The organism is Rariglobus hedericola (genome assembly GCF_007559335.1).
Taxonomy (GTDB): Bacteria; Verrucomicrobiota; Verrucomicrobiia; order Opitutales; family Opitutaceae; genus Rariglobus; species Rariglobus hedericola.
Genome location: NZ_VMBG01000001.1, coordinates 2,235,989 through 2,293,659 on the forward strand (window position 1 = coordinate 2,235,989; position 57,671 = coordinate 2,293,659).

The following is a 57,671-nucleotide window of genomic DNA, read 5'->3' on the forward strand; positions in this document are numbered from 1 at the left end:
GGTCTTGATATCGACGCCAATGTAGGACTTCAGCTCCACCCACCAATGGGATTTGTTAGGGTTGGTCCGGCCGTCGAGATGACCGGTGTTGTAGGTGACCGCGGGATAATACCCGCGATAATCCGCAGCAAACTGATCAAGCGCCGAACCGACCGACCTGAGATTGGCCGAACATTTTGCTGTGCGGGCACTGGCTCGCATCGGTCCCAGTGTCGCGAGCACCAAAGCGGCCATCACCCCGATGATCGCGACCACGGCCAGCAGTTCGACGAGTGAGAATCCGCAATGGTCGCGGCGAGGGAGGGCCTGCACCCTGGGGCGTGGGTTCATGCGAGGAACATGGGGCCACCCTCCGCCTTTCCGCAACGCAGCCGGGATACTACCTGTAGCGCATCAAGAGGTGGAAAGCGTTTTCTGCGGACGCAGGGTTTTACCCGGCACCCACACACCGTCCACCAGCAGATGCAGCGGCATGTCCGGCACGCCGCGTTCTCCGCGATGCAACATATCGACGAGCACATCCACGGCCTTTCGCCCGATATGCGGACTATTCTGGGTGATACCTGAAATCTCCGGCGAGCTGCTCGGCACGCTCAGATTCGCAAAGCCCACATCCTTCGGCATGCGTATGCCCATCTCTAGGAGTTGTTCGTAAAACTGCTTATGCGACACAATCACATCCGGCTGCTCCTTTTTCATCCACGCCTTCACATCGTCGAGGCCAAATAACTTCACCGGCAGGATCTTCATGCCCGAAGTAATAAGTTCCTTCGCGGTCAGCACGCCGCCGAACCAGCCGTGGCCGACCTTTTCACTCCAGCTCGGGTGCACCGCCAGTCCAACCTTGCGATAGCCCAAACGGTCAAGGTTTTGCATCAGCAGCAGCATCGAGCGGAAGTGATGATTGGTCACCACGTGCAGCGCTGGATTTCTCAGGCTGTAACTCAGCGAAACCGCCGAAAATTCACTGAAGTCGAAATCGATCTCGGTGTGCGGCTCCGGCTGCGGCGCGAGAATCATTCCTTGGATGTTCCGGGCCTTCAGGATGCGTCCGAGCTTGGCAAACGAAAGGTCCTTACCGCGCATCCAAAATTCCTCCACTTCGTAACCCAGTTCCGCGGCACGCTCTTTGATTCCATCGTGGTAGTCGCGGAAATCATCGTTGGAGCGCAGGAAGCCGCGCTCGGGCCAGTTGTTGATCCAGGCAATCGTCGCCTGATAAATCGGCCGCCTCCGGGTCTGCCGGTAGGCATTGAGCGCCGAAAGCATCGGATCGGGCGAGTAGCCCATCTTCGTCGCCAATTTCTGAATACTCTTTCGCCTCGCTTCGCTGATACGCGGACTGTCCCGCAGGGCGAGGGCCACCGTGGTGAAATGCACATCCGCCTTCGCAGCGATGTCACGGATGGTAACGCGGTTGCTCATGGGGTTAAGGCGGAAGCTAGAACCACATAGACTCGACCTGCCAAACAAAACCCGCGCCCGCCGGTTTCAACGCCGGGGCAGATGCACGTCGGCGTAGTCCATGAAACGCGCCCAGTCCTCGCCCTTCAAATCGTGGCCGCCCGCACGCACATGATAGCCGATCGCGCCTTCATGCCGTGACTCGCCGACCTCCGGAAACGGTGCGGCGCCCACACCTTTCAACCCGTAAAGAGCATAGACCGGCGCCGCCTCCACGCAGGACTGAAACTCTGCCTTGGGATCGGCAATACTGTCTTCGCGTGCGCTCGCCACATAGGCCAGCCGCGGTGCGATCAGGCCAATCAGTTCATGTTGATCAACCGGCAACGCGGCCTCCCGATCATCATAAGCGTGATAATTCACCGCGAACCAGTGCGGGAAAGTCGCGTTAATCTTCTTCACTGTCTCGCACTGGCTCGTCCGTGCCAGCGCCGCTCCCGTGGTCCCCGAATCATTGCTGATGGCCAGCGCCACGCGTGCATCCTGCGCGCCACACCACAACGCGGTTTTCCCTCCGCGCGAATGCCCGGCTACCGCAAAGGCCACGCCCTTCAGCCTTGGCTGCGTCTCCAAATAATCGATCGCACGACTTGCGCCCCACGCCCAGGCGCCGATTGCTCCCCACTCGTCTCCCGCGCGCGGTTTACCCGCCGGACCGAAAACGCCAAACACACCGCTTTTGAAACCATCGTCTTTGCGATCAACCGCCACCTCGCCATTGTGGAACGCCGCCGTCGCATAACCGCGCGCGATCAAATCCCGCACCGGCCAGAATTCCGCGGGGTCTTCCTCCGCACGGTCGATGATACGTGGCGAACGGTTTACAATCAGCACGACGCAGCCTTTGATCGCCCCGTTCGTCGGATAATAAACGGTTAACTTGAAACCGCTCTCCCCGCCTCGCCCCGAGTAAGCGATCTTCACCCTCCGCCGCACGGCCGTGCCATCGAGCACGGCCGTTTCTTCCTCCAGTGGTTCAAACCGCAGATCCTTGGGCCGCTGCACCGGATTCCGTCCGTAAACCTGGTCGCGAAACAACTCCAGCACCTCGGCACGACGACCTGCCTCCCATTGTTGCGCGGTTTCAATCCGCCGGCCATCGGGCAAAGCCAGGGGATCGGGCAGCTCTGCCGCGATCGAGCACGCGAACGGGACCAGACAAAGCAAAGCCATTAACACAAACCGGCCGTTTTTAGGGGTAGCCATGGGTGCAGACAAAAAAAACGGAGGCCGCTTGTAAAGCGACCTCCGCAAGACCGGTCATGGAAACCGGTTGTTCTCAAGTCATGAAACCCCACGCGTGATCAGCGCGTGAACTTCACCGAGCGCACCTGATAGGGCGTGATCGGCAGCGCAAATTCACCACCGGCGGACTTCGCATTCGCCAAAGGTTGGCCCAGGAAATCCACCGCCGTGGCCTTCGCCTCGTCGGCTACGCCGACGGTCACTTTACCGCGACGTCCGAGTGTCTCGTGCAGACGCAGCACCCAGCCGCCATCGACCGGTTCAGCCCAGGCCGGCACCGCCGATGAAACGCCTCCCACGCGTTCCAGCCCTGCGGAAACCGCTTCGCCGGCGTAAGGAACGCACGCGGTGAACAACGTATCGGCCAGCGCCGCCGGCTGCGCGTGCACCGGGATGTCCGATGCATAACGCGACAGCGCCAGTTCGATCGTGTGCTTGCCCAAGTCTGAATGCACCGGACGATCCGGGGTCGGCCTGATCTTCGGGTGATCGTTGGCCTCCGTGACGAGCGCGCTGCGGAGCAAGCTCACGCCCACCGTGCCGTCGCGCGTGGTGAAACCATACTTCGCCTCGGTGATGATCGAGAGACCTTCGCTTTGCGCGTCGTCGCACACCGCCATCCAGCGGCTGCCGGGAACTTCCCACTGCGCCTCTTCGCGCGCATAACCCGACCACTGTCCACGTAACACACTGCCAAACGGGGCGCCATAACGCGCTTCGCGACCACGATAATCCGTCGCGAAGATACCTTTCAACCAGTGCAACGGATCGCACCAGTCGACGTCGTAGCGCACTCGCAGCGCCGTCTCACCCGCACGCAGCGAATACACCACGGTGATATGGCTCGCATGTGCGATATCATAGGAGAACGCGACGGATGCGACGAGGCCGTCATTGGTCACCACTGGCTTTCCGGCAAGGCGTGCTTCGTGACCGCTGACCATATTGCCGCGATCCACATCCCACGCTTCGAACGACGCGGGTTGATCCGGATACGCACAGAGCTTGTGGCCCGTCACGGCGACTTCATGGCCCTCGACCGTGAGGCCGATGAGCGAGCCTTCGGCGTTGAACGCCGCGCGCACATGCTCGCTCTCGATCGAGGTCGCGGTCGCCTTCGGTGCAATCACGTTCTTGATGGCCAGCACCGACGTGGGACCGCCGCTGAGCGGACCGAGTTGATAGCACAATTTACCGTCAATCCACGTGCGCGGCAGCGGCAACGGGTTGAACCATCCCTTGTTATTGCCGGCTCCCAGCGCCACGTCCGCTTCGGCGAGCGCCTTCGCGGCGAGCATCTGCAGCTCGGGAATCGCCTCGGCATATACCTCCCAGATGGAGCTGCCGGGGATGTAATCATGAAAATGCGAAAAGCTCGCGCGCTTCCAGTAGTGACGGTCGATCGGACCGAGGCCGCGCACCACGTGCACCGCTTCGAGCACTTGCAAGGCACGCTCCAGCGCACGGAACGCCGACTTGAGCGAGCCATGCGTGGTGAACACACCGCGATGCAATTCCAGCATCAGTTCGCCCGTAACGACCGGCAGATCGTTCTTCACCTCGGCAAGGCGCTCGAAGAAGGGCTCGATGTTGCCCCACTCCACGCGCGGCATGCCGGCGAGATTCGAAACCCGGCGCGCCCGCTCGAGCATCTCCTCGGTTGGTCCGCCACCGCCGTCACCGTAACCGGTCGGCTGGAGGAACTCCGGATGCACGGCTGACTGCTGGTGATGGAGCACGTCTTCGCGGATGCGTTTCACATCCACGTTTTCGTTGTAGTCGTGAATGAGCACGACGTGCGCGTTGATCTCCGCACCGTCCGGCCCCTGCCAGCGAAAGCTCGAATGAGGGAAACGATTGACGGTGCTCCACGAGAGCTTGCTCGTGAAAAACCCCTTCACGCCCACACCCGCGAGCAGTTGCGGCATGCAGCCGCTGTAGCCGAACACGTCGGGCAACCAGAACACGTCGCTGGGTGAACCGCGCAACGCCTTGAACTCTTCCTGGCCGATGCGCAGGCAGCGCAGGATCGCCTCCCCGCAGGGCACCTGGGTGTCGCCTTCGACGTAGGCCGCGCCGATCGCGTCCCATTTTTTCTCGCCGATGAGACCCTGCACTTTTTTCAGCAGCTCGGGCGAACTACGACCGACCGCCTCGTAACTCGCCGGCTGCGAATAACCGAATTTGAACTCGGGGTATTCCCTGAGCAGACGCGTCTGCGTGGACCATGAGTGCACCGCCTTGAACTCGCCCACGCGCTCGGGCCAGAGCCACACGAGGTCGATGTGCGCATGCCCCGTGAGCACGGCCTTGATCGCATCCGGCGATGCGGGAAAATCGGCATACACCTTTTTGAGTTCTTTCGCGAAGGCCTCCATTCCATCGCGGTCAAACACATCGATCGCGCGATCCAGACGATCGCACAGACGGCGGAAAAGCGGGCTCACGCGGAATGCCTGCGGGCTGTAGCGCACCGGATCCGTCAATCCCTTGGAAGCGCCGGGCTGCACCGGCTGGCCGTCCCGATACTCGGCTTCGATCAGCTCCAGCAAAACCTTGAGATCATGATAAACACTCCACGCCGTGTCGTTGCGTGTAACAAACTTCGGCGGCAGATAAAGACTGCCGGTCTCTTCAAGGCGTGCCACCTCGCCGGACAACCAGATGCCCGAGCGGATGCACACCGATTCGATCACCAGCTCGCGCACGCCGGCCGGCAGAGGGAACTGCTCATGCGCGAGATCGAGGCCCGCATACGGAACACCATCGATATAAGCGGTGGCCTCGGCCTGGTCCTCCCAGCGAAAATAGCGGGTTTCCGGACCGACCGCCTCGGGCAACGTCACGCGAAACCAACTCTGCGCATACTTGGGCCCCCAGTTGAACGGCGCCGCCGGCACCGGCTTGAAATCATCCGCGGCGACTTCCTTCACGGTCTTGAAGACCAGCGACGACGCCGTCTGCTCGACGAGGCATTCACCGGGGAGCGGACTCCAGATGAGTCTTTGCGCGCGGCGCATGGCCTCGGCGATACGGGCGGGAATGAGCTGGGTGAGAAACGTGCGGGGAAGCATGGGATTAAAGGGGCATTTATTAAGTTACCATTTTTGGTAACTTAATTAAGGACTCAAGATTATTTCGGCGCCCGTGCGGTGGACTCGCCCACAAACAGCGGCGCATCCTTGGGCTGCACGAGAGAAGGCTTTTTCCATTCGCAGCGACCGGTCATCCAGTCGACGGCTTTGAGCAGGTAACGGTCGCGGGGCGGCGTCTGCAACGAGGTCAGCGAGGGCACGAGATACGGCCCGAGCCCCTCGTCGTTGACCGCGCACACCGACACGTCGCGGCCGATGCGCAGACCGTGCTCGTGCAAGGCCCGCATCGCACCTATGGCCGCGTGCACCGTGACGCCATACACGGCGGGTGCGACCGGCTTGCCGGCCTTCAGACGGGCGGACATCAGCTTATAAGCGGCCTGCAGAGAACCATCCACCGGTGCGCTCATCAGTTCGCCCGTGAGCCCGTGTTTCTCGATGAACGCACGCCAGCCGGCGATGCGCGCCTCGATCACCGGGTTGTGCGGATGGATATTGAGGCAGTCGATGCGCCGGTGGCCGAGCGAGCGAAGATGCCCGAGCAACTTGTCGCCCGCACTGAAGGGAAAAACGATGACGGAGCGCAGCCCGAGAGCCGTCTCATCCTGGTCGAGCACCACCACCCGGGCGCGGGCCGACTGAATGCGCTTCAGGAGCTGAGGAGAAATTTTCTCGTCGGTAAATTGGAGGAGAAACACGCCGTCGAATCCGTCGAGCGCCTTGCTAAAAACCCCATCGCTGTAGTGCTCGTAACTGAAGGACCGGGCCACGGCCCCGCGTTTCTCGGCGGCGGCATACACGCCATCGCGCCACAACGCATTTTCACCGCGGAGGTTTCCCGTGTGAAGAAAAGCGATCAACGGACGCCGCGCGGGGCCGTCCGCACCTTCGGCGACTTGCACGCGGCCGGTCACTCCGCGCGAGAGCAATCCCTCCCCGGTGAGTTGCGCGAGGGCTTTGCGCACGGTGGGCCGGCTGAGCCCCAGTTCGGTCGCAAGCTGGCGTTCGCCGGGCAGGCCGCCCGATGCGTGATCGCCGTGCTGAAGCCGCTTGCGGATCAGCTCGACGGCGAGACGTGTCTGGGTGTCGGGACGGGCCATGCGGTGGTTATGAACGGAGGGCGCACGCCAGCGCAAGGCGTTCACGGACCGAAGGAGTGGAGATCGCGTCCATAAAACTCAGTCCAAACATTTCCAAGGCGCGCGATCGGTCAGGAAACGCGTTTCGTTCATCGGCAAAGGCGCCACCTGAAACAACGGAAGGATGATCTCGCCCTTGGAGGTCAGCGGATACGTTTCACCCTTTTTTTCGTAGAGCAGCAGTGCGTTAAAAATACCGCCCGGCCGTTCTCCGATGAGGATATCCAGGTCGACCGGTTTATCAGCACGCAGATCGATCCAGTCACCATATTTTGCGCCGGTATGCGCGGCCGGTTTCGGACCTTGATCCGCCAGCGCCTTCCATCCCAAGCGCGGGAACGCCGTGCTCGGCAGGTTGCCCACCAGCACCACCCGACGATTCACCGCCACGACCATCATGTCATCGGCGGCACCCACAAACCGATAGGTGCCATCCGCCGGCGGAGAGACCTGGGCCTTGTAATGCACGACCCACGCCCGCGGCTTCACGACCGCCTCGACGCCAAATGCCTTGGGAGCGGCTTCGGCGTTCATGCGCCCGGTCGCCACCTGTGTCGTGTAGAGCGGCATGCCCGCACGAAAAAAACGGTTGAACAACGCCTCGTCAAAACCCGCCACGATAAAGTCGTCGATAAACTTGGCGTAGTCGCGGCCGTTGCCGGGGATCGGCTCACGTTGCTGCGTCTGCTTCAGGTCATAAAAAATTCCCACCAACGCCGCCGCCCCACGCTGATTGGTGCCAAAGGCCGCCACCTCTTCAGCCCGCATCGCCGCCGGCAACATCAGCAGCGCCGCCAGCGCACCGGTCAGAAAACCGCCGTGCCACCAGCCCTGCCAATGCTCGGCTTCAGTCGCCATGATGGAGTTTTTCAGACGGACGCTTAGACCGGTTGCAACGCAGCCGAGGCCGTTGGCTTCACAGCAGCATCCTCGCTGGCCATGATAATATCCAGATGCGAGAGCTTCGCGCGAAACGACTCATCGATACGCGCCTGACCACCGCAACTTGAGCGCACCAGCATCTGCGGTCGCGGCAACTTGGTCGACTGGTCCACGACTCCACGCGCCAGGCCGAGTGCGCTCCGGATCAACCAGTGCCCGATGTAATCGAAATTCTGCCGGATCGTGCTCAACGGCGGATCACTGAACTCGCTGGCTTCGGTATCGTTGTAACCGACGATCTGAAAATCCGCCGGCGCACTCAGGCCGATCTTGTGCATCGCCGTCATGAAACGCAGCGCGTGTTCGTCGTCGTAACAGATCACCGCGAGATCGCCGCGAAAATCCTTCCAGCGATCCGCCAGCTGATCCATCGCCGCCGCGCCGGGTCGCACCAACCCGCAGAAGTTGGGCAGGTTTTCCCGCGACGTGTAGCAGGCATACGCGCTCAACACTTTTTGCAGCACCACATCGCCCGCCGAGTCAGGCCCCAGCAACGCGATCCGCCGATGCCCCAACGCGTGGAAATAGCCGCACACCGCCTCTGAAGCGACCTGCAGACTTCCGCCGAACACCTCCTGCTGCTCGAAGCTGTTTTTCTCCAAGCCCGGAATCACCAACGGCAGACTCACCGGCAGCGGACAATTGCGCACAAACGTCCGCACCTCGTCGATCCGGTCGTGCGGAAACCAAGGCAGCGAAATGGCCACGCAGCCCTCCTGTTGAAGCGTCTTCGCCTGGGCGAGACCATCATCACAAAAATCACGAACCCAGCTCGACCGCAGCTCCACCTTGAGCTCCAGCCCCGCATGAGCCATGGCCTGCAACACGCGGTAGGCGTAGGCATTGCCGCCCTGCGAAACGAGCACCCCGATGCGATCCGTGCCCGAACGCACTGAACGCGGGTCACTCGCATGCTTGGAGACAAACGTCCCGCTGCCGATCCGCCGCACCACCGTGCCGTCATCCACCAGTTCTTTCAGGGCACGACGCACCGTCAAAAAATTGCACCCGTAAGACGCCGCCATACTGCGCTCGGCCGGCAAACGCGCCCCCACCGGCAGCGTCTGAGCCAGCTGGCGGATTTCGATTTCGATCTGCTTATGCTTAAATTGAGGAAGTTTCACAGGGGTATCTCCGAGGGGGAACACGGATACTTAACATGCCCCAAGTAACAGCCAGAACCTCTTCCTACGCAATAAAAATATAGCAATTCGCTATATTTTTAGAATCACGAGGATTAATAACTTAATAACTTATAAATAAACATATTATGATTATGCTTTAAGCGAAAATCACCCAAATCAACCTGCCCATTGTAGCACCATCCTAAAAATAACAAAGTGCTTGCATAGCTTTATGAGCATTCCCAGCCTTAGCGGCAGAAGATTCTTCACCCCGCCTTCTCGGAAACCCCTTCCGTCCTCAGAAAATGAATACCCCCGTCGCATCGCTTGCCCCGTCCCGTCGCCGTTCTGCGAAATCATCGCGTTCGAGTGCGTTCACCTTGATCGAACTGCTTACGGTCATCGCCATCATCGGCGTATTGGCGGCAATCCTCATTCCCGTCGTTGGCAAAGTTCGCGATAACGCGAAGTCATCTCAATGCATCACCAATCTCCGCCAAAACGGCGTGGCGATTCAGAACTACGCAGCCGACAACAAAGGGGTCCTACCGGCTGCCGGTTTTTTTATTTCGGGCAGTAGCAATCGAATCTACAGCCTCTCTCCCTACGTCACCGCAGACACTCGCCATCTGCTGAATTCCATACTCCCTTACATAACCGTCACCAAATCGAAATCCTGGGACACCCAAACACTCGTCGGTCAAAGCTACGCTCCGACTTTTGACTGTCCGGCGTTTAAAGGAAACGCCGGAGAAAGCTCCTATCAAGCTGACCGATATGTTGCGGTTTCTGACGGGACCGAAATCCAACCCTGGGGTTGGCACTATAAAGCTGGCAGCGTGTTTATTACTAATCCCAAGCCACTGAAGACCACTCTTCTTCCAGCCGACAAAGTGGCCATCCGCGACCGTAGCCTCGGCATCACAGAACCCAACCACTCGGGCTATCAAAACGCCCTTTACTTCGACTGGCACGTCGGCCGCGTCGCCACGAACAACTGATCGACCACCCCTCGCTACCTCAGTCCACGCCCATGAATACCCCACGTCCGTCCAAACTCCCCCGCCCGCTCGCTTTCGCACTCGGTCTCGCCGCCTCGCTCTGCCCCTCCTTGGTTTTCAGCCAAGCCACCGGCTTCAACAAGACCGCCGGCGGCACCTACGATTACAACGACACCGCCAACTGGGTAGGAGGCACAATCAACGGCGTTTGGGATTCGTCCCTAACGCTGACCGGCGCTCAAACAATCCAGTTTAGCGCCGATACAATACTATCCACTGGATTGGATTTTGAAGCTTTTGGATCACAAAACATTGTAGTCCAGGGAACCGGCGGCGCCAGAACGATCACCCTCGGGGGCGACATCACCAGCAACGTGTCCGTCAACAAAGCAGTGACCATTGGATCAGGCATCACAGCCAACAATCTTAATATCAATCTCGGCGGCGTCACCCGCACTTTTACCGCCGGCAGCAGCAAGAGCCTTACCTTGGTTAATGTCATTTCCAACGGTGGAATCATCGCGAATGGCGGCACGATTAATTTCAACGGAATCAATACCTACAGCGGCACCACCACATTGAATTCTGGCGTGCTCAACATGAATTCAGGGACGGCCAGTTCTGCCTTGTCGGACTTCATTGTTGATGGAGGAGCCTCGCTTTTTTTCAAAAGCGATACGAACGGCAATACAGGAACCACGCGCACAAAGAGCGTGACGATGAATGGCTCAGGCAGCTCAAACGGAGCCCTCTTCACTACGACCGGCAACAGCACAGCCAACTCAAGCGACGTCATCACCAATGCCCTGACAGCATCTCAAGGCTATGCTACCATTGGAGTAAGCGCCAATGCCTTAAAAAACGCACGGCTCTCGGCCGGCAGTTTTTCTCGTGAGAGTGGAAGCTCGATTTTGTTTCGTGGCTCGAGTCTCGGCGTAAACACGCTCGCATCGCTGAGTGCCGGCGCCGCCAACATCAGTTTCACCAGCGCACCGACTCTTGTCGGGAGCGGGACGACGAACCAGACGACGATCGGCATTATCGCTGGAGCCTATGGTGACTCAACCTCGGGCGGCGACGGTAAGGCGGGTGGCTTGGTTACCTATGACTCCACATACGGCGTGCGCCTGCTAAACACCTCCACTGAATATACCGCAGCCATCACCAGCGGCCAGACCCAAGCCGACAACGTTCTCTACCAGCGTGCCTCGGGCGGTGCTTCCCAAGACATCAACCTCACGCACACGGTCACGACCATCAACTCGCTGTCGCTTAAGATCACCGGCGCAGGCACCAACTCAGGCGTCACGATCAGCGGAGACGCCGGCACCACTTTAAAAATCAACAGCGGAGCGATTTTCGCGAGCCAACAGGTCACCGCGGCTAATGCGACGGACGCCATGACGCTTTCCGTTCCCACGATAGACTTGAACGGCCACGAGGGCGTGATTCAGGTTTTCACCAACGGCGTCAGCAACGGCAATACTGTCGCACCGCTAACCATCAGCAGTGTGATTACTAACGACGGCGGCAACGGCGTTACATTCGGAGGCACAGGCCAAACCATTCTCACGGGCAGCGCGGCAAGCACCTACACCGGTGCTACGACGCTCAACAGCGGTATTCTACGGCTTAATAAATCCGTCCTCAACATCGGGCTTACGACCGACTTGGTGATGAACGGCGGCCTTCTGCTCAAAAACACCAACGCGATCGCAGATACCGCCAGTGTAACCATCAACGGCGGCACCTTCACCTTCGACAGCACCACCAGCAGCGGCAACAACGGCCATCAGGAGACCATCAATAATTTCACGATGAATGGCGGTGCGGTCAGCAACCATGGCACCGGCGCATCATTCACGATTAACGGCGATGCAACGCTCAATGCCGGCAACCTGATCATGAACCAAGGCGGCGATATAACAGTTGCCGGAATTACGACGCTAAATGGCGGACTTTTGACGGCTAAAGACTCCACCAGCACTACGGTATTCAACGGATTAACGTCTCTTAACACTGTGCATATCACGAACACGGCGAGCGGAGCCTACACCGCGATAGCATTGACCAGCAACGCCACCAACAAGGGCGCGCAACTTACTCTCAACGGAGACATTACCTTCACAGGAAACGGCACCAATACCAACACCGTCAAGATTGCCTCCACGGACTCTGCATTGGCGAATCAAGGCGTTTTTCGCCTAGAAGGCACACGCACATTTACCATTGGCAACGGCGCAGCGGCGAACGATCTCACCTTCGAAACCGCGCTTGTTGACGGCACCACCAGCGGCGGTCTTATCAAAACCGGCACAGGCACCCTCGCGCTCTCCGGTGCCAACACCTACTCGGGCAGCACCGCTGTCAACGCCGGCGGCCTCACCCTCTCGCAAACCGGATCCCTCACGTTCTTCATCGGCGCCAATGGCGTGAACAACGCTGTCACCGGCACGGGCACCGCCACCTTCGAAGGCTCCTTTAACTTCGACCTCACCGGCGCCGCCGCGATCGATGGCAACAGCTGGCTGATCGTCAACACAGCCACCCTTTCCGAAAGTTTCACCGGCACCTTCGTCGTAAACGGTTTCACCAAAACCGCCAACACCTGGACCCTCGGCAACTACTCCTTCAACGAGGCGACGGGCCTCCTGAGTTACTCGGCTGTTCCCGAGCCCGCCTCCTTCGCATTTCTCGCCGGCGCGGGCGCTCTGATCGCCTGCCTCCGTCGCCGCAAACGCGCAGCCTGAATCCTTTTTCATTTTCCCATGGTCAACGTTCCCAAACTCCTCCGCCGCGGCCTTCTGGCCGCCAGCCTCATGGCTGTATCCGCTTTATCGCTACGCGCCCAGACTCCGGCGGCATCCACCTTCGCTCCGCTTCCTCCCGCCGAGTCGATCACCACGAATTCCGGCATGGAGACCGATGCCAACGGCGACAACTGGCCCGACGGCTGGCCCCAGCTCAAAGCAGGCGGCTCCTGGGAAAATGAAGAGGGCAACCACTTCATCCGCATGACCAGCCCTTCGCCCGGCGCGATGGTCATGCTTTACACCGAGATTCCCATTCCGGCCGGCACTCAAGCCTTGGAACTCACGTGGCGCCAGCGCGTCACCGGCCTCAAGCGCGGCAAGAACTCCTGGTTCGACGCCCGCATCATGATGGAATTCATGGACGCCTCCCGCGCCAAGGTCTCCCCCGCACCCAACCCCGCCGCAACCGGTAAAGATACCGCCGGCTGGGTCACGCGCAGCGCCTCGTTCCTCGTCCCCGAAGGCGCGGTCTATCTCAAGTTCATGCCCGCCCTCTTCAACGTCGAAGCCGGCACCTTTGATCTCGACGACATCGTCATCAAACCCGTCGACGCCGCCCCCATCAAAGCCGCCGCCGATGCCGCCGCCACCGCCCGCGCCGAAAAGCTCGCCGCCCAGACCGCCGCCAATCAGGCCAAGGTTGCCGCCAAGATTGAAGCCGGTGGAGCTATTCTCTCCAACGGCAATTTCGAAACGCCCAACAAGGCCGGTGATTTCGCCGCCGATTGGGCCAAGGCCGGCACTTGGGAAACCGATGCCGATACCGGCAATCGTTTCCTGCGCCTCACCTCCACCGAGCCCGGCAAGACGGTCATGAACTTCCGCAGCGTCATCCTGCCCGCCGGCGTCAAAGCCTTCGAGCTCACCCTCCGCTGGCGCATCACCAACCTCAAGCCCGGCGAGATGGGTTGGTTCGACGCCCGCATCATGATGGACATCAAAGACGCCGCCGGGAAAAAACTCTCGCCCGGTCCCGGTCCGCTCTATTCCCGCAACAACACCAAGGACGGCGCCTGGGTTGAGCGCACCACCAGTTTCCTGGTTCCCGAAGGCGGCGTCACCCTCGACCTCATGCCGTCCCTCTTTCAAGTGAAGGCCGGCACGTTCGATCTCGACGACATCGTCCTCAAGCCCACCGACCCCGCGATCATCCTCGCCAAACAAAAAGCCCGCGAAGAAGCCGCCGCCAAGGCCCGCGTGCCCGTCGAACAGGACAACAAGGCCAAGTGGCCGCCCGCCATCAAAGCCCAAGGCAACCGTCTCGTCACCATCGACGGCGGCAAAGAAGTCTGGCTCCAAGGCGTCAACGTCCCGTCCCTCGAATGGAGCGTCACCGGCGAACAGGTTCACAAATCCGTCGTCGTCGGCCTCGACGAATGGAAGGGCAATGTCATCCGTCTACCCGTCAAACACGACTACTGGTTCGGTCGCAAGGGCCAGACCGACGGCGGCGCCGCCTACCGCGCCATCATCGACCAGTGCATCACGCTCGCCGCCAACCGTGGCGCCTACCTCGTCCTCGATCTCCACGTTTATCGCGCCCCGAAGGACGAGTATCTGGAGTTCTGGACCGACGCCGCCACCCGTTACAAGAATCACCCCGCCGTCATCTTCGACTTGATGAACGAGCCCTTCGACACGTCGTGGGAGGTCTGGCGCAACGGCGGCTTCGTGGGCGAAAAACTCACCCCTGACCAGGCCGCGTTCCTCAGCGCCGAAGACAAGGCCAAGGCCCAGGGCTTCCAGTCCCCCGGCATGCAGAAGATGCTCGATACCGTCCGCGCCACCGGTGCCAAGAACATGGTGCTCGTCGGCGGCCTCGACTACGCCTACCGCCTCGACGGCATAATGGAAGGCTACGGCCTCGATGACCCGAACGGCCAGGGCATCATCTACGCCTGCCACATTTATCCGTGGAAGAGCCAGTGGCAGAAGATGCTCCTCAACGCCGCCGCCAAATACCCGATCCTCCTCGGTGAAGTCGGTGCCGACGCCAAGAAGATGACCTTCATGCCGCTCGAGCAGCAGGAGGATTGGGAGACGTGGACCCCTGCCATCCTCGGCCTCATCCAGCACCATAAGCTCAACTGGACCGCCTGGTGTTTCCACCCCGGCGCCAGCCCCCGCATGTTGCTCGACTGGGACTATACGCCCACGCCCTTCTGGGGCCAGCAGGCCAAGGACGCCCTCGGCGGCAAACAATTCCCGCCTCCCGACCGCCTCCGCTGATACCACTCCGTAGTTAAAGCGCGGATACGACTCCACGTCGTTCCGCGCTTTTTTCACGTCCCCTTTTTCCGTCTTCGAAATGAAACTCCTTAGCTTTACGATTTTACTCACAGCTCTTCTCGCCGCTTCGTTGTCCGCCCAGACTCCCTCGTCGCGCCCGGAAAAACTCACGCTCGTCAAAGGCACCGCGCTGACGATTTCGCCCGTCGACTGGCCCCCTGTAAGCCTCGGCGTCACTCAGCAGTCCGAGGGCGCCGATCATTTTTTGCGCCTAGTTGTCCACCCGCCCGTCAAGATCGTTTCACTCTCGCGCACACTCGTCGTGCCCGCCGGCACCGATGCGCTCTCGTTGAGCTGGCAGCAACGCATTACCGGCCTGAAACCCGGTGCGCAAAATGGCGATGCCCGCCTCGCATTCGAGTTCTTCGACGCCAATGACACCAAGATCGCGGCCACGCCTCCGTTTTCGTTTTATCGCGAGAACAGCAACGGCTGGGAAAACCAGACCACCCGCATCCCCGTGCCCTCGGGCGCACGCACCTTTCGCCTCACGCCCGCACTCGTTCGCCTGGAAGGCGGCAGCTATGACCTTGGCGGAATCACGGTGACTGCCGTTACCACCGCAACCGCCTCTGCGGCCTCAATACCCGCCGTGCCCGATCCCGCCGCGGGCAACACCGGCCCCACTCCCCGAGCGAGCGGCGCGCCACCCGAACTTCGCGTGCAAGGCAACCGCCTCGTCACCGTCAAAGGCGGCAAGGAGGTCTGGCTCCAGGGCGTCAACGTCCCGTCCCTCGAATGGAGCGTCAAAGGCGAGCGCATCCTCAAATCCATCGGCATCGCCACTGACGAATGGAATGCCAACGTCATCCGCCTGCCCGTGAAAGCCGACCACTGGTTCGGCAAAGGCACCAAGCACAACACGCAGACCGACGGTGGCGCCGCCTACCGCGACCTCGTCGACCAGGCCGTCGCCCTCGCCTCCTCCAAAGGCGCCTACCTCGTCCTCGATCTCCATCATTACCGCGCTCCCCGCCCGTCCGACCTCACCTTCTGGACCGACGCCGCCGCTCGCTACAAAAACAATCCCGCCGTCCTCTTCGACCTCCTCAACGAACCCCACGGCACCACGTGGGAAATCTGGCGCGACGGCGGTTTCCTCGAGGAAAAGAAAAAGCCCGGCGATGAGGATACGTTCCTCACCCCCGAGGAAAAACTGCACAACACGCGCGGCTACGTTTCTCCCGGCATGCAGAAGATGATTGATACCGTTCGCGCCACCGGCGCCAAAAACATCGTCGTCATCGGCGGACTCGACTACGCCTACGACCTCACCGGTATCGTCAGCGGCTTCGCCCTCAAAGACCCGAACGGCAACGGTATCATGTATGCCTCCCACGTCTATCCGTGGAAAAAATCCTGGCAGAAAAAGTTCCTCGATGCCGCCGCCAAGCACCCGATCCTGCTCGGCGAAGTCGGTGGCGATGCGAAGAAGATGTCCTTCATCCCCGCCAACCACCAGGAAGACGTCGCGACGTGGGTGCCCGCGATGCTCGGCCTCATCCAGAAACACCGCCTCAACTGGACCGGCTGGTGTTTCCACCCAAGCGCCAGCCCGCGCATGTTGTCCGACTTAAACTACACGCCCACGCCCTTCTGGGGACAGCCCGCCAAAGACGCCCTCGCCGGCAAGAAATTCCCAGAACCCGCCAAACTCCGCTAACTCATCATGACCTCCATCTTCCGTCCTCCGTCCTCTGTCCTCGGTATTCTGTTCTCTGTATTCCGCCTTCCGGCCTCCGTTCTCTGTCTTCTGTCCTCCGTCTTCCTCGCCGGCTCCATCTCCGCCGCGATCGATCCCACCCGCACCGGCAGTCACGCCTACCCGACCGACCCCGCCCCCGAGGCACCCAACCCCGCCCAATGGCCCAAGGAACTGAAAGTTTCCGGTAACCGTTTGGTGGATACGGATGGCCTCGAAGTCTGGCTGCAAGGCGTAGCCATCCCCGGCCTCGAAATCCGCCCCGAAGGCCACGGCGCCGTCCGCTCCACCATCGAGGCCATCGAAAACTGGAAGGCCAACTGCGTCCGCCTCGCCGTCATCGACACCTACTGGCGCGGCGAGGGCAAACCCGGCAAGGAAACCGCCGGCCAGTCCGACGGTGGCACCGCCTACCGCGCCATCATCGACGCCGCCATCAACGCCGCCGCCAACCGCGGAGCTTACCTCGTGATCGACCTCCACGCTTTCCGCGCGCTCAAAAACGAGCACCTCGATTTCTGGACCGACGTCGCCACCCGCTACAAAAACCACCCCGCCGTCCTCTTCGACCTCATCAACGAACCCCACGGCATCAGTTGGGAAGTCTGGCGCGATGGCGGCTTCGTGGCAGAGAAGAGCAAAAAAGCCATCGATGAATCCGCCTTCCTCAGCGAAGCAGACAAAAAGAAAAACGAAGGCTTCACCTCTCCCGGCATGCAAAAAGCCGTCGAGCACATCCGCGCCCTCGGCGCCCGCAACATCCTCATCGCCGGTGCACTCGACTGGGCCTACGACCTCTCCGGCATCGTGGACGGCTACGAACTCAAGGACACCGCCGAGGGCAACGGCATCATGTATTCCTCCCACATCTATCCGTGGAAAAGCGACTGGGCTGGCAAGGTCCTGCGCGCCGCCGAGAAACATCCCATCTTCCTCGGCGAAGTCGGCGTGGATAAAGTGAAAATGGATTTCCTCCCGCTGGACCGCCAGGAAGACCCCGCCACGTGGGCGCCCGACATGCTCGGCCTCATCCAGAAATACCGCCTCAACTGGACCGGCTGGTCCTTCCACACCTGGGCCACCCCCGTGATGCTCGCCGACTGGAATTACGCGCCCACGCCCTTCTGGGGCCAGCCCGCCAAAGACGCCCTCGCCGGCAAACAGTTCGAGCTCAAAAAACTCCGCTGAGCTTCCGCATGGAGGCGGGGACACGCCCCGCACCGAAGCACTTCAGCCAACGTGATTCGACTGCGGGATATCCGGCGATCATTACGCCTTCCACCACTCTCACCCAAAATCCTCCCATACCCCTTCGGGCAAAACCGAGATCGGACTCACCGGAACACCCCGCTCGTTGCGATGCAGCTGCGCGATCACCAAGTCCACCGCGTCCGCAGCAATCGCGCCGTTCTGCGTATTGATTCCCGGCAAACCCGGCTCCGGCCGATCCACCGTCACCATGCATTTTATGCGAGGCAGGGTTCGCAGCCAGTGCAGCGTTTCCTCCGACGGATTCATGCCAAAGACCAGCCCGTCCGCCTTCACTTTTTCCAACCACGCCAAGGTCTCCGCGCGGCTCTCCGGCAACCCAAACCGCACCATCGACAAAGCCTGCCGTGGCAACGGATAATTCGCCAGGAACGCCGCCTGATGGATTCCCTGCATATGCAGCTGGTGCGGTTCGAACAACACCGCCGCCGGGCGCGCACATCCCGCCGCGCGCAGCTTTTCCACCGCCGTCCACATATTCTGGTAATGATGATGTCCCGCGCGGTGTAGCGGCGGATGAAACTCCAGGTTCCCGATCAGCGCCGACGCAAAATGCGACCAGTTCCAATCCACCGTCGTCGAGTGCACCGCCAAAGGTGACGAAAACACCACGCCCGTGATTCCGCGCGTCAGCAGGACCTTCTCAAGCCGCGCCGGGGTCATGCCGTCGGACCCCAACCAAAATTCCTCCATGGCCCAGCCCAGCTCCTCCGCCCGTCTTTTCGCACAGGCAACCGTCGTCTGGCTAAATCGGTCCCTCAACCGATCCTCCTTCAACCCGTTTACCCAAACAAACGCGATTCGCTCCCGGTCGTGAATCTCCTTGGCCATGCGAATGCGGGCCATCAACGACCCCACCCGAGGATCGGCCGAATAACCCAGCCGTTTCGCCGCCGCCTTCACACGCTCCACGGTCTCCGGCAACACCCGCGGACTCCCCCGCAGCGCCAGTGACGCCGTCGAGGCCGCCACACACGCCTCGCGGGCCACTTTCATCAGGGAACAGGGTTGGATTCCAGCCATATGATCGAACGCATTCGACACTAAGCGACTTGGCCGTGCCCAGCCAAGATTTAGTTACTAAGAGCAGCATATTGCTTCCCCTGAAAATCCCCCGGGTCGCCACCTCAGCACCGAGTCCCGAGGAAACACGCCTACCCTAACCCCTGTTATGAAAACCTCTCCATCGCGCACCCCAAGCATTCGCTCCGCCTCTTCGGTGTTTCAACTTCCCGCCACCCTGCTAACCTTCGTCGCCGCCTTGACCATCAGCCCCTCTGCGTTCGCACAGGTGGACGGCAATTGGAATGTCGATTTGGCCGGCAACTGGAGCGCCGCCTCCAACTGGTCAAGCACCCCGACCGTTCCGGGCGGCATAGGCTCCGTTGTGAATCTTACATTCGACATCACGAATAACAGCGCCGTCACCATCGACACCACCTCCCGCACGGTGGGCACGCTGACCATCGGCGATCCCGTCGCCCCGATAAAATCCTACTACTTACTCGCCTCGGGTGGAGCGACGCTGATCATGGATAACGGCGGAGCCGGCGCGGTAATCAATTACCTCGGATTCGGGTTCGATGAAATTTCTGCCCCTATCGTTCTCAACGATACCTTGACGGTTAACTCCAGTGCCAGCGGTGCCTCTGTCAGGATCAAGGGCGGCATCACCGGAACCGGAAGTGTCACGTTTAACACAGGTTCCGGTCCTAACGCGGCTGGTGGCAACACAACGACCGGCGGCATAACCGGCATCAATAATATCGGCACGATCACCAATTCCGGCAGCGGCGTCGGCATCACCTCCCTTCTCGCAGTTGGCTCCAACGTGACCGACGTCATTCAGAACAGCGCCACCAGCGCCTTGTATCTCAACGGCATCAACGCCTACACCGGATCCACGATTATCAATAGCGGCCAGTTGCGACTGAACGGAGCGGGATCGATCCTTTCCAGCAGTCCGCTGGTGTTGGGCGGCGGCACACTGAACAGCCTGCAGACGGCGGGCAGCACGCAGGCGTTTGCCTCGACGACCGTGAACCGCGGGTTTTCGACCGTCACGAACGGCACCGCCACCAACACCGTCGCCCTCGGCGCAATCACGCGCAGCACAGGCGGACTGCTGAATATCTCTTCGCTCACCGGCACCACCACCACTGCCAACACGACCGATTCCTCCGGCATCCTCGGCACGTGGATCACGACCGGCACAGGCACGTCGTTACGATACGCGAGCGGCGGCAACGGCGGTGTCATCACCGCCCACATCAGCACGGTGGCGGCTGCTAATCTATCCGACGTCACCAGTGCCACCACCAATTACTCCTTCGCCGCCAATGCGACCCAGACGGGGAATATCACCGGCAATACCCTGCAATACATCGGCTCCGCCGCGGCAGCTTGGAACACGGGTAACTTCGGCGTCACGCTGAACGGTTTGATGAATGGCGGAAACAACAGCCTGACGCAAACGGGCACAGGCATCATCACGATCGGCTCCAACAAGGAACTGGTCATCCTGAGTAATAATAACAGAGCGATCTCGTTGGCTTCCGCGATAGCGGACAATGGAGGCGGCGCTTCGGCTATCACCTATGGTGGTCCGAGCGCGGGTGTCCTCACCCTCACCGGCGGCAACACTTACACTGGAGGCACCAACATCGCCAGCGGCACCCTGCAACTGGGCAACAACACCACGACCGGCTCACTGTCGGCCACCGGCGCCATTGTAAACAACGGTGTCTTTATCATCAAACGGAGCAATGCTGTGGCTCAAGGCACGGACTTCAGTTCGGCAGCCATCACAGGCACGGGCGCGTTTACTCAGGCCGGCACCGGCACAACGACGCTGAATGCTCTTAACACCTACACCGGCGCCACCACCATCAGCGCCGGCACCCTCGCCCTGGGCGCTGCCAACCGCATCGCTGACACAAGCAACCTCGTCATGGCTGGCGGCACTTTCGCCACCGGCGGTTTCAGTGAAACCCTCGGCACGCTCACCCTCTCCGCCAGTTCGATCATCGACCTAGGTAGCGGCACCTCCGCCCTCATCTTCGCTGATAGCAGCGGCACGACCTGGGGCAGCTCGATCAGTCTGAGCTTCATCAACTTCACCGCCGGCACGGACTCCATCCGTATCGGCACGAGCAACCTGGGCCTTACCAGCGGGCAGCTCAGCCAGATAACGATCAACGGCTTGGCAGCCATCATCGACAGCAGCGGCTACCTCGTCTCCGCCATCCCCGAGCCCTCGACCTACGCCATCTTCGCCGGTGCCGGCATGTTGATCTTTGCCGGCGTCCGCCGCAAAGCCCGCGGCTCCCGCACCCTTTAAACTTAGCCGTCGGCTATACCCCCCTCCACGCCTGCCGCCGACTAAGGCGGTGGGTTCGGCTACTGCCCGTCTTTTTCCCCGCTTTCTCCCCCCGTTTTTCATGCTCACGCCCTCCTCTCTTTTTCGCCTTTGCCTCGGACTCGCCGGCTCCTCGCTGGCGATGCTGTCGACTCCGTTGCATGCCCAGCCGGCATCCGTGCCCGGCGCGCCACCCGAGCTCCGCGTCCAAGGCAACCGCCTTGTCACCGTCAAAGACGGCAAGGAGGTCTGGCTGCAGGGTGTCAACGTCCCCAGCCTCGATTGGGGCGTCAAAGGCGAAAGCCTGCTCCTCTCCGTCGCCAAAGTGGTCGACGAGTGGAAAGGCAACGTCATCCGCCTTCCCGTGAAGGAAGAGTTCTGGTTTGGCAAAGGCACCAAGCACAACACCCGCTCCGACGGCGGACAATCCTACCGAGACCTCGTTGACAAGGCGATCGCCCTCGCCTCCAGCAAAGGCGCCTACGTCGTCCTCGATCTCCATCGTTACCGCGCCCCGCGCAAGGAATACCTGGATTTCTGGACCGACGCCGCCACCCGCTACAAAAACAATCCTGCCGTCCTCTTCGATCTTCTCAACGAGCCTCACGGGATCACCTGGCAAATCTGGCGCGACGGCGGCTTTGTCGAGGAAAAGAAAAAAGCCGGCGATGAAGACGCGTTCCTCACCCCCGAGGAAAAGCTGAACAACAAGCATGGGTTCCAGTCGCCCGGCATGCAGGCGATGATCGACGCCGTCCGCGCCACCGGTGCCAAAAACATCGTGGTCATCGGCGGGCTCGACTACGCCTACGACCTGTCCGGCGTCGTCAACGGCTTCGCCCTCACCGACAAATCCGGCAACGGCATCATGTATGCCTCCCACGTCTATCCGTGGAAAAAAGGCTGGCAGAAAAAGCTCCTCGATGCCGCCGCGAAGCACCCGATCCTCCTCGGCGAGGTCGGCGCCGACGCCAACAAGATGAAGTTCATCCCGGCCAACGCCCAGGAAGACGCCGCCACGTGGGTGCCCGCCATGCTCGGCCTCATCCAGAAGCACCGGCTCAACTGGACCGGCTGGGCATTCCATCCCAAGGCCAGCCCGCGCATGCTCCTCGATTGGGACTACACCCCGACCCCTTTCTGGGGACAACCCGCCAAAGACGCCCTCTCCGGCAAACAATTCCCCGCACCCGACCGACTCCGCTGACACCATGAATCCGCTTCGCCGATTCCTCCTGCTCGCCCTCGTCGCCTGCGTCAGTGGTGCCGCTGCGCAGGCCGCAGATGAGCCGCCCAAGCCAGACACCAAACCCCGCAACTACCCCAAGGATCCCGAAGCGGAGGCCGCCCGTCCTGAAAAATGGCCTTCGGAATTGAAGGTATCCGGTAACCGTTTGGTGAATACCGACGGCAATGAGGTGTGGTTGCAGGGCCTGGCCATTCCCGGACTTGAAATCCGTCCCGAAGGCCACGGTGCCGTCCATTCGACCATCGTCGGCATCGACGAATGGAAGGCCAATGTCATCCGTCTCGCCGTGAAGGATGAATACTGGTTCGGCCGCTCCAAGAGCCAGACCGACGGCGGCGCCGCCTACCGCGCGCTCGTCGATTCCGCCGTCAACGCCGCCGCCAACCGAGGCGCCTACATCGTCCTCGACAATCATCGTTACCGCGCCGTCCGCGACGAACACCTCGTGTTCTGGACCGAGGTCGCCCTGAAATACAAAAACCACCCAGCCGTTCTCTTCGAAATCATCAATGAGCCCCACGGTATTTCCTGGGACCTCTGGCGCGACGGCGGCTTTGTTTCCGAAAAGAAAAAGGGCGTCGACGAATCCGCCTTCCTGAGCGACGCCGAGAAAAAGCAGAACCAGGGCTTCGAGTCACCGGGCATGCAGCGCGCGGTCAACCTCATCCGAACCACCGGCGCCCGCAACATCATCATCGCCGCCGGTCTCGGCTGGTCCTTCAACCTCTCCGGCATCACCAAGGGCTACGAACTCAATGATCCTTCCGGAAACGGCATCATGTATTCGTGGCACGTCTACAACTGGCACAAGGGCTGGGAAGAAAACGTCCTCGCGACCGCCGCCAAGCATCCGATTTTCGTCGGCGAGGTCGGCGCGGATGTGAACAAGATGGATTTCCTTCCCTCCGAAATTCAGGAGAATCCTTACACTTGGGTGCCGGACATCCTCGGGTTCATCCAGAAGCACCGCCTCAACTGGACCGGCTGGTCCTTCCACGCCTGGGCCACGCCCGTGTTGATCTCCGACTGGAACTACACCCCCACGCCCGCCTGGGGCGTTCCCGCCAAAGCCGCGCTCTCCGGTGAACAATTCGAGCTGAAAAAAATGCGCTGATCCGCCGGTCGCTTTTCAAATGTCCCCCTTCGTCTCCCAACGCCTTCCCGCCGCACAACGCAGCTTCGTCAGTGATTCCGTCGAATCACTTATCAAGAGCGTCTCCGCATCGATCGCCGATCCCGAGCTCGCGTGGCTCTTCGCGAACTGCCTGCCCAACACGCTCGACACCACCATCGATCACCGCATCGACGCCGACGGCCGTCCCGACACCTACGTCATCACCGGCGACATCGCCGCCATGTGGCTCCGCGATTCCGCCGCACAGGTCTGGCCCTATCTTCCGCTCACGCACACCGACCCGGCTATGCGCACACTGATCGCCGGTGTCATCAATCGCCAGGCCGACGGCATCCTGCTCGACCCTTATGCCAACGCCTTTTACCGCGACCCCGTCTTCGGAAAACATCAGGATGACCGCACCGAGATGAAGCCCGGCGTCCACGAACGCAAATGGGAGCTCGACAGCCTCGCCTACTTTTTCCGCCTCTCGCACGGCTACTGGGCCGCCACCGACGACACCGCGCCGTTTGATGAAAAATGGCGGCGCGCCGTCGCCGCCGCGTTTGCACTGCTTCGCGTGGAGCGCGCCTCGGGCGAAGAAGCCGGCGCCGTGCGCTCACCTTATTCCTTCGTGCGCGAAGGACGCGTCTGGGAATCGCTGCCCTGCGATGGCTACGGCCTTCCCAGTCGCAACTGCGGGCTCATCCGCACCGGCTTCCGTCCGTCCGACGACCTGGTTGCCTTCCCGTTCCTCGTTCCGGCCAACGCCATGATGGCTGTCGCGCTCAACCATCTCGCCTACCTGCTCGCCGTCCTCCACTGCGATGCACTCGCCACCGAAGCGCATGCGTTTTCCGCCGGCATCACCGAATCGCTCGAGAAACACGCCGTCGTCCAACATCCGGTCCATGGCGAAATCTGGGCCTACGAAGTCGACGGGCTCGGCGGCGTGAACCTCATGGATGACGCGAACATCCCTTCGCTCATCTCCCTGCCCTACCTCGGATTTTGCGCCAAGGACGATCCCCGCTACCTGCGCACGCGCGCCTTTCTCCTGAGCACGGCAAATCCGCAATACGTGGACGGCAAGGCCGCCGCCGGTATTGGCGGACCGCATACAGGCCCCGGCACGATCTGGCCGATGGCGCTGACCATGCAGGCCCTCACGGCCACAGAGGACGCCGAGATCCTCAAGTGCCTGCGCTATCTGAAGACCACGCACGCCGGCACCGGCTTCATGCACGAATCCTTCAAGAAGGACGATGCCGCCCAATTCACGAGAAAATGGTTCGCCTGGGCCAACACCCTCTTCGGCGAACTCATCGTCACTCTGCATCACCAACGCCCGCATCTGCTAAAAGCTGATCTGTCATGAAACGCACCGCCGCAGTTTTGCCCGTGACTTCCCGTCCGCAAGCACGACGCGGCTTCGCGCTGCTCATCACGATCACGCTGCTCGCGTTCCTCGTTCTTCTCCTTGTCTCGCTGGCAAGCCTCACCCGCGTCGAGACTCAGGTGGCGGCTAACAGCCAACACATTGCCCAAGCGCGTCAGAACGCCCTGCTCGCGCTCAACATCGCCATGGGTCAATTGCAGAAATACACCGGGCCCGACCAGAGAGTAACCGCTCCGGCTGATCTCAAGCTTCCCGCCTCCGTTACGATCACCCCGCCTACCTACGATTTCGGCACCAGCAGCACCGGAGGCTCCTTCACCGCTTCCGGCACCACCGGTGCTCAGGCGATTGCCGCCGTTGATGCTTACTGGAAAACCGCCGCCTCCCCCCGCAACCGGCACTGGGTTGGCGCCTGGAAAAACGCCCGCTCGGACCCCGCCACCTACAACAAAGAAAACCCCTCGGCCTTCAATCCCCTCCCCGCCAACCCCGCAGACGACTCGGTGTTGACCCCCGCCTGGCTCGTCAGCGGAAACGAATTATCCTCCACCGGTGACACCTTCAAACCTGCCGATGTCGTCACCGGCCTGACCGCCGCCAGCACGCCCTTGGACGAAATCAAAGATGCCTCCAATCGCGTTCACCGCCTTTTGCTCAAAACCTCCGCCGGCGTCACCGGCCCCGCGTCCCTTGATCGCGCGATCACCGCTCCCCAAATCACAATCAGCGCTACCAACGTCCCAGGCACCTCAGGGGCCGCCACTCCCGTCGGTAACTACGCTTGGTGGGTCGGCGACGAAGGCGTCAAGGCCCGGGCCAACCTCGTCGATTCCTACGCCGCCGCCCGCAGCGGCGAATCCGCTTCCGAAGCCACCGCCCGCACCCTTACCCGTCTTCAATCCGCCCAGCGCCCCGCCATCGAGGCCATGACCACCACCGGCTCCGACGGGCTCGCCGCCACTTTCCCCGTCAACACCGCCGAACTCCTCAAGGTGTTTTCGCCAACCCAACTTACCTACCTCAATCCCGCCGCCACTTTTCCCGACGAACTCAAATCCCGCTATCACGATCTTTCTGTAAGCTCCCGCGGCGTCCTCGCCGACGTCCGTCAGGGCGGTCTCAAACGCGACTTCACCTACCTGTTTGCCCGTCCATCCCTGGCCGACTTCCGCACCGCGCTCAACACGACCGACTTCAACGTCGCCCCCCTCGCCACCGGCAACTTTGTCCTGAGTCCTGCCGCCACACCCTACGCCAACCGGCCCGCTATACTCACCGCCAACGTGTTCGACTGCAGTTCGACTTGGGAGCAGCTCTGGTCCCACGCCAATTCCGGTAACGCCGTTGCCGGGGACCTCGCGCCCTCCCGCACCGCAACGGCCACGCAACAGGGTCTCTTCCCCGTGTTCGTTCAGGCGAAACTCTTTTACAGCCTGCGAGTGGAGGCTGATCGCACCGTCACCCTGCGCATCTACCCCGTCGTTGTATTGGCAAATCCCTACAACGTCGCCCTGTCCGGGGACTTTCTCCTCAGCTACTTCTCTCCCAATCCCTCCGTCGTCAGTGGAAGATTGTCCGATCCGGCCCCTGCTCCTGCGAGCCTGGTAAATGACGGCACCACCCGCACCAACCTGCCCAATCATTTTGTGCGCGTAGGCAATGCCCTCGCCAATGGCGGCCTTGAAAAAATCCAACTCGTCATCAAGGCCACCCGCATTCCCCCCGGCGTCGCTCAGATTTTCACGCTCGATCCCGCCGCCAACCTCACCATCGCCGGATCAAACGACACTCACACCGTCGCGATGATCAACACCTTCGATCCCTCAGTCTTTCTCACTTACCCAACCGGCCGCGCCATCGCCACCGCCCAGGGCGACACTCACGCGGCATTAATCTCAAGCGGCATGAGTGCCCGGCTCTACATGGGCAACACCACCAACCCCTCCAACCTGATCGTCAGCGTCGGCACCAAATCCCCGCAGACCTCCACCGGCGCTCCTGTCGATTTTGGTTTTGTCGTCTATCCCGTGGCCGATGGCTACCGTCGCGGTGGAGGCGTCTTCTTCACTCTGCAAGATGCCCAATCCACCCCGCAACAAGCCACATTCTACCAACTGAACTACCGCGCCTTGCTCGTGGATTACATTGGTTTCTCCAGCTACAGTGACCATCCCCTTCAGTGGGGCACGTCCTTCGGCGTCATCGGGCTGGACGGGGATAGCGACCCCAGCGGTCACCCCATGCTCGCCGCCAATCACCTCCCGCCCCTCGATGAAACTATTCCCAGCACGACCCGATGGGGCCTCATCAACAGTGGCGCCTACCCCTCGCTTACTTCGCCTCCCGCCGATATTTCCGACCCGAATACCAGCTTCAACACCCGCCTTTACGATATCCCCACGCCCGGCCACGCACTCACGTCCCTCGGCCAGCTCCAGCATTTTAACCTCGCCGGCTTTTTCCTCAGCGGCGGCAACAGCATATCCAATTCTTTTCAAGTCAACTACCCCATCGCCAACTCTTACCCGCAACCCCGCGTCCGACGTGACCGCGTATTCCATTACTCCCCGCCGTTCGGCAACCACTTCGACGGTTCCTACCTCTGGAACGACCTACTCTGGGACCGCTTCTATTTTTCCAGCTTCCCCCAAACCGGCCCGTTCGATTTCGCACAAACCAACACAGACACGCTCGCCAACGCCCGTTACACACCGTTCCGCTCCCCCGCGCTCGTTCCTTACAACGACCCCTCTCGCTTTCGCGGCCTCTACGCCGCCGCCGAAAATCTCCTCGCCGACGGCGCCTTCAACATCAACTCCACCTCCGTCGAAGCCTGGAAAGCTCTTTTCTCCAGCTTAAAAAACATCCCCGCCGGCACCGACACCGCGCCCTCCGCCCCGTTCCTGCGCACCCTCACTCCGTCCGGCGGCTCCGCCAACTCCGCCAACGGCATCAGCGCCAACGCTTGGAGCGGATTACGCGACCTCACCCAGTCCGAAATCAACCGTCTCGCCGAAGAGATGGTGCTCCAAGTCCGGCTTCGCGGGCCGTTCCTCTCCCTCTCTCAGTTTGTCAACCGCCTCCTCATCGCCGGCCCGACCACCAACAGCAATTCCGGGCTCGCCGATCCCTACCGGCTTGGTCTCTCCGGTGCGCTCCAATCCGCGCTGGACAAAGTGGTCAACCAACGCGCCCACGTCCCCTCTCCCTACAACACAACCAGTGAGAAGGCCGCCTCTACCGGCACCCGTGATGGCACCGGCGTATTCAGGGGCCTCATTTTCGCCGACTTGGAATACCGCATGCAGACCCGCATCGCCGGCTATCCCGGCTACCTCCTGCAAGGCGACCTCCTCTCCGCCCTCGCCCCCACCCTCACCGCCCGCTCCGACACCTTTACCATCCGCACCTACGGCGACACGCTGAACCCCGCCACCGGCGACGTGATGGGTCGCGCCTGGTGCGAAGCCGTCGTCCAACGCACTCCCGACTACGTGGATGCCACCCCGGCCTCCTCTACGCCCGCCTCCGGTTCCGCCGCCGCCACTTTCGGCCGCCGCTACCAAATCGTCAGCTTTCGCTGGCTTAGCCCGAACGACATATGAGTCCGCGCCTCACCTCACTCCCGTTTCAGGTTTCGGGCCTCGGGTATTTTCTCCTGCTGCTGGTGATTCCCCTCTTCTTCGCCGCTCTTTCCGCCCGGGGCCAAGCCCCATCCGAGCCCCCCAAGCCCCCCGTCCTCCGTTTCCTCTTTCTTGATGAAACTGAGGGCGACTACGCCCTGAAGATCGATCGGAAGTTTAAACAGATAAGTTCTGCGCCTTACATCATCAGCCCGCCCTACACGCCCGCCTCCCTCGAACGCCTCGACATTTATAAAACCTCCACGGTGCCTGATCCCGTCACCGGTGAATTTCCCCGCCTCAAGGTCACCTCTTTCACGCCTCCGGCTAACACCACCTCCGCTCTCGTCATCGTCACGCCGCAACCGCCCGCTCCCGGCTCCATCACCCCCGGCACCTATAACGTCGAATTCATCGACAACTCCTCCGCCGCTTTCCCCGGCGGCACCCTGCGCATCCTTAATCGTGGCCATGTCTCCCTTGCCACCCGCCTTGCCAAAAACCAAGTCGTGACCGAGCCAGGCTCCGTCAAGATCATCACCCCCGACGCCGATCCCCGCGGACGCCTCCGTGTGCTCGTCGCCGTGCAAACGCCAGATGAGTGGAAACTCATCGACGACAACGTCGTCGTCGTGAAGCCCGACATCCGCGTCACCGGTGTGCTCGTTTATTCCCCGAGCGGCATGAAATTCCGTCTCGGCCCCTACATCCTCGCCGAGCGCGGCGACCCGCCTCCTTCCCATGCCTGGCTCACTTACACCGACACTCCTTGAGCCCTCTCCATTCACTACCATGACACTAGCAACGTCCATCGCCTGCCCGCCCGCCCTCGCCCGCACTTCCGATCTCGCCACACCCGAGACCTCCGGCCTTTTCACTCGCTGGATAAATCCCGCGAGCGACGTCTCCAGCTACATCCTCACCCACCGCGCCGCCCCCGTTCAGCAATCTTTCTACTACACTCATCCCAGCTGGTCCCACGACGGCCGTTTCCTCTGGTTGCGCTGCGGCTTCCCACCTCCTGGCGGCCTCCATTGCACGCAGACCCTCGGCGTCGTTGACTTCGATCGCGACGAACTTCGCGTGTATCCAGAAACTCAATTCACCGCCGAATCCGTCATGGTGGACGGCCTCAGCGGCGAGGCCTACTGGACCAACCACCTCGATCTCTGGAAACGCGGCCCGCTCGCCAAAGATCGCGCCGTCCGCGTCAACTCGTTCCCTGCCGCCCTCGACTCCGGACGCCTCGCCCTTCTCGCCACGCACCCGACGTTCTCCGCCGACCGCCGCTCGTTCAACGTGGACGCCCGATTCATCCAGTCCGACGGCTCCGCCACGGTCCACCTCGGCGAACTCGCCGCCAACGGCTCCTCGTTCAAGCTCTGGCAATCTCTTCCCGACCGCTACTTCGACCACGGCCTCTTCAGTCCCGTCGATCCCGACCTCCAACTCATCGTCCACGAATACTGGCAAGATGCCGCGCGCAAGGGCGTGCCCTTCGACGGCAACCTGCCCTACCACCGCATCTGGCTCATCCGTCGCGGCGGACAAGCCGAACCGCTCCTCCGCCAACCCGTCTCCCACAGCGGCCACGAATGGTGGTCCGCCGACGGACAATTCATCAACTATCTCCACTACGGCCACGGCGTGAAACGTGTCTGCCTCGCCACCCGCGAAGAAACCCTCATCTGGGCCGGCCACCTCTCCCACGCCCACTCCGACCGCACCGGACGCTACTTGGTCGCCGACCGCATGGACACTCCGGGCAATCCTGATTGCCACGTCCTCTTCCGCGACACCGTCACCGGCAAATGCGTCGAAATCGTCAACCGCGGCCCGCTCGCCTCGCACCTCACACGCTGCACCCACCTTCATCCGCATCCTCAATTTTGTCTCGATGATCGTTATATTTGTTACACCACCACGGTCCACGATCGCGTCGACATCGCGCTCGCTCCCGTGGCCGACCTGATCGCGCTCACCACCTGAGTTTATCCTTTTTTCACCACCGCGCCCCTCGACGCGGCAGCTACTGCTTTCCCTCAGCCCCCACATGAATACCCAAATAAAACCCCCTCTTCGTCGCCGGCCTTTGTCCGGCTTCTTGTTCGCCACCCTCGTCGCTCCGCTGGTCGCTTTATCCTCTGCAACCGCCGCGACCTATTACCAGTCGGTCAACCAAAACGGTGCCGGCAGCTGGGACATTCTCAGTTCCTGGAACACCGCCGCCGATGGCACGGGCACGGCTCCCGTGTCGATCAACAGCGCGGACGATTATGTCTGCAACGGCACCGCCTGGGTTCTCCGCACGCCTGGCCCGGCTTCCACGTTTGGCGGAAAGACCCTCACGCTCGGACCAAAGACCCATTCGCTGCTGGTGAAGAGTGGCGCGGCCCTTTCTACCATCCCCAATCTGGTCACCCAGAACGGCACCGCCCTCAAGAGCGGCTCGAACACCAGCACGCTGACCATCACGTCCTACCTGAATGTTTCCGGCACGACGTTGATCGCCAACGGAACCGGCACGAACAACCTCTTCCCGCTCACCATCGGCACGCTCACCGGCGCGGGAAATTTCAACCTCACTGGCGGCGCCACCGCCACGCTTAAACTCACGATCACCGACGCCACCAGCTACACCGGCAAGATCACGCTCACCACCGGAAAACTGGAATTCCTCAACGCGATGTCTTCCGGCGGCGCACTCGTCGTGACCACCGCGTCTGATGTCATTCTCAACCAGACGGTCACCTTCACCGGCCTGACCGTCGCCGGCGTCGTCAAGACCCCGGGCACTTACACGGCGGCTTCGCTGGGCTTCACCGGCACCGGCAGCATCGTCGTCCGCACGCCCGCGACTTGGTATCTCACCACCAGCCAGACGGGTGCGCAGGATTGGACGGTCGCCTACAAGACCCAATGGAACACCAACACCTCCGGCACCGGCGCGACCGCGCCGTCGATTAACATTGTCGACACGTATTCCGTCAGCGTCGGCAGCAACGTGCTGCGCACGCCCGCCACCAGTTCGACCTTCACGGGCGGCACGTTGAGCCTGGCCGGCTCGGGCAAGCTTCTTCTTCTTGGCACCGGCACCGCCATCAGCTCCGCAACAAAAATGGTCTCCACCGGAGGCACCATTGAAGCCGGCACCGCCGTGCGTAACCTCGATGTGGATACGTATTCGCGGCCTTCCGGAACCACCACGCTCTCCACCGGCGCCGGCGGCGTGTTGAACCTGTTCGTCGGCGATCTCTCCGGCCCGGGCAATTTCAGCGTGAGCGGAGCCGGCCAGTTCACTCCACGGATCGACCATGGCAACGCCTACACCGGCACGTTCACCGTCAATTCCGGCGCCACCCTTGCCGTGCAGACCAAGTTAGCCAGCTCCGGCCGTCTCACCGTCAACACCGGCGGCAATGTCATTCTCAATGACTGGATCTACGTCACCGGCCTCACCGTCAACGGCTCCGTCAAACCCGCCGGCGTGCATACCGCCGCCAGCCTCGGCTTCTCCGGCACCGGCAGCGTGGCGGTTTTCAACCGTGATCTCTCCGGCCCTCCGCAACTGTTCGGCGTCAACTTCGCCGGCGCGGAGTTCAGCGGCTTCGCCTTCTGGCAGACCAACGCCGCCATGTGGGACTATTACAAAAACAAAGGCCTCACCCTCATCCGCATTCCCATCAAGTGGGAGCGCGTGCAGTCCGTCGCTTTCGGGGCGGTGGACTTCACCAACCTCGACGCCTTGGTCGCCTTGGCGAACGCCCGTGACATGAAAATCATGTGGGATCTGCACAACTACAATAGTTACAGCGGCAACCAGGTTGGCTCCGCCGCCGTGCCTTACACCGCCTTGGCCGACCTCTGGACCAAGATCGCCGACCGCTACAAAAACGAACCGAGCACTTATGGCTACGACCTCATGAACGAGCCGTCCGGCACGCTCGAAAACTGGTCCGCCGCCGCGCAGGTCACGGTCGACGCCATTCGCAAGGTTGACCAGCGCAACTACGTCATCGTCGAGGGTATGTCCTACTCCAGCGCCAACCGCTGGCCCAACGTTAGCGGCTCGCTCGACATCAAGGATCCCGTCGGCCGCCTGATCTATTCCGCGCACTCCTACTGGGATTATCAGAGCAACCCTTACGCGTCCCCGGCCTACTTCGGCTCCGACGGCAACTATCGCTCCGACGACGTGCCCAATCCCAACTCCGGCATCAATCACGTCGCCCCGTTCGTCGCCTGGCTGCAAACCCGCCCCTACGCCCACGGCAACATCGGCGAGTTCTGCGTGCCCAATAATTATTACCAAGCCGGCTGGAACGAGGCCTTGGACAACTTCCTCGCCTACGCCCGCGACAACAACCTGAGCACCAATTATTGGGCCGCCGGCAACAACTGGACCACCAGCTCCACCGTCTGCCAGCCCCAGCCGTTCCCCGGCACCGACAAACCCCAGATGGCCGTGCTCGAAGCCTACAACAACTTCGACACGTGGACCAACCAGGACATCGGCACCGTCATCACCGCAGGCAACGCCTCGTATGCGGGCGGCACGTTTACCGTCCAGGGGGCGGGCTGGGACATCTGGAACACGGCGGATTCGTTTCACTTCGTTCATCAACCCGTGTCCGGCGATTGCACCATTACCGCCCGGATTGTTTCCCGCTCGGCCACGCCCGCCAATTCGGTGACCGGCGTGATGATTCGTGAATCGCTCGCGGCAGACTCGAAGCATGCCCTCATGAGCCTCACCACCAACGGCTGGGTGGACCTCGGCTACCGGCTGACCACCGCAGGCGGCAGCGGGCACTCCGGCGGCGTCTCCGGCATCACGCTCCCCTATTGGGTTCGCCTCGTGCGCAGCGGCAACACCTTCAAAGGCTACCGCGCGGCCGATGTCGGCGGCGCACCCGCCAGCTGGGTTCAGCATGGCGCGACCCAGACTATTACCATGACCGCACCGACCATCTACATCGGCCTGCCTGTATGCGGCAAATCCGGCGGCACATTGAGCACGGCCACCATCGACAACGTAACCGTGACGACACCGTGAGTTATCCGGAGGACGGACGAAGGAGCAAAACCTCCGTCCGCCCTCCCTTTTTGTTTTCCTACATGAGTTCAACCGCCTCGCTCCCTGCATCACCTCAATCATTTCCGTCCGGTTTCCTGTGGGGCTCCGCCACCGCCGCCTACCAGATCGAGGGCGCCGCCCGCGAAGACGGCAAAGGCCTGTCCATCTGGGACACGTTCTGCACCCGCGAGGGCAAGATCGAGGGCGGCCAATCCGGCGCCATCGCCTGCGCCCACTATCACCGCTGGCCCGAAGACGTCGCCCTCATGCGCGACACCAGCCTGCAATCCTACCGCTTTTCCCTCTCATGGCCGCGCATCCTGCCCGACGGCACCAACGGCCGCATCAACGAAGCCGGTCTCGCCTTCTACGACCGCCTCGTGGATTCGCTGCTCGCCGCAGGTATTCAACCTTTGGTGACGCTATTCCACTGGGACTTTCCGCAGGCCCTGTATGAACGCGGCGGCTGGCTCAACCGCGACAGCGCCGCGTGGTTCTCCGACTACGCCGCCGTCGTCGTCAAACGCCTCGGCGACCGCGTCAACCGCTGGTGCACGCACAACGAGGCCGGCAACGTCGGCGCGCTCGGCCATCACCTCGGCATCCACGCGCCCGGCGTCAGCCTCACCCACCGCGATTATTTCCGCTTGGTCCACCATATGAATCTCGCCCACGGCCTCGCCGTCGGCGTGCTCCGTGAGGGCACTCGCGGCCCCGCCCGCATCGGCCAGGCGTTCAACCACAACGTGGACATCCCGCGCTCGTCCTCGCCCGCCGACATCGCCGCCGCCCAAGCCGTCGCCTTCGCGTTCCCCAACGAAAAACCGTGGTCCTCTCATCTCTGGGTCGATCCGCTTTTCACCGGCGACTACAGCCCCGAGGTCCGAGCCTTCTATGGCGACATCGTTGACGACACCGTGCGCGCCGACGACCTCCGCATCCTGTCCGCGCCGATGGACTACTTCGGCTGGAATTACTATATGGACTGGTCGCAGCCGCAGCGCGCCGACGGCAAACCTCTCACCATGATGAAATGGCAAATGCAGCCGGAGGGCCTGTATTGGGGCCCCAAAACCCTCACCGAACGCTACCGCCTGCCCGTGCAAATTCTGGAAAACGGCCTCGCCTCCATGGACTGGGTCACGACCGGCGGCGACGTGCCCGACCACTTCCGCATCGATCACCTGCGCCGGCACCTGCGCGAGCTGCGCCGGTCCATCGCCGACGGCGCCCATGTCGAGGCGTTCTACTACTGGTCGTTCCTCGATAACTTCGAATGGGCGCACGGCTACCACCCGCGCTTCGGCCTCGTCCACGTGGACTACGAAACCCAGAAGCGAACCCCCAAAGCCTCCGCCGCCTTTTACGCCGACGTGATCCGCACCCACGGAGCCCATCTGTAATTTCTCCTACGATCGCTTTCTTCATCAGCGGCCCCGGCTCAACCGGGCTCCGATTTCTGGTTCCGCCTCGCACTCGTTTCAGCTATCATTAAATGACTCCGTCGAAAACCCCGTCGCTCATCTGTTCAAGCCGCATGACCTCCCCTGCCGCCGTCCCCGCTGGTTCCGCATCGACGCCGGATACCTCGTTATCGACCCCCGAGACTTCGCCGCTCTTCTCCCGCTGGATCAACCCGTCCAACGGCGTCGCCAGCTACGTGCTCACGCACCGCGCCGCACCCGTCCAGCAATCGTTCTACTACACCCACCCGAGCTGGTCCGCTGACGGCCGCTTCCTCTGGCTCGGCTGCGGATTTCCACCCGAGGGCGGCATGCATTCTCAGCAGGTGCTCGGCGTCGTTGACTTCAAAACCGACGAACTCCGCGTTTACCCCGAAACCCAGTTCCCGACCTCCCGCCCGTGGATCGACCACGCCACCGGCGAAGCCTGGTGGGGAAACCACTTCGACATCTGGAAACGTGGCCCTCTCGCCACCGATGAAGCCGTCCGCGTCGGCACCGTTCCTTCCAGTGCCATACCCGGCAAACTCCAGCTTCTGGCCACCCACCCCACGTTCTCCGCCGACCGCAAATCCATCAACCTCGACAGCCGCTCCACCCGCGACGACGGCGTCGCCATGTCCACCCTCGGCGAACTCCCGCTCGACGGTTCCCCCTACCTTGTCTGGCAAACGTTCGAGAATCGCACTTTTAACCACGCTCTCTTCAGCCCGATTGATCCCGACCTCCAGCTGTGCGCGCAGGAATACTGGATTGACGGCGACCGCCTCGGCATCCCGTTCGATGGCACCACACCCTATCACCGCATCTGGACCATCTGCCGCGGCGAAGAAGCCCGCCCCCTGCTCAAAGCGCCGGTCTCCCACTCCGGCCACGAATGGTGGGACGCCTCCGGCGAATCCATTTGGTATCTTCATTATGGATACGGCGTGAAATCCGTGTCCCTGGCCACCCGCGAAGAAACCCTCGTCTGGCCCGGCAACCTCTCCCACGCCCACTCCACGCGCTGCGGCCGCTATCTGGTCGCCGACACCATGGCCGACCCCGGCAACGCCGACTGCCATGTCCTCTTCTACGACACCGTCACCCGCCGCGAGGTCGAAATCGTAAACACTCCGCCCCTTTCGCCCGGTGCCACCCGCTGCGTCCACCTGCACCCGCATCCGCAATTCTGCCTCGATGACCGCTACATCTGCTACACCACGATGGTCCACGACCGCGTGGATATCGCCCTCGTCCCCGTCGCGGACCTGATCGCCCTCACCATCTGAGCCCGTCCTTATTCCACCCGCGCTCCGCCATTCGCGGCACTTCACGGGTAAAACCCCACTCCTCCGACTTCCTCAACCGCCACCCTTAACCTTGCGACGCGGCTCCCGTCCCGCACGCTTTGATCATGCCAAAACGGGTAACGATGAAAGAGGTCGCAGCGGCCGCCGGTGTCTCCGCCGCCACCGTCTCCCGCGCCCTCGGCATGGATCCGCAGATTCCCGTAGAGACCCGAGAACGTATCCAGAAAATCGCAGCCCAGCTCGGTTACCGCCCCGACCCGCTCCTCTCGGCCTTTGCCCGCCGTCGTCGCGGCAACACCTTGGGATCCGACATCACCACGCTGGCTTATATCACCAACTTTCAAACGTCGGATGAATGGACCCGAAACCCGTTCTACGCCCCGATGTTCAAAGGCGCCGCCGACCAGGCCCTGCGCAACGGTTACAAGCTGGAACACTTCTGGCTGCGCGAACCCGGCATGACCGGCGAACGCCTCAGCCGCATCCTGCATAATCGCGGCATAGCCGGACTGGTTGTCGCGCCCACCCCCATTGCCCGCAGCCGGCTTAGCATGGACTGGGCAAAATTCAGCTGCGTTACCATCGGCTACTCGCTGCTGCGGCCCGATCTTCATCGCACCACTCCGCACCACTTTCACGCCATTCTCATCGCCAGCCGCAAACTCTGGCGGCTCGGTTACACCCGCATCGGCCTGTGTCTTTACGCCAGCACCAGCCCGCGCGTGGACGACCTCTGGCTAGCCGGTGCGTTGCTCACTCAAAAACATAATCCCGCGGCCGCGCTGAAAGTCTTCCTCTTTGACGACGACACCCGGGCGCGCATCCCCGAATGGGCGCGCGCCGAACGATTGGAAGTCGTGCTCAGCGACAACACGCAGGCATTGCACGAACTCCGCCGCGGCGGCATCCGGGCCCCGGGCGAAATTGATTTCGCCACGCTCAACTGGAGTAAAACCGAATGCGAGATCGCCGGCATCGACCAACGACCCGACTCAATTGGTGCAGCCGCCATCGACCTGCTCATCGCGCAAATCCAACGCGATGAACGCGGCATCCCCGCCATGCCAATCACTTCCATGGTCGAAGGCACGTGGATCAATGGCCCCAGCCTCTCCAAAAAAGCCCGGCAGGCCTAGCACGACTCTGTTAGTCACAGCCACACCGTAATCCCGGCATTTCCCCAAGGTGTGTTGGTAGATAAGCCGCACGACGGCCCACGCACCGAGTGCAACGGCAGTTCAGTGTGCCTTCTCGCTTTCCTCGTAGAGCTTCAGCCATGGACTGACTTTATTTTCGCAAACACAACCTAGTAATAAATAGCCAGTTCTTCGACTTGGCTGCAGCTATGGAGCAAAGCACCCACAAATGCTATATTTGTTCTATAGCCAGAAAAACATCGGTTAGAAATCGCTGAATTGAATTAACAAAATTTTTATCTACCTTATTTAAAACAAGATAATTTACGCAATCTATTGCGCTCACAGACGATTGTTTAATGCCTGCCTGCACATAGCGTTATTCCAGAACTGCTATTACCCCGCTCAGCTAGCCTCTACCCCCTTCTGCTTTTCAACGCCCTCCGGTAACCCCTGCCGTCATGAAATCCACCCCCTTGCTTTCCCCCATTCGCACCCACCGGCACACCGCTGCTTTCACCCTGATCGAACTGCTCACTGTCATCGCGATCATCGGCGTGCTCGCTTCGATCATCATCCCCGTGATTGGTCGCGTGCGCGAGTCGGCTAAGAGTTCCCGATGCACGAACAATCTGCGTCAGATCGGCCTGGCGATCCAAACCTACTCTAGCGAACACAAGGGCTCTTTGCCCGCCACCGGCTTCTTTGGCGTGTCGTCCTACTACAATCGCGACGCACGGAATTTCCAAAACTCGCTGCTCACCTATCTGGATCTTAAGCCGGCATCGACTTGGTCCACGGCGGTTGATCAGAGCACCTACTCGCCGATTTTTGAATGCCCCAGCTACAAGGGAACGACCGGCGGCAAAGGCTACGTTCTCCACAACGCCAACACCACGGGCGATCCGGCCAAGGACATCAATGACACCACCGTCCAGCCCTGGGGTTTCATCCAGGACGCCGCCGGCACCAACATTTCTCCCGCTCCGCAAAAAGTCGCCAACATGCCCGCGAAAGTTTGGGCCATCCGCGACCTCGACGCCGGCTCCTTGGACGGCAGCCACCCCGGCTACCAAAACCACCTCTACTTCGACTGGCACATCGGCCGTGTCGTCGTGAGCAACTGATCCCCCTTCGCAGCCCTTACCCACTTCTGAATTCCACTCCTTTTATGAAGACTTCGTTTATGCGCGCCACTCGCAAAGCCCTGCTGTCATTCTGCGCTTCGGCCCTGTGCCTTAGCCCGCTCTCCGCCGCTACTCTTTATTGGGACACCGACTCGGTTGCTACTGGTGTCGGTGGCACCGGCAATTGGAACACAGGCAATCTTTTTTGGAACGACGCCTCGACCGGTGCAGGGATTGTATCCGGCTGGAGCAATGCCAACCGCGATACTGCGGATTTCCGAGGCACCGCCGGAACGGTAACCGTCGCAAGCGGCATCGCCGCCGGAGCAATTAACTTCAATACCGCTGGCTACACCCTCTCAGGCGCGGATATCACTCTCGGTCGCGCTTCAGGCACTGGAAACGTCACCGTTCTAAATTACGCCGCAGGCACCGGCACAAACACGGTTTCGTCCAATATCATTCTGGATGACGTCGGCACCGCCGGCACCGCCGCCAACTACACGTTCAACAACTCAGGAACAGGAGCGCTCACGCTAAACGGCAATCTCACTCTCAATTATTCTTCCGGCACTCCCGCTGGAAACAAGGTTGTAGTTTTTCAAACGGGTAATTCCGGAGCCAGCATTACCTTGAATGGCAATATAGCCCAAGGCGCGAACGGCGGAGCCTCCTCTCTCTGGAATGTGACCTATGGTCAAGGCGGCAGCTCTCAGTCGAATGCTCAGGCGATCAACGGAACCTTCTACGTTAACGGTAATAATACCTATGGTCGCGGCACCACGATCAACGGCGGCACTGTCATCGCCACCAACAACAACGCATTCGGATCCGGCACGATCACCTTTGGCAGTTCAGGTGCGCGCGGCGACATGAAACTGCTCACCGACGGCGACCTCACAATCACCAACGCGATATCGGTTTCGGGAGCCTCCACCTCACAAACTTATATCGGTGGCAATACCGCTCATGACACCACCTTCTCCGGTGCCATCAATTTGAACGCTTTTGGAACAAACGGAACACCCGGCGTCATCAGCACACCCGACCCGATTCTGACCGCAGCCACCGGCGGCCGGGTCAACTTTTCCGGAGCGCTCAATGCAACTTCGGGCATTCCTCGCGGCATCGTCAAAAAAGGTGCGGGCATCGTCGCACTGAGCAATGCGACCGGCAATGCCTACAAGGGTTATACTAAAGTAGATGAAGGCACCCTACTCCTGATGAATACTAGCGGCTCGGCGACAGGTGACGCATCACAGCTCGCGCCGGGAACGGCTGCAGTAATTGTTGCCGGCGGAGCTCAACTTGGCGGCACCGGCTTCTCCACCACGTTAGTCAGCGCCACGGCGGCTAATAGCGTATTCACTCCTGGTGACATGACCAAAGCCGGTGTCAGCTCCATCGGAACTCTGAATCTCACCGGCGGCCTGACCGCTGCCAACGGTGCAACCTTCAATTTCGACGTTAATGGCGCCAGCGTTGACGCCGTTAACTTCGGCACGGGCGCCGTATCCATGGGAGGCACCGCCACCTTCAATTTCACCAGCCTTGGTTCCGTGCTTACCGGCACCGACTACAGCCTATTCCTTGGCTCCGGCGATTGGACCTCCATCAGTTCGACGTTCATATTTAATGGTCCGGCTGGTTTCACGGTATCGTCAAATAACTTCGATGCGGCCAACCACATCCTAACCGTGCAGTTCTCCGCCATCCCCGAGCCCTCGACCTACGCCATCTTCGCCGGGGCTTCCTGCCTCTTGTTGGTTGTGGGCCGCCGCAACCGCCGCTCGGCCTAAGTCTTCCCCGTTCCCTTCCCAACGCCGGCCCGCAAAGCCGGCGTTCGGCGTAAGCCGTATCCATATTACCCCGACATGAAACCGCTCCTGCTCCGTCATCTGGCCACAATCGCCGCCGTCCTGCTCTCTCTGTCCGGTGCATCAGCGCATGCGCAAACTCCCGCCACATCCTTGCTCAAAAACTCCAACTTGGAGGCCGATGCCAATGCAGACCAGTGGCCCGATGGTTGGCCGAAACTCAAGACCGGTGGCGCGTGGCTCAACGAAAACGGCAATCACTTCATCCGACTCTCCGCCACCGAGCCCGGCAAGCTCACCAGCTTTTACTTGGAGGTGCCCATTCCCGCCGGCACTCCGGCCCTTGAGATCACCTGGCGCTGGCGTCTCAACGAAGTAAAACCCGGCGACAAACCGTGGTTCGACGCCCGCTTCATGATGGAGTTTCTCGACTCCAGCCGCGCCAAGGTCAGCCCTTCGCCCAACCCGCCCTACGGCAAAGGCACTAGCAAGGGCTGGGTCGAAAAGAAAACCTCCTTCCTCGTTCCCACCGGTGCGACGACCCTGAAGTTCATGCCGTCCCTCTTCCAAGTCGCCTCCGGCACGATGGACATCGACGACATCTCGATCCACGTCACCGACACCGCCGCGCTCGAGGCCGCCGCCAAACTCCGCGCCGAGGAAGCCGCCTTCCGTTACGTTGCTCCCGAAACCGACAACAAGGCCAAGTGGCCCAAGGAAATTCATGTGCAGGGCAACCGCCTCGTCGATCCCTCCGGCAAAGAAGTCTGGTTGCAGGGGCTCAACGCCGGCGGACTCGAAACGCTCCCCGCCGACATGCAGGTTCTCAAGTCCACTGTCGTCGGTATCGACGAATGGAAGTCCAATGCCGTGCGCCTTCCGATGAATGAGACTTTCTGGTTCGGTCGCAGCCCGCTGCAAAAAGACGGCGGAAAAGCCTACCGCGAAAAGATCGACCAGATCGTCACCCTCACCGCCAACCGCGGCGCCTACCTCATCCTTGATCTCCACCGGTTCCGCGCACCCAAGGCCGAGCATGTCGAGTTCTGGAAGGACGCCGCCGAGCGCTACAAAAACCACCCCGCCGTCCTCTTCGATCTCTTCAACGAACCCCACGGCATCTCGTGGAAAATCTGGCGCGACGGCGGTTTCGTCGGCGAAAAGAAAGGCACCGATGAATCCGCCTTCCTTTCCGAAGAGGAAAAGAAAAAGAACCAGGGCTTCGAATCCGTAGGCATGCAGGCGCTCATCGACGCCGTCCGCTCCACCGGCGCCAAAAACATCGTGATCGCCGGCGGCCTGGGCTGGGCGGGCGACCTCTCCGGCGTCGCCGATGGTTACGAACTCAAAGACCCGGACGGCAACGGAATCATGTATTCCTGGCACCAATACAACTGGCACAAGGGCTGGGCCAAGACCGTCCTTCCCGTCGCCGCAAAACATCCGATCTTCGTCGGCGAGGTCGGTGCCGACACCAACAAGATGGATTTCATCCCGCACGACATCCAGGAGTCTCCTTACACGTGGGTTCCCGACATGCTCGGCTTCATCCAGCTGCACCGCCTCAACTGGACCGCCTGGTGTTTCCACCCCAAGGCCACTCCGGTCATGATCTCCGACTGGAAATACACGCCCACCCCGTTCTGGGGCGTTTTTGCCAAAGACGCCCTCGCAGGAAAACAGTTCGAGATGAAACGCATGCGCTGAGCCTTCCGCCCCATCCGCATCCCGCCTTTTATCCCGTTCATCCTGCCTAAATTCCGAATCAGCCCTCCGCCCCGATGTCCGCTTTCGCCTCCCAACGCCCCCCCGTCTCCGAACGCCGTTTTACCAATAGCGCCGTCGAATCGTTGATCACGAAAGTCGCCGGTTCCATCACCGATCCCGAGCTCGCCTGGTTGTTTGCGAACTGCCTGCCCAACACGCTCGACACCACCATTGATCATCGCGTCGACGCCGACGGGCGTCCCGATACCTATGTCATCACCGGTGACATCGATGCGATGTGGTTGCGCGATTCCGCCGCTCAGGTCTGGCCTTACCTGTCACTCGCCCGCACCGATGCGCCTTTACGCACGCTCATCGCCGGCGTCATCCGTCGCCAGGCCGACGGCATCCTGCTCGATCCCTACGCCAATGCGTTCTACCGCGACCCGATTCAGGGCTACTGGAAAACCGATATCACGCAGATGCTGCCCGGCGTCCATGAGCGCAAGTGGGAGCTCGACAGCCTCGCCTACTTCCTCCGCCTTTCGCACGCCTACTGGACGACCACCGGCGACCTCTCGCCTTTCGACGACACGTGGCAGCGCGCGATCGCATCGATCTTCGCGTTGATCCGCGTCGAACAAAACGTCGGCGCCGATCCCACGCGCTCGCCTTACTCGTTTCAACGCATGGCGGGCACTCACCTCGGCAGCCACAGCTCCACGGTTCGCACGCCCGATTGCGGACTCATCCGCTGCAGCTTCCGCCCATCAGACGACATGGTGAAGCTCCCGTTCCTCGTCCCCGCCAACGCCATGATGGCCGTCGCATTGAACGACATCTCATCGTTACTCGCCACACTGCATCTCGACGCCCTCGCCGCCGAGGCCCACACCCAGTCCGACACGATCACACACGCGTTGGAAAAACACGCCGTCGTCCACCACCCCGTTCACGGTGAGATCTGGGCGTATGAGGTCGATGGATACGGCGCCGTCCACCTCATGGACGACTCCAATGTCCCGTCGCTGCTCTCCCTGCCCTACATCGGCTTCTGCTCGATCGACGACGCCCGCTACCTGCGCACCCGGGCCTTTTGCCTGAGCACGGATAATCCGTCTTACGCCGCCGGTTTCGCCGGCCAGGGCATCGGCAGCCCGCACACCGGCCCCAACACCATCTGGCCGATGTCACTCACGCTTCAGGCCCTCACCTCGCGTGACGATGACGAGATCATCTCGTGCCTCCACCAGCTCAAGTCCACCCACGCCGGCACCGGCTTCATGCACGAGTCGTTCAACGCCTCCGACGCCAGCCGCTTCACCCGCCCGTGGTTCGCCTGGGCCAACACCCTCTTCGGCGAACTCATCGTCACGCTCCATCAACAACGCCCCCATCTTTTGAGCGCCGCGCTCGCTGAGCCGGCGGCCGTCCTCGCCCGATGAAAGTCGCCTTTCCCTTTCTCGCCTGCGCCCTCCTGCTAGCCCCGCTGCACGCGGCGGTTTCGCTCGCCCCGTTGTTTGCCGACGGCGCCGTCCTCCAGCGCGAAAAGCCCGTGCCGGTCTGGGGCACCGCCAGCGCAGGCGAAAAGATCTCCGTTAACTTTGCCGGACAAACGCTGACGACCACCGCCGACTCCAAAGGCTACTGGCGCGTCAACCTCGCCGCACTCCCCGCCTCGTCCTCGCCGCGCGATCTCATCGTGAATGCCACCAACACCGTCACGGTCCGCGATATCGTGGTCGGTGAAGTCTGGCTGGCCTCCGGTCAGTCCAACATGGAATGGCCGCTCGCTTACTGCATCGACGCCAAGAAAGAAATCGCCGCCGCCAACTTCCCCTTCGTCCGCCAGTTCAAGGTCACCAAGACTCCCGCCTTCACCCCACAATCCACCGTGTCGGGCTCATGGGCCCCCGCACTCCCCGCCACCGCCGGCCAGTTCAGCGGAGTCGCCTACTACTTCGCCCTCGAACTCCATCGCCGTCTCAATGTCCCCGTCGGCATTCTCAACAGCTCGTGGGGCGGCACCGGCATCGATCCTTGGATCGCCCCCGACGCCTACCGCACCACACCCGAACTCGCCGCCGCTTTCGCCAACTTCGAAAAAGGCCCGCGCGCCACGGCCGAGGAAAAAACCGCCTACGAAGCCCTTCGCACCACTTGGGAAAAAGCCCGCGACGACGCCAAGGCCGCGAAACAACCGTTCAGCGAACCCGCCCCCAAAGCCCCTGCCGGCCTCCCTTCCTACCGCACCCTCACCGCACTCAACAGCGGCATGATCGCCCCCCTCGCTCCCTACGCCCTTCGTGGCGCGATCTGGTATCAAGGCGAGTCCAACACCTCCCAAGCCTCCGGTTACGCCGTCCGCCTCGCCGCCCTCGTCGTCGGCTGGCGCACCCAGTTCGCCCAGCCCGAACTTCCTGTTTACTGGGTGCAGCTCCCCAACTTCGACCACGGTAACCGAAATTCGGATACGTGGCACTGGGCCGAGCTCCGCGAAGCCCAGACCAAAGCCCTCTCCACTCCCCACACCGGCCAGGCCATCACCATCGACGTCGGCGAAGCCAAGGGCCTCCACCCCAAAAACAAAAAGCCCGTCGGCGAACGCCTCGCCCTCCTCGCCCTCGCCCGGACCTACATCATCAAAGACGTGATCGATTCCGGCCCGGTCTTCGCCTCCGCCAAACGCGAAGGCGCCGCCTACCGCGTCAGCTACCAGCCGTCCCCCTCCGCCCTCAAAGCCGCACCCGCCGGCCTCACCGGTTTCGAACTCGCCGGCGCCGACCAGGTTTTCCAGCCCGCCGAAGCCCGCATCGACGGAGCCACCGTCATCGTCAGCAGCGCGCAAGTTGCGAATCCCGTCGCCGTGCGTTATGCTTATCGCAACGCCCCTGTCGCCGGCCTCTTAAACGCCGCCGGTCTCCCCGCCGCCCCGTTCCGCACCGATACCTGGCCCGCCCCCAAGCAGGCCAAGGCCCCGCCCCCAGCCCCTCCCGAGTCGTGAGCCCGCACCGCGTCACTCCGTCCTCTGTCCGCCGTCCCCTGTCCTCAGGTCGCCGGGGCTTCGCGTTGATCATCACCATTACGCTGCTCGCGTTTCTGGTGCTGTTGCTCGTCTCCCTCGCGAGCCTGACCCGCGTCGAAACCCAGGTCGCCTCCAACAACCAGTCGCTCGCCCAAGCCCGTCAAAATGCCCTCATGGCGCTCAACGTCGCCCTCGGCCAGCTCCAGCGTCACACCGGCCCCGACCAACGCGTCACCGCCACCGCCGACCTCGCAGCCGCCGCATCCGGCGAACGTCTCACCGCCGGCTCGCCCGCATTCAACACCGTCGCCGTCAACGGCACCGTCAACGGACTTCTTCCTACCGGCGCCACCGCCTCGGTCCAGACTGGCACTCGCTGGTGGACCGGCGTCTGGGGCCGCTCCAGCACCACCTACGCAACACCAGGCGCCTCGCCCTACGATCAAACGCCCAGCCCTATCCTTCTCAACTGGCTGGTAAGCGGCAACGAAGACCGCACTTTCACTACCGACGCCAATGGCCTTGTCACCGCTTCCACAAGCGATGGACGCATAGCCGCCAACAGCCCTCCCTTTACCCCCGGAGCACCGGTAAATTGGGCTGCAGCCGGATTGGACCCCGCCACTCCCGACGGCTGGGCCGACCGGTCCGCCTACGCCAAGCTTGAGATCAAATCATCTGGCCAAAAAGCAGTGCTCCTCGTCGGCCCAAAAACTGCGGGCGATCAGGCCGCTACCAACGGAGAGGCCGCCGTTGAACGATACGTTGTCGCTCCTGTTAAAGATATCTCCGTTCCATCCTCCACCGTCCCCGGCGCGGGCACCTCCGGTAACACAACCATCGGTCGCTACGCCTGGTGGGTAGGCGACGAAGGCGTCAAAGCCTCCTACGCCCTCGCCGATCCCCGGGCCGGGAAAAACAACCCTGGGGGCGCTGATGCTGATGCCGCCGATTCACGCCTGCGCCTGATGACATCCTCCCGTTCGGGCGTTGAGCTTGTCCCCGGCTTTCCCGCTTATCCGACAGCCAACGACCCCAACTCCGCCATTCGCTTGGAGCGCCTGATGCAAATGCCCCAAGCAGTCCTGCTCGACACCACTCCAACAAGCGAAACGCAACGAAGTCACTTTCACGACTTCACACCCAAAGCAGTTGGCGTGCTCTCCAACACGCTTAGCGGCGGCCTGCGCAAAGACCTCACCCACTATTTCGAGATGTCGCAATCTGACTGGAACGCCTCCGACCTGGCGGGCAAAGGCATCATCCCCGCCACTCATTCCCCCAACTGGGGCGCCTCCGGCTACGCGCCGAAGTGGGACTGGCTCTACTCGTTCTACAACACTAACCCCTCCGTTTCGTCGCCCTCGTTGGTCGTGCGCCCGGAAACCTCCACCCAGGTTGGAATTGCCCCGGTCATCACCCAGTTCCGCATGATCGCCTTCACCGACCTCGCGATGATTGCGCCCGGAACCGACGTGCAGCGCATCCCGGCCGGGCGCTCCTATCAGCTGCCCATCCGCAGCAATGTCGCCTTTGTATTGGCAAATCCCTACAACGTCACGCTCACCGCTCCCGCCAATACCTACGAATTTGTTCTCAAGAACACCTACACCAGTAGCAACCCGCCGATCCCCGACGCCCCCAACAAGACGCCCGGCGGCCTCGTCATCGGCGCTTCTCCGCTGAGCCACGGTTACGACGAAAGCTACGGCAGTCTCGTGCTGATGCGCGCGCCCAATGACAACGTGACCAAAAGCATGCTCGATACGGTCCGCTACACGCTGCCGGCATTCAGCATCCCCCCCGGCGGAACCTGCGTGCTTTCGGTCAAAGGCAATACCCAGGTCGCGGGAGGCATCTTGCAGCCGGCCATCGGAGCCGAAGATCCCGTCGAACTTGAGCTCAACAACCTCGGAAATCCGATCGTGGCCAAGAGCCGTTATTTCACCGCGAAAAACACCCTCGATTTCACCACACCCGGTCTCCCGCCCCCCGCCACCAATCAGCCGCGAACCATCGCGTTGATGTATATTCACGACCAGGTTTTCACCACGATCACGCTTCGGGAAAAAAACAACGGTCCCATTCTCCAGCAGCTCGTCGATTGTGGCTTTAGCAAAACTGGCGAAACCACCGGTGTCGAAGGCGAGATCATCGGCAACTTTCACATCAAGTTCATGCCGCCCGCACGCCGCGACATGAACTCCGCTTCGCCGGCCGTGGTATTCCAGTATGCGCTGTTCGCCCAGGCCCGCCCCTACATGGATCTCAATCTGCGTTCCGCCACGGTTGATCACACCGCGATGGACACACCCGGCAAACTATGGACCCCCACCTCCTACGCCGGCGGCGTTTCGCGCGGCGGCGTCCAACCGGTCGCCGGCGGCTTCACCGAAAATCTAACCCCGGCAACCTGGGCGGAAAACTTTGGCCCGGAAACCCGCAGTCCGGTTGCCTCCCAAGGCATATTTTTTGATTTCCCCCGCCGCGCGTCCGGGCAGCCGCCCGTTCTGTCCATCGGCCAGCTGCAACATGCCAGTCTGACGGCGGATGATTGGCACCCGGGCACGACCATTAATTACCAGCCCGCCTACGCCGTCGGGAATTCCTACTCCTATCCTTTTGTCACTCGCGGCCAGGCAGTGCAAAGCCGCGCCAAGGGATGGTATAAGGCTCCGACGAACAACATCCGCTACTTCGATATGGCCTACCTGCTGAACACGGCACTGTGGGACGGATTCTTTTTTTCAGGCGTTCCTCAGTCAGGCGCGGCGTTCGAACCCCTCAATCCGCGTTACGCACTCCACAACGCCACCGCCCCCAATCAAGTGCGATCTCCTTATGCGTCCGCTCATCTGGTTTCCGAGGGCGCCTTTAACATCAACTCCACCTCTCACGATGCCTGGGTCGCCTTGCTTGGCGGACTCAACTCCCTTCGCGTCAACAACGACGCCGTCGCCGACGGCGTGCCCTTTCCCCGCACCCTCTGGCAACCCACCTCGAATACCTCGACGGCAAACGCAGGCGTATCAAGCTACAAACCATCGGGCACCGGCGATGATTCTTACAGCGGCTATCGCAGACTCTCTTCCGCTGAAATCAATGTGCTGGCGGCGGAGATCGTGAAACGCGTCCGTGCTCGCGGCCCCTTCGTCTCCCTCTCGCATTTTATCAACCGGTCTCTGGTCGCCGCGAGCAGCGCATTTAACTCCTCAATCAATGACGCCGATACCTCCGGTAATCTAGCCGCATCCCCTGTTCCCATGGGTCGCGGCCTCGCAGGCCCGCTGCAGGCAGCCATCGACTCAACTGCGGCCGGTATCAATACCTTTCAAACGGTGAGTTCAGACGTGGTCACCGCCAATGGCGCCGGTGCCTACGGTGATCGCCTGCTCTTCGCCGGCGAAATGTTAAGCACCCAGGCGCAGCGGCCCTTTACCACGGGAGAACCCGGCTACAATGCGCAGCCTGCCTACTTTGCGGATAAGCTGGTGGACCTTCCCAACTTGGACCCCGTCTATGGTAATGCCGCCCCGCCAGGTCCCCAGGGACGCACGTCCACCGGCATACCCGGATGGCTTCTTCAGGGCGACGTGCTCCAAGCCATCGGCCCGGCGCTTTCAGCCCGGTCAGACACCTTCGTCATCCGCACTTACGGCGAAGTCGTCAACCCGGTCGACTCCACGCAAACGCAGGCGCGCGCCTGGTGCGAAGCCGTCGTGCAACGCATTCCCGAATACGTGCAACCGACCGGTGACACCGCCGAAACGCTCCCCTCCGCCCTTACCTCACCCGACAACAAAGCCCTCGGGCGGGCCTACAAGGTCGTCTCGTTCCGATGGCTCTCCGCCGAAGATATTTAATGATTTCATGAACTGCTTCATTCGCCACTTCATACTGCCCGTTGTTCTTCTGGGCACTCTGCACGCGCAGATTCCCGCAGCCGATTTGCCTGCGGAAGAGCAGGTCTCTCTTCAATTCCGCCTGATGGCCTGGCTCGGCGACGTGCCCGCGCTGAATTACGGCCGTCATCAAAAAATCGACCTGACTGAAACCGCCACCGTTTCCGAAATACAAACCTACTCGGGACCGATTACCCTCAAATTTACGACTGCCGTGGAGAAACCGGATCCGCGCAAGCCGGCACCCGTAGTCGCGTCGGTTCTTCTCCCAAAGGATTCAAAGCGGGTAACTCTTCTCACCGTCCCGGCGGGCCGCGCACGGTATGCCATGTATGTGATCCCCGAGGATCCGGCAGGCCTGCCCGCCAAGCACACGCGCATCCACAATCTCACTACGGATCGTCTCTTGGTCGCCCTTGGCACCAACGCCCCTGTCGAACTGGCTCCAGCGACATCCGTCATAGCAACCGCAGAAGGGGCCGCTCTGGTGATTCGTGTAGCTCGCAAAACGAACGGACAGTGGCGCGAGCTTTTCAACAATGTAGTGGAAATGAGCGATACGGGCGGTCCCAACATCATGCTGATTCACGGCCAGCAAGGCGCCGGCTTAGGCATGTTCGCTGTTCCTATGTGGCCAGCCACCAAACCAGAGACCAGTGCTGCCACCCCATGATTCATCCGGCATGACCGGCTTACACATCCGAAGAACTCTTCGAGTTCGGAAACCCCAATCCAGGCCACTTCAGGCTGACCTACACGAATACCCCTTAGCAAGAGCCTGACCCACCCCCCTTTCCCCGCCGCCTCCCCAACAGGAGCGGACAGCTACCGCTTTCCCCCTGGAAAAATGAATAACCCAAAACCTCCCCATACCACCGCACGACGGACTCTCCTCCGTTCGTTTGTCAGCGTGTTTGCCCTGTCCTCCGCCGCCCTCACCGCTTCGCTCACCGCGCAGACTGCCACGGTGACGGTCGACGCATCCTCCGTCATCCGTGACGTTCCCGCCGGCCTGATGGGTTCCAACACCGGCACCACCAAAGGCGCCAAGTTCTGGCAGAGCCTCTCACCCGCCTATCGCGCCGATGTCATGACCGCGCGCATGGGCATGGTGCGCATCACCGCCTATCCCGAGGATACCTCCAACCCGGCGAACTCCATCACCCTCGCCGATCTCGACAACCGCGTGGCCCAGGTGATCAACGCCGGCGGCACTCCGCTCTTCATCCAGGCGATCAACAACATCGGCCGCACCTACAGCGACAGTCGCGACGCCATCGTCCACGCCGCCTACATGGACCTCACGGGCTCGCCCTACCCCGCCGGCAGCACCGCCACCACCGCCACCCGCATCGCCACCAACATGGCGTATCTGGTAAATCGATACAAATCCCCGCCGTTCAACCTCACCCAGCAGGTCTGGGAGGTCGGCAACGAACCGGATCTCGAAAACGTCAACTACCGCGTTCAGGACACCGCCGAATACATCGAGGACTTCCAGGCGATCCACAACCAGCTCACCACGCTCGGCCTGCGCGCCAACGTCACGCTTTGCGGTCCCGTAGTCAGCTGGGACTACGGCTTCGGCGGCTATCGCGACACCATCATGAACGACTTCCTCACCGCATGCGCCAGCCAGGTGGACATCGTGACCCGCCATACCTACGCCAACATTTACAGCTGGGAATCCACGACCGACACCGCCTACGCGTTGCTCAACGCCTCGTTTGAAACCGCACATTTCAACAGCGCCCAGTCCGGCAGTCGCGGCGAAGGCAAACTGCTCGCCACCATGGCCGCCAAGGGCGTCCCGCTCACCGTCGGCACCGGCGTGACCGAGATGAACCTGTTCCAAAACCCCGGCGGCCCCAACTACCGCCACACCATCACGCAGGGCCTTTGGTTTCTCCTCTCGGATCACTACTCGTTGTATAACCCGCGCAGCCGTCTCACCACGGGCTTCAAGTTCGACACCTACAACGACCAGCTCGCCTACTACAAACCCGACAAGTCCCGCAGCTACCCCTACTGGGCCACTTACGTCCACGGCGCGCTCACCGGTGATCAGATTCTCGCCCGCACCAGCAGCGACACCCACCTCGTCGTAACCGCCTCCAAAGACGATTCCTTCCTCTATGTGCAGGTCCTCAATCGTCACAACACCAACTCCTACACGACGTCCGTCAGCGTCACCAACGCGCCTCCCGTCACCGCGCCGACGCTCTACACCTTGAGCGCCTCCGCCACACCCGACACCGGCGTGTCCACGGCCTACGGCACTTCGTTCTCGCACACCTTCGCGCCGATGACGGCCAGCGTGTTTCGTTTCCCGCGCACCGATGCGCCTGTTCCGCCCGTAACTCCGGCCGCTCCTTCCGCTGTTCATCTCGACACCGGTTTTGATACCGCTCCCGCCGGTCTCCAGATCTACTCGGTCGGCTTCACGCCGGTCATCGCCTCAAGCCGCCTGCAACTCACCAGCACCACCCCCGCCTACTCCCAAGCCGCCGTCATCCTCAACGGCCAGCCTCTCCCCGCCGCCGTCAATCGCGCGCAGGCCCGCTTCGGTTTCAAGGTCATGCATCCGAATGCCGAGGGCTTTGTCTTCGGCGCTTACTCCGCCAGTCCTGGTGCGGTCGGCAACGCCGGCCAGGCCCTCGGTTATCAAGGCCAGGCCAACCGTCTCTGGGGCGTGAAGGTCGACAACAACCCCGACCAGATCGGCGTCGTTGCCGGTGTCGCCGATGACCTCGTCGAGGGCTGGGCCACGCAGCCGATCGCCGCCTACTCCGGTTTGGATATGTATGCAGTAATCGACTACGAGGGCGCTGAGGGCACGGTGCGCGCCCGCGTTTATCAAGGAACGAACGACACCGGCGCGTTGTGGGCCGATGTGACCAACCGCGTCGGCAACCCCGCATCGCTTCCCGCCGGCACCGTCTTCGGCTTCACCGGCGCCACCAGCAACTACACGCAGACAACCTATATTGAGAGTCTGCGCATCACCACCGCCTCCACGGTGGCCACGCCCGGCACGCCGTTCATGCTCCAGACCTGGACGGCCGCCCCGTGGAGCGCCGTCAGCGGCACCACCGCGTTCTCCGGAGCGTTCTCCCCCGATGGCATCCCCGTGACGATCGCCTTCAGCGCCCCCAAGACCGGCGTGAACGTCACCGTTCCCACCGCGCCTGTTTTCACGGGGGCAGCCGCCTCGTTCTTCGGCATAGAGGGCACCGGTTTCGGCGTCGGCAACACGGGCCTCGGCCGCTTTGACCGCGGCGAATGCTTCACGCTTCAGGCCACCCATGCCTTCGCACTTCAGGAAATCAACTGGCACGAATGCAACGGCGACGAACAGGTGAACATCCAGTGGACCCGCAACGGTGTTGCCCAACAAAGCGTGATTTCCATCCCGTCCGGCGGCGCCATTCGCAACGTCGTGCTCTCGGGCATCGAGGTCGATGCCAACACTCCGGTCGTGATTACCAACGTCAGTTCCACGACGGCCAATCTCACCGGCCGTCTCCGTGTCATCAGCATCAAGAGCGCGCTGCTTAACTAACCCATCCGCATCCTCCACCAAAGCCGGGGCGGCTCGTCCGTCCCGGCTTTTAAATTTAATGAGTCACGCCCGTCCCAATCCCTACCGCCGCATCACCGCGAGCGTTCCCTTGCTCGTCACCGTGCTGGTGCATGTCGTGCTCATTGCCATCGCCGGCTACTTCGTCGTCAGCGAACAGATCATCGGCAAAAAGAAAGTCATGGAGGCGGCCGCCGCGTCCGAGCCGTCCATCGCGCAAAAACAGGTCGAGCATCGTCTCCAAGTGGCCCGCAAGGGCGGCGGTTCCGCGAGTTCTTCCCCGGTGTCGGCCTCGCGCATTTTTTCAACGGCTGACAACGCGCTGCAAATGCCCGCCATGCCCGATCTTCCTTCGGTTGGCGCCAGCGCGCTCAGCGGCATGGGCTTCGGTTCCGGCATGGGCGCCATGGGCACCGGCACGGGTTACAACACCGGCGTCGGCAGCGGCTCCGGACTCGGTCGCGGCTTCATGAGCATGAGTTTCCTCGGCGTCACCAACCAGCGCGCCAGCAAGGTCGTCTTCGTCGTCGATATCAGTGCCGGCCTCATGGATATCCGCAAAGGCGGCTTCCGCGCCTTCGAGATTTTGCGCACCGAGATCTCGCGTCTCATCAGCACCCTGCCGCCGTCCGCCCAGTTCAACGTCGTGTTCTTCGACGACAAAAACATCCGCCTCTTCGCCAGCGAACTCCAGCCCGCCACCGTTGCGAACAAGACCACCTTCTTCGAGTGGATCAAACCCATCAACGCCACGCTCCAGACCCTCGGCACCCGCGCCATCCCCGCGAGTTCTCCTCGCTGGAAATACGAACCGCCCGAACGCCTCAAGCTCGACCCGGACTACCATCCTTCGCAATGGGTGAACGCCCTCAACGCCGCCCTCGAGCAACAGCCTGAAACCGTCTTCTTGATCACCGGCTCTTCCTGGCCCGGTCGCAAAGATGCCGTGCTCAGCGCCGCGGACATCCTGAAAAAACAAAAGGAGCACGAGGCCCACTTGGCGGACCTCAAGCGCCAGGGCCTGGATCTCGCCGCCATCTCCGCCGCCCGCGGCAAAGCCATGGCCAAACTCCGCACGGATTTCGCCGCTATCAACGCCAAGCTCCTTCAGCAAAAAAAAGATCCCTTCGTCATCGGTGACATCCGCCGTGTGCTCGCGGCCGATTTCCAGGCCGCCGTGAAAAAAGCCGGCTTCACCCTGAAGCTTGATACCACCGGCTGGACCGACAAAGCCGGCAATCCCATTTGGACGCGCTTGGACGGCGGCAAGGATGACGGCGATGACAGCCCTGTCACCTCCAAGGAAATCCAGATCGGCGCCGAGTTCACCCAGGTCATCAATCAGGTCTCGCGCCTTCAATACGGGCTGCTGCGCGAACGCGCCTCGCTGAATATTTTCCTCTTCACCGGAGCGAACGAAAAAACGGACGCGGCCGAAAAAGACCTCTCCTCGCTCACGTCCAAAAACGGTGGTAAATTCAGCCTGCTGACCACTAAACGTCTCGAAGAGCTCGCGGCCGAAAAGCCGTGATCGTTGAGTCTCGTCCCGCATGCGTCGCTTCCTTCCGCTTCTTGCACTCGTTCTTCTCGCGACACCGCTGCCTGCGTGCGCGCAAGCCGCCGGCTCCTTGATCTCGAACTCCGGTTTTGAGACCGACACCAACGCCGACGGCTGGCCCGAAAATTGGGACCGTTCATCCAAAACCAGCACCCTTGAAATCGAAGCGGACGGCAACCACTTCATCCGCATGCAAGCCACCGTGCCCGCCACGATGGTCATGCTTCATCGCACCATCGCTATTCCAGCGGGCACCCGCGCCCTTCAACTCACCTGGCGCTGGCGCATCACCGACTTGAAAACCGGCAAGCTCCCTTGGAACGACGCCCGCATCATCTTCGAACTGGTCGACGCCTCCGGCAAAAAAACCGCCACTCAGCCTGATCCCGTTTACGCCAACGAAAACACCGTCGGCTGGATCGAAAAGAAAACCTCTTTCCTCGTCCCACAGGGTGCGACGCTCCTCAAACTCATGCCGGCCCTCTTCGAGGCCGCGCACGGCACCCTCGACATCGACGACTTGATCCTCACCGCCACCGGCACCGAAGAACTCGAAGCCGCCGCCAAACTCCGCGCCGAGGAAGCCGCCTTCCTCTACGTCCAGCCCGAGTCGCCCGTCCAAGCCAAGTGGCCCGCCGAACTCCGCGTGCAAGGCAACCGTCTCGTCGATGCCTCGGGCAAAGTCGTCCTGCTCCAAGGGGTCAACGCCCCCGGCTTCGAGTCCTACCCCCGTGATACTCACGCGATCAAATCCACCCTCGTCGCCATCGACGATTGGAAAGCCAACTGCGTCCGCCTCCCCGTAAACGATGAGTTGTGGTTCGGCCGCAGCGGCTACCAATCCGACGGCGGCAAAGCCTACCGCGATCACATCGATCAGTGCATCATGCTCGCCGCCAACCGCGGCGCCTACCTCGTCCTCGAGCTCTATCGCTACCGCGCCCCCAAACCCGAACATGTCACGTTCTGGCAGGACGCCGCCACCCACTACAAAAACCACCCCGCCGTCCTCTTCGACCTCTTCAACGAACCCCACGACATCTCTTGGAAAACCTGGCGTGACGGCGGCTGGGTCGATGCCCCGAAGAAGCCCGACGAATCGGCCTTCCTCTCCGACGCCGAGAAAAAATCCAACCAGGGTTTCGAATCCGTCGGTATGCAGGCCCTTGTCGACGCCGTCCGGTCCACTGGCGCCAAGAATATCGTCATCGCCGGTGGCATCGACTGGTCAGGTGACCTCTCCGGTATCACCGAAGGCTACGCGCTCGAAGACAAAACCGGCCACGGCATCATGTATTCCTGGCATCAATACAACTGGCACACCGGCTGGGCCCGTCGCGTCCTCGCCGCCGCCGAAAAATATCCCATCTTCGTCGGCGAGTTCGGCGCCGACGTGAACAAGATGACATTTATCCCCGCCGACCAACAGGAGGCCCCTAATACTTGGGTCCCCGACATGCTCGGCTTCGTCCAAAAACACCGCCTCAACTGGACCGCTTGGTCGCTTCACCCCAAAACCACCCCAGTGATGATCTCCGACTGGAAATACACACCGAACCCCTTCTTCGGCGTCTTCGTCAAAGACGCCCTCGCCGGAAAACAATTCGAGATGAAGCGCATGCGCTGAACTCCATGATCCGCCTCTCACAGTTGCTCGCTCTCTCCAGCATCGCTCTAGGCTTACTCCTCCCCGCTCTCCCCGCCGCGCCCGAGTCCGTCCGCATCGGCGTCCTGCAACCCAAGCCCTCCTACGCCCAACCGCTCGCCGACGCCGGAGTCTCGCTCGTCGTCCTCTCCATCTCTTGGGAAAACTTCGAACCCTCCACAGGCACCACCAACCCGGCCTACATCCGCCAACTCCACTCCGACCTAGCCGCCTACCGCCACGCCGGCCTGCACGTCGTCCTCGACCCCGGCATCCAATATCCGCCCGAGTGGCTGCGCCAGCTACCCGACGCCCGCTACCAAAACCAATACGGCGATCTCTACATCGATCACGCATCCGGAAAAAACATCGCCAACACCGTCTTCAACGCCGCCGTCCGCACCCGCTACGCCGCCCACCTCGCCGCCCTCTTTCGCGAGCTCGGCACCGACTGGGCAGCCGTCCGTCTCGGAGGCGGCTGGTATGGAGAACTCAACTACCCCGACGCCACCTTCGCCAAAAAAAACAACTGCTACTGGGCCTTCGATCCCATCGCCCAAGGCACCAAGCCCGGCCTCCCCGCCGGCATGACTGCCTGCCCCGTCCCCAACTGGAAACCGGGCAAAACCTCGCCTGACCACACTTCCGCCCGCCGCTTCCTCGACTGGTATCTCGCCAGCCTGCAAAACTACCACGACTGGCAAATCACCACCGTCCGCCAGCTCTACTCCGGTCCGCTCCACATGATGTATCCTTCTTGGGGCATCCGTCCCGGCCAACTCGAAGCCGCCATCATCGGCGATCTCGGCGGCACGACCTCACCCGAGAAAAACGGCGAAATCCAACGCGGCTTCGACTTCGCCCGCTTCATCGCCGGAGTCCGTGATCCGCAGGTTTGGGTCCACTGCACCTGGCTCGATTCCAACCCCGCATGGAGCGACGACACTTCGCCTGACCCCGTCCGCTGGAGCCCGCCCAAATTCCTCGCCCACCTCGCCCGCCTGCACTCGCCCGCCCTCAACGTATCCGCCGAAAACACCGGCGGAGGCGGCCTGCCCGCCCTGGCCCTCTCCGCCCGTCGTATCCAAGAATTAAAGATAAACACGCTGTTCTGGGCCTTCGCCCCCGACCTCTTCGACGACCACCCGCCCGAACTCAAAGATCTCGCCACGTCCCTCCAAAAATAATCCCTCCGCCTCCGAACTCTGTGCCCTCCCCTCCGAACTCCGGCTCGGCTCTGTGAAAAAAATCCGACTCTGTCCGCTCCCCATGAAACGCCTTCTCCCGTTCCTCTTCCTGCTCTGCCCATTCCTTCTCCACGCCGAGCCCGCCGCATCCGTCCTCACCAACGGTGACTTCGAATCCGGCTCCGAGGGCTGGCCGCTCAACGAAGGCGCCAGCATCCAGTCCGAAGACTCCGGCAACCACTTCCTCCGCCTCGAATTCTCCGAACCCAGCCGTCTGCTCTCCGTCTATCGCTCCTTTCCGATCGACTCCTCACATCAGGCGTTCGTCT

Annotated in this window: 36 protein-coding genes (2 of these 36 running past the window's edge); 28 read left to right on the forward strand and 8 right to left on the reverse strand. The window is 61.6% G+C overall.

What is annotated here, in order from left to right; translation table 11 throughout:
* The 7 genes from FPL22_RS17835 to FPL22_RS09755 form a co-directional block, all read right to left on the reverse strand.
* Positions 1-330, reverse strand: partial view of a prepilin-type N-terminal cleavage/methylation domain-containing protein gene (locus FPL22_RS17835; RefSeq protein ID WP_203235135.1) — the 5' portion only. The gene continues 312 nt to the left of window position 1, outside the view; only the first 330 of its 642 coding nucleotides appear in the window; its start codon is at positions 328-330; its stop codon lies off the left edge, out of view.
* A 63-nt stretch (positions 331-393) separates the two neighbouring features.
* Complete coding sequence (locus FPL22_RS09730; protein ID WP_144230083.1) at positions 394-1,425, reverse strand: LacI family DNA-binding transcriptional regulator; 1,032 nt, start codon at positions 1,423-1,425, stop codon at positions 394-396.
* 66 nt (positions 1,426-1,491) lie between these two features.
* Positions 1,492-2,670 (reverse strand): glucuronyl esterase domain-containing protein, encoded by a 1,179-nt coding sequence (locus FPL22_RS09735; RefSeq protein WP_144230084.1) that lies wholly within the window; start codon positions 2,668-2,670, stop codon positions 1,492-1,494.
* A 98-nt stretch (positions 2,671-2,768) separates the two neighbouring features.
* Entirely contained in the window at positions 2,769-5,783 is a 3,015-nt protein-coding gene (locus FPL22_RS09740; RefSeq protein WP_144230085.1) for an alpha-mannosidase, read from the reverse strand.
* Between the two features lie 59 nt (positions 5,784-5,842).
* Positions 5,843-6,904 carry a GntR family transcriptional regulator gene (locus tag FPL22_RS09745; RefSeq protein WP_144230086.1) on the reverse strand — a complete coding sequence of 354 codons (1,062 nt, stop codon included), beginning with the start codon at positions 6,902-6,904 and terminating at the stop codon, positions 5,843-5,845.
* Between the two features lie 78 nt (positions 6,905-6,982).
* Entirely contained in the window at positions 6,983-7,801 is an 819-nt protein-coding gene (locus tag FPL22_RS09750) for a hypothetical protein (protein WP_144230087.1), read from the reverse strand.
* 23 nt (positions 7,802-7,824) lie between these two features.
* Positions 7,825-9,009 carry a substrate-binding domain-containing protein gene (locus FPL22_RS09755; protein ID WP_238991369.1) on the reverse strand — a complete coding sequence of 395 codons (1,185 nt, stop codon included), beginning with the start codon at positions 9,007-9,009 and terminating at the stop codon, positions 7,825-7,827.
* Positions 9,010-9,314: 305 nt separating this feature from the next.
* Here FPL22_RS09755 and FPL22_RS09760 point away from each other — a divergent pair, with 305 nt between their 5' ends.
* From FPL22_RS09760 to FPL22_RS09780, 5 genes are all read left to right on the forward strand, one after another.
* Positions 9,315-10,010, forward strand: coding sequence for a DUF1559 family PulG-like putative transporter (locus tag FPL22_RS09760; protein ID WP_144230089.1), 696 nt, complete (start codon positions 9,315-9,317; stop codon positions 10,008-10,010).
* Positions 10,011-10,042: 32 nt separating this feature from the next.
* A complete protein-coding gene (locus FPL22_RS09765) occupies positions 10,043-12,760 on the forward strand; it encodes a beta strand repeat-containing protein (RefSeq protein ID WP_144230090.1) in 2,718 nt (905 codons plus the stop codon).
* A gap of 18 nt (positions 12,761-12,778) precedes the next feature.
* Positions 12,779-15,052 (forward strand): glycoside hydrolase family 5 protein, encoded by a 2,274-nt coding sequence (locus FPL22_RS09770; protein ID WP_144230091.1) that lies wholly within the window; start codon positions 12,779-12,781, stop codon positions 15,050-15,052.
* A gap of 79 nt (positions 15,053-15,131) precedes the next feature.
* Positions 15,132-16,775 (forward strand): glycoside hydrolase family 5 protein, encoded by a 1,644-nt coding sequence (locus FPL22_RS09775; RefSeq protein WP_144230092.1) that lies wholly within the window; start codon positions 15,132-15,134, stop codon positions 16,773-16,775.
* Between the two features lie 6 nt (positions 16,776-16,781).
* Positions 16,782-18,002 (forward strand): glycoside hydrolase family 5 protein, encoded by a 1,221-nt coding sequence (locus tag FPL22_RS09780; protein WP_144230093.1) that lies wholly within the window; start codon positions 16,782-16,784, stop codon positions 18,000-18,002.
* Positions 18,003-18,101: 99 nt separating this feature from the next.
* On the opposite strand, the gene FPL22_RS09785 is transcribed toward FPL22_RS09780, so the two are convergent.
* Positions 18,102-19,079: a LacI family DNA-binding transcriptional regulator gene (locus FPL22_RS09785; protein WP_162525249.1), complete on the reverse strand. Its 978-nt coding sequence runs from the start codon at positions 19,077-19,079 to the stop codon at positions 18,102-18,104.
* Between the two features lie 175 nt (positions 19,080-19,254).
* Here FPL22_RS09785 and FPL22_RS09790 point away from each other — a divergent pair, with 175 nt between their 5' ends.
* The 23 genes from FPL22_RS09790 to FPL22_RS09900 all read left to right on the forward strand — a co-directional run.
* Positions 19,255-21,423: a beta strand repeat-containing protein gene (locus FPL22_RS09790; RefSeq protein WP_144230095.1), complete on the forward strand. Its 2,169-nt coding sequence runs from the start codon at positions 19,255-19,257 to the stop codon at positions 21,421-21,423.
* 100 nt (positions 21,424-21,523) lie between these two features.
* Positions 21,524-22,648, forward strand: coding sequence for a glycoside hydrolase family 5 protein (locus FPL22_RS09795; RefSeq protein ID WP_144230096.1), 1,125 nt, complete (start codon positions 21,524-21,526; stop codon positions 22,646-22,648).
* A 4-nt stretch (positions 22,649-22,652) separates the two neighbouring features.
* Positions 22,653-23,804: a glycoside hydrolase family 5 protein gene (locus tag FPL22_RS09800; protein WP_144230097.1), complete on the forward strand. Its 1,152-nt coding sequence runs from the start codon at positions 22,653-22,655 to the stop codon at positions 23,802-23,804.
* A gap of 19 nt (positions 23,805-23,823) precedes the next feature.
* Positions 23,824-25,182, forward strand: a complete 1,359-nt coding sequence (locus FPL22_RS09805; RefSeq protein WP_144230098.1) for a glycoside hydrolase family 125 protein — start codon at positions 23,824-23,826, stop codon at positions 25,180-25,182.
* Positions 25,179-28,808 carry a hypothetical protein gene (locus FPL22_RS09810; RefSeq protein ID WP_144230099.1) on the forward strand — a complete coding sequence of 1,210 codons (3,630 nt, stop codon included), beginning with the start codon at positions 25,179-25,181 and terminating at the stop codon, positions 28,806-28,808. The genes FPL22_RS09805 and FPL22_RS09810 overlap by 4 nt, the downstream gene beginning before the upstream one ends.
* Positions 28,805-29,599, forward strand: coding sequence for a hypothetical protein (locus FPL22_RS09815; protein ID WP_144230100.1), 795 nt, complete (start codon positions 28,805-28,807; stop codon positions 29,597-29,599). The genes FPL22_RS09810 and FPL22_RS09815 overlap by 4 nt, the downstream gene beginning before the upstream one ends.
* 19 nt (positions 29,600-29,618) lie before the next feature.
* Positions 29,619-30,815, forward strand: coding sequence for a hypothetical protein (locus FPL22_RS09820; RefSeq protein ID WP_144230101.1), 1,197 nt, complete (start codon positions 29,619-29,621; stop codon positions 30,813-30,815).
* Between the two features lie 64 nt (positions 30,816-30,879).
* Complete coding sequence (locus FPL22_RS09825; protein ID WP_144230102.1) at positions 30,880-33,882, forward strand: glycoside hydrolase family 5 protein; 3,003 nt, start codon at positions 30,880-30,882, stop codon at positions 33,880-33,882.
* Between the two features lie 62 nt (positions 33,883-33,944).
* Positions 33,945-35,306, forward strand: coding sequence for a GH1 family beta-glucosidase (locus tag FPL22_RS09830; RefSeq protein ID WP_144230103.1), 1,362 nt, complete (start codon positions 33,945-33,947; stop codon positions 35,304-35,306).
* A 134-nt stretch (positions 35,307-35,440) separates the two neighbouring features.
* The gene (locus tag FPL22_RS09835; protein WP_144230104.1) at positions 35,441-36,637 is read left to right on the forward strand and encodes a hypothetical protein; all 1,197 of its coding nucleotides are present in this window, start codon (positions 35,441-35,443) and stop codon (positions 36,635-36,637) included.
* A 143-nt stretch (positions 36,638-36,780) separates the two neighbouring features.
* On the forward strand, positions 36,781-37,794 hold the full coding sequence (locus FPL22_RS09840; protein WP_162525250.1) for a LacI family DNA-binding transcriptional regulator: 1,014 nt from the start codon (positions 36,781-36,783) through the stop codon (positions 37,792-37,794).
* Between the two features lie 461 nt (positions 37,795-38,255).
* Complete coding sequence (locus tag FPL22_RS09845; protein ID WP_144230106.1) at positions 38,256-38,921, forward strand: DUF1559 family PulG-like putative transporter; 666 nt, start codon at positions 38,256-38,258, stop codon at positions 38,919-38,921.
* Positions 38,922-38,965: 44 nt separating this feature from the next.
* On the forward strand, positions 38,966-40,720 hold the full coding sequence (locus FPL22_RS09850) for a beta strand repeat-containing protein (protein WP_144230107.1): 1,755 nt from the start codon (positions 38,966-38,968) through the stop codon (positions 40,718-40,720).
* A gap of 75 nt (positions 40,721-40,795) precedes the next feature.
* The gene (locus FPL22_RS09855; RefSeq protein WP_238991370.1) at positions 40,796-42,445 is read left to right on the forward strand and encodes a glycoside hydrolase family 5 protein; all 1,650 of its coding nucleotides are present in this window, start codon (positions 40,796-40,798) and stop codon (positions 42,443-42,445) included.
* A gap of 74 nt (positions 42,446-42,519) precedes the next feature.
* A complete protein-coding gene (locus FPL22_RS09860) occupies positions 42,520-43,890 on the forward strand; it encodes a glycoside hydrolase family 125 protein (RefSeq protein ID WP_144230108.1) in 1,371 nt (456 codons plus the stop codon).
* The gene (locus tag FPL22_RS09865) at positions 43,887-45,449 is read left to right on the forward strand and encodes a sialate O-acetylesterase (protein WP_144230109.1); all 1,563 of its coding nucleotides are present in this window, start codon (positions 43,887-43,889) and stop codon (positions 45,447-45,449) included. The genes FPL22_RS09860 and FPL22_RS09865 overlap by 4 nt, the downstream gene beginning before the upstream one ends.
* Complete coding sequence (locus FPL22_RS09870; protein ID WP_144230110.1) at positions 45,446-49,333, forward strand: hypothetical protein; 3,888 nt, start codon at positions 45,446-45,448, stop codon at positions 49,331-49,333. The genes FPL22_RS09865 and FPL22_RS09870 overlap by 4 nt, the downstream gene beginning before the upstream one ends.
* Positions 49,334-49,340: 7 nt before the next feature.
* Positions 49,341-50,045 (forward strand): hypothetical protein, encoded by a 705-nt coding sequence (locus tag FPL22_RS09875; protein WP_144230111.1) that lies wholly within the window; start codon positions 49,341-49,343, stop codon positions 50,043-50,045.
* Between the two features lie 174 nt (positions 50,046-50,219).
* Complete coding sequence (locus tag FPL22_RS09880) at positions 50,220-52,934, forward strand: L-type lectin family protein (protein WP_144230112.1); 2,715 nt, start codon at positions 50,220-50,222, stop codon at positions 52,932-52,934.
* A gap of 58 nt (positions 52,935-52,992) precedes the next feature.
* Complete coding sequence (locus FPL22_RS09885; protein WP_144230113.1) at positions 52,993-54,483, forward strand: vWA domain-containing protein; 1,491 nt, start codon at positions 52,993-52,995, stop codon at positions 54,481-54,483.
* Between the two features lie 19 nt (positions 54,484-54,502).
* On the forward strand, positions 54,503-56,137 hold the full coding sequence (locus tag FPL22_RS09890; protein WP_144230114.1) for a glycoside hydrolase family 5 protein: 1,635 nt from the start codon (positions 54,503-54,505) through the stop codon (positions 56,135-56,137).
* A gap of 5 nt (positions 56,138-56,142) precedes the next feature.
* Positions 56,143-57,342 carry a hypothetical protein gene (locus tag FPL22_RS09895; protein WP_144230115.1) on the forward strand — a complete coding sequence of 400 codons (1,200 nt, stop codon included), beginning with the start codon at positions 56,143-56,145 and terminating at the stop codon, positions 57,340-57,342.
* A gap of 82 nt (positions 57,343-57,424) precedes the next feature.
* On the forward strand, positions 57,425-57,671 hold the start of the coding sequence (locus FPL22_RS09900) for a glycoside hydrolase family 5 protein (RefSeq protein ID WP_144230116.1). It continues 1,373 nt past the right edge of the window; only the first 247 of its 1,620 coding nucleotides appear in the window; it begins with the start codon at positions 57,425-57,427; its stop codon lies beyond the right edge, outside the window.

Bases quoted from the DNA above. Each gene is read 5' to 3' on its own strand.
- FPL22_RS09730 (WP_144230083.1), bottom strand. From the start codon at position 1,425: ATGAGCAACCGCGTTACCATCCGTGACATCGCTGCGAAGGCGGATGTG.
- FPL22_RS09735 (WP_144230084.1), bottom strand. From the start codon at position 2,670: ATGGCTACCCCTAAAAACGGCCGGTTTGTGTTAATGGCTTTGCTTTGT.
- FPL22_RS09740 (WP_144230085.1), bottom strand. From the start codon at position 5,783: ATGCTTCCCCGCACGTTTCTCACCCAGCTCATTCCCGCCCGTATCGCC.
- FPL22_RS09745 (WP_144230086.1), bottom strand. From the start codon at position 6,904: ATGGCCCGTCCCGACACCCAGACACGTCTCGCCGTCGAGCTGATCCGC.
- FPL22_RS09750 (WP_144230087.1), bottom strand. From the start codon at position 7,801: ATGGCGACTGAAGCCGAGCATTGGCAGGGCTGGTGGCACGGCGGTTTT.
- FPL22_RS09760 (WP_144230089.1), top strand. From the start codon at position 9,315: ATGAATACCCCCGTCGCATCGCTTGCCCCGTCCCGTCGCCGTTCTGCG.
- FPL22_RS09765 (WP_144230090.1), top strand. From the start codon at position 10,043: ATGAATACCCCACGTCCGTCCAAACTCCCCCGCCCGCTCGCTTTCGCA.
- FPL22_RS09770 (WP_144230091.1), top strand. From the start codon at position 12,779: ATGGTCAACGTTCCCAAACTCCTCCGCCGCGGCCTTCTGGCCGCCAGC.
- FPL22_RS09775 (WP_144230092.1), top strand. From the start codon at position 15,132: ATGAAACTCCTTAGCTTTACGATTTTACTCACAGCTCTTCTCGCCGCT.
- FPL22_RS09780 (WP_144230093.1), top strand. From the start codon at position 16,782: ATGACCTCCATCTTCCGTCCTCCGTCCTCTGTCCTCGGTATTCTGTTC.
- FPL22_RS09785 (WP_162525249.1), bottom strand. From the start codon at position 19,079: ATGAAAGTGGCCCGCGAGGCGTGTGTGGCGGCCTCGACGGCGTCACTG.
- FPL22_RS09790 (WP_144230095.1), top strand. From the start codon at position 19,255: ATGAAAACCTCTCCATCGCGCACCCCAAGCATTCGCTCCGCCTCTTCG.
- FPL22_RS09795 (WP_144230096.1), top strand. From the start codon at position 21,524: ATGCTCACGCCCTCCTCTCTTTTTCGCCTTTGCCTCGGACTCGCCGGC.
- FPL22_RS09800 (WP_144230097.1), top strand. From the start codon at position 22,653: ATGAATCCGCTTCGCCGATTCCTCCTGCTCGCCCTCGTCGCCTGCGTC.
- FPL22_RS09805 (WP_144230098.1), top strand. From the start codon at position 23,824: ATGTCCCCCTTCGTCTCCCAACGCCTTCCCGCCGCACAACGCAGCTTC.
- FPL22_RS09810 (WP_144230099.1), top strand. From the start codon at position 25,179: ATGAAACGCACCGCCGCAGTTTTGCCCGTGACTTCCCGTCCGCAAGCA.
- FPL22_RS09815 (WP_144230100.1), top strand. From the start codon at position 28,805: ATGAGTCCGCGCCTCACCTCACTCCCGTTTCAGGTTTCGGGCCTCGGG.
- FPL22_RS09820 (WP_144230101.1), top strand. From the start codon at position 29,619: ATGACACTAGCAACGTCCATCGCCTGCCCGCCCGCCCTCGCCCGCACT.
- FPL22_RS09825 (WP_144230102.1), top strand. From the start codon at position 30,880: ATGAATACCCAAATAAAACCCCCTCTTCGTCGCCGGCCTTTGTCCGGC.
- FPL22_RS09830 (WP_144230103.1), top strand. From the start codon at position 33,945: ATGAGTTCAACCGCCTCGCTCCCTGCATCACCTCAATCATTTCCGTCC.
- FPL22_RS09835 (WP_144230104.1), top strand. From the start codon at position 35,441: ATGACCTCCCCTGCCGCCGTCCCCGCTGGTTCCGCATCGACGCCGGAT.
- FPL22_RS09840 (WP_162525250.1), top strand. From the start codon at position 36,781: ATGAAAGAGGTCGCAGCGGCCGCCGGTGTCTCCGCCGCCACCGTCTCC.
- FPL22_RS09845 (WP_144230106.1), top strand. From the start codon at position 38,256: ATGAAATCCACCCCCTTGCTTTCCCCCATTCGCACCCACCGGCACACC.
- FPL22_RS09850 (WP_144230107.1), top strand. From the start codon at position 38,966: ATGAAGACTTCGTTTATGCGCGCCACTCGCAAAGCCCTGCTGTCATTC.
- FPL22_RS09855 (WP_238991370.1), top strand. From the start codon at position 40,796: ATGAAACCGCTCCTGCTCCGTCATCTGGCCACAATCGCCGCCGTCCTG.
- FPL22_RS09860 (WP_144230108.1), top strand. From the start codon at position 42,520: ATGTCCGCTTTCGCCTCCCAACGCCCCCCCGTCTCCGAACGCCGTTTT.
- FPL22_RS09865 (WP_144230109.1), top strand. From the start codon at position 43,887: ATGAAAGTCGCCTTTCCCTTTCTCGCCTGCGCCCTCCTGCTAGCCCCG.
- FPL22_RS09875 (WP_144230111.1), top strand. From the start codon at position 49,341: ATGAACTGCTTCATTCGCCACTTCATACTGCCCGTTGTTCTTCTGGGC.
- FPL22_RS09880 (WP_144230112.1), top strand. From the start codon at position 50,220: ATGAATAACCCAAAACCTCCCCATACCACCGCACGACGGACTCTCCTC.
- FPL22_RS09885 (WP_144230113.1), top strand. From the start codon at position 52,993: ATGAGTCACGCCCGTCCCAATCCCTACCGCCGCATCACCGCGAGCGTT.
- FPL22_RS09890 (WP_144230114.1), top strand. From the start codon at position 54,503: ATGCGTCGCTTCCTTCCGCTTCTTGCACTCGTTCTTCTCGCGACACCG.
- FPL22_RS09895 (WP_144230115.1), top strand. From the start codon at position 56,143: ATGATCCGCCTCTCACAGTTGCTCGCTCTCTCCAGCATCGCTCTAGGC.